55 protein-coding genes (1 of these 55 cut by a window edge) are annotated in these 55,855 nt (G+C 53.1%); 32 read left to right on the forward strand and 23 right to left on the reverse strand.

Features of this window, described 5'->3' with window-relative positions; genetic code table 11:
• The 16 genes from ACTG3Z_RS12565 to ACTG3Z_RS12640 all read left to right on the forward strand — a co-directional run.
• Window positions 1-662 carry the 3' portion of an SDR family NAD(P)-dependent oxidoreductase gene (locus ACTG3Z_RS12565; protein WP_439143406.1) on the forward strand. Its footprint begins 595 nt before the window's first position, so 662 of the gene's 1,257 nt are visible here — the last part of the coding sequence; its start codon lies beyond the left edge, outside the window; it ends in the stop codon at window positions 660-662.
• Complete coding sequence (locus tag ACTG3Z_RS12570; RefSeq protein ID WP_439143407.1) at window positions 659-1,432, forward strand: cyclase family protein; 774 nt, start codon at window positions 659-661, stop codon at window positions 1,430-1,432. The genes ACTG3Z_RS12565 and ACTG3Z_RS12570 overlap by 4 nt, the downstream gene beginning before the upstream one ends.
• 8 nt (window positions 1,433-1,440) lie before the next feature.
• Window positions 1,441-2,382 carry a PDR/VanB family oxidoreductase gene (locus ACTG3Z_RS12575; protein ID WP_439143408.1) on the forward strand — a complete coding sequence of 314 codons (942 nt, stop codon included), beginning with the start codon at window positions 1,441-1,443 and terminating at the stop codon, window positions 2,380-2,382.
• A 1-nt stretch (window position 2,383) separates the two neighbouring features.
• Window positions 2,384-3,724: an aromatic ring-hydroxylating dioxygenase subunit alpha gene (locus ACTG3Z_RS12580; RefSeq protein ID WP_439143409.1), complete on the forward strand. Its 1,341-nt coding sequence runs from the start codon at window positions 2,384-2,386 to the stop codon at window positions 3,722-3,724.
• The gene (locus tag ACTG3Z_RS12585; RefSeq protein WP_439143410.1) at window positions 3,721-4,194 is read left to right on the forward strand and encodes an aromatic-ring-hydroxylating dioxygenase subunit beta; all 474 of its coding nucleotides are present in this window, start codon (window positions 3,721-3,723) and stop codon (window positions 4,192-4,194) included. Before ACTG3Z_RS12580 ends, ACTG3Z_RS12585 begins: the two co-directional genes overlap by 4 nt.
• Window positions 4,191-4,916 carry an SDR family NAD(P)-dependent oxidoreductase gene (locus ACTG3Z_RS12590; RefSeq protein ID WP_439143411.1) on the forward strand — a complete coding sequence of 242 codons (726 nt, stop codon included), beginning with the start codon at window positions 4,191-4,193 and terminating at the stop codon, window positions 4,914-4,916. The genes ACTG3Z_RS12585 and ACTG3Z_RS12590 overlap by 4 nt, the downstream gene beginning before the upstream one ends.
• A gap of 134 nt (window positions 4,917-5,050) precedes the next feature.
• Complete coding sequence (pcaF, locus tag ACTG3Z_RS12595; protein WP_439143412.1) at window positions 5,051-6,253, forward strand: 3-oxoadipyl-CoA thiolase; 1,203 nt, start codon at window positions 5,051-5,053, stop codon at window positions 6,251-6,253.
• A gap of 3 nt (window positions 6,254-6,256) precedes the next feature.
• Window positions 6,257-7,234 carry a 1,2-phenylacetyl-CoA epoxidase subunit PaaA gene (gene paaA / locus ACTG3Z_RS12600; protein ID WP_439143413.1) on the forward strand — a complete coding sequence of 326 codons (978 nt, stop codon included), beginning with the start codon at window positions 6,257-6,259 and terminating at the stop codon, window positions 7,232-7,234.
• Window positions 7,235-7,699 carry a DUF3291 domain-containing protein gene (locus ACTG3Z_RS12605; RefSeq protein ID WP_439143414.1) on the forward strand — a complete coding sequence of 155 codons (465 nt, stop codon included), beginning with the start codon at window positions 7,235-7,237 and terminating at the stop codon, window positions 7,697-7,699.
• Window positions 7,700-7,843: 144 nt separating this feature from the next.
• Window positions 7,844-8,128, forward strand: a complete 285-nt coding sequence (paaB, locus tag ACTG3Z_RS12610) for a 1,2-phenylacetyl-CoA epoxidase subunit PaaB (protein WP_375265857.1) — start codon at window positions 7,844-7,846, stop codon at window positions 8,126-8,128.
• A complete protein-coding gene (gene paaC / locus ACTG3Z_RS12615; protein ID WP_439143415.1) occupies window positions 8,128-8,880 on the forward strand; it encodes a 1,2-phenylacetyl-CoA epoxidase subunit PaaC in 753 nt (250 codons plus the stop codon). Before paaB ends, paaC begins: the two co-directional genes overlap by 1 nt.
• 1 nt (window position 8,881) lies before the next feature.
• Window positions 8,882-9,340 carry a 1,2-phenylacetyl-CoA epoxidase subunit PaaD gene (gene paaD, locus ACTG3Z_RS12620; protein ID WP_439143416.1) on the forward strand — a complete coding sequence of 153 codons (459 nt, stop codon included), beginning with the start codon at window positions 8,882-8,884 and terminating at the stop codon, window positions 9,338-9,340.
• Between the two features lie 14 nt (window positions 9,341-9,354).
• Window positions 9,355-10,422 (forward strand): 2Fe-2S iron-sulfur cluster-binding protein, encoded by a 1,068-nt coding sequence (locus ACTG3Z_RS12625; protein ID WP_439143417.1) that lies wholly within the window; start codon window positions 9,355-9,357, stop codon window positions 10,420-10,422.
• 222 nt (window positions 10,423-10,644) lie between these two features.
• The gene (locus tag ACTG3Z_RS12630) at window positions 10,645-11,850 is read left to right on the forward strand and encodes a flagellin N-terminal helical domain-containing protein (RefSeq protein ID WP_439143418.1); all 1,206 of its coding nucleotides are present in this window, start codon (window positions 10,645-10,647) and stop codon (window positions 11,848-11,850) included.
• Between the two features lie 68 nt (window positions 11,851-11,918).
• Window positions 11,919-12,284, forward strand: coding sequence for a flagellar biosynthesis regulator FlaF (flaF, locus tag ACTG3Z_RS12635; protein WP_439143419.1), 366 nt, complete (start codon window positions 11,919-11,921; stop codon window positions 12,282-12,284).
• A 2-nt stretch (window positions 12,285-12,286) separates the two neighbouring features.
• A complete protein-coding gene (locus ACTG3Z_RS12640; protein ID WP_439143420.1) occupies window positions 12,287-12,709 on the forward strand; it encodes a flagellar biosynthesis repressor FlbT in 423 nt (140 codons plus the stop codon).
• A gap of 48 nt (window positions 12,710-12,757) precedes the next feature.
• Here the strand turns inward: ACTG3Z_RS12640 and paaK are convergent, their stop codons facing one another.
• Both paaK and paaI read right to left on the reverse strand, forming a co-directional pair.
• Entirely contained in the window at window positions 12,758-14,053 is a 1,296-nt protein-coding gene (paaK, locus tag ACTG3Z_RS12645) for a phenylacetate--CoA ligase PaaK (RefSeq protein WP_439143421.1), read from the reverse strand.
• Window positions 14,046-14,483, reverse strand: coding sequence for a hydroxyphenylacetyl-CoA thioesterase PaaI (gene paaI / locus ACTG3Z_RS12650; protein ID WP_439143422.1), 438 nt, complete (start codon window positions 14,481-14,483; stop codon window positions 14,046-14,048). The genes paaK and paaI overlap by 8 nt, the downstream gene beginning before the upstream one ends.
• 103 nt (window positions 14,484-14,586) lie before the next feature.
• On the opposite strand from paaI, the gene ACTG3Z_RS12655 reads away from it, so the two are divergent.
• On the forward strand, window positions 14,587-15,990 hold the full coding sequence (locus ACTG3Z_RS12655; protein ID WP_439143423.1) for an amidase: 1,404 nt from the start codon (window positions 14,587-14,589) through the stop codon (window positions 15,988-15,990).
• Here the strand turns inward: ACTG3Z_RS12655 and ACTG3Z_RS12660 are convergent.
• The 3 genes from ACTG3Z_RS12660 to ACTG3Z_RS12670 form a co-directional block, all read right to left on the reverse strand.
• A complete protein-coding gene (locus tag ACTG3Z_RS12660; protein WP_439143424.1) occupies window positions 15,987-16,685 on the reverse strand; it encodes a fumarylacetoacetate hydrolase family protein in 699 nt (232 codons plus the stop codon). The two genes, ACTG3Z_RS12655 and ACTG3Z_RS12660, sit on opposite strands and share 4 nt — an antisense overlap.
• A 64-nt stretch (window positions 16,686-16,749) precedes the next feature.
• On the reverse strand, window positions 16,750-18,993 hold the full coding sequence (locus ACTG3Z_RS12665; RefSeq protein ID WP_439143425.1) for a glycosyltransferase family 2 protein: 2,244 nt from the start codon (window positions 18,991-18,993) through the stop codon (window positions 16,750-16,752).
• Complete coding sequence (locus tag ACTG3Z_RS12670; RefSeq protein ID WP_439143426.1) at window positions 18,990-20,018, reverse strand: glycosyltransferase family 2 protein; 1,029 nt, start codon at window positions 20,016-20,018, stop codon at window positions 18,990-18,992. The genes ACTG3Z_RS12665 and ACTG3Z_RS12670 overlap by 4 nt, the downstream gene beginning before the upstream one ends.
• A 129-nt stretch (window positions 20,019-20,147) precedes the next feature.
• Between ACTG3Z_RS12670 and ACTG3Z_RS12675 the strand changes: the two genes are divergently transcribed.
• Window positions 20,148-20,912: a class I SAM-dependent methyltransferase gene (locus ACTG3Z_RS12675; protein ID WP_439143427.1), complete on the forward strand. Its 765-nt coding sequence runs from the start codon at window positions 20,148-20,150 to the stop codon at window positions 20,910-20,912.
• Window positions 20,913-20,930: 18 nt separating this feature from the next.
• Complete coding sequence (locus tag ACTG3Z_RS12680) at window positions 20,931-21,677, forward strand: class I SAM-dependent methyltransferase (protein WP_439143428.1); 747 nt, start codon at window positions 20,931-20,933, stop codon at window positions 21,675-21,677.
• A gap of 7 nt (window positions 21,678-21,684) precedes the next feature.
• Here ACTG3Z_RS12680 and ACTG3Z_RS12685 read toward each other — a convergent pair whose 3' ends face one another.
• The 4 genes from ACTG3Z_RS12685 to ACTG3Z_RS12700 form a co-directional block, all read right to left on the reverse strand.
• The gene (locus ACTG3Z_RS12685) at window positions 21,685-21,903 is read right to left on the reverse strand and encodes a hypothetical protein (RefSeq protein WP_439143429.1); all 219 of its coding nucleotides are present in this window, start codon (window positions 21,901-21,903) and stop codon (window positions 21,685-21,687) included.
• 31 nt (window positions 21,904-21,934) lie between these two features.
• Window positions 21,935-22,537 carry a hypothetical protein gene (locus tag ACTG3Z_RS12690; RefSeq protein ID WP_439143430.1) on the reverse strand — a complete coding sequence of 201 codons (603 nt, stop codon included), beginning with the start codon at window positions 22,535-22,537 and terminating at the stop codon, window positions 21,935-21,937.
• Between the two features lie 228 nt (window positions 22,538-22,765).
• Window positions 22,766-23,137, reverse strand: coding sequence for a hypothetical protein (locus tag ACTG3Z_RS12695; protein WP_439143431.1), 372 nt, complete (start codon window positions 23,135-23,137; stop codon window positions 22,766-22,768).
• Between the two features lie 287 nt (window positions 23,138-23,424).
• The gene (locus ACTG3Z_RS12700) at window positions 23,425-24,402 is read right to left on the reverse strand and encodes a glycosyltransferase family 2 protein (RefSeq protein WP_439143432.1); all 978 of its coding nucleotides are present in this window, start codon (window positions 24,400-24,402) and stop codon (window positions 23,425-23,427) included.
• Window positions 24,403-24,624: 222 nt separating this feature from the next.
• Between ACTG3Z_RS12700 and ACTG3Z_RS12705 the strand changes: the two genes are divergently transcribed.
• Complete coding sequence (locus ACTG3Z_RS12705; RefSeq protein ID WP_439143433.1) at window positions 24,625-26,832, forward strand: hypothetical protein; 2,208 nt, start codon at window positions 24,625-24,627, stop codon at window positions 26,830-26,832.
• Here the strand turns inward: ACTG3Z_RS12705 and ACTG3Z_RS12710 are convergent.
• The 4 genes from ACTG3Z_RS12710 to ACTG3Z_RS12725 are packed head-to-tail and all read right to left on the reverse strand — an operon-like array spanning window position 26,812 to window position 30,973.
• The gene (locus ACTG3Z_RS12710) at window positions 26,812-27,762 is read right to left on the reverse strand and encodes an aldose epimerase family protein (RefSeq protein ID WP_439143434.1); all 951 of its coding nucleotides are present in this window, start codon (window positions 27,760-27,762) and stop codon (window positions 26,812-26,814) included. The two genes, ACTG3Z_RS12705 and ACTG3Z_RS12710, sit on opposite strands and share 21 nt — an antisense overlap.
• A complete protein-coding gene (locus ACTG3Z_RS12715; protein WP_439143435.1) occupies window positions 27,755-28,687 on the reverse strand; it encodes a ParB N-terminal domain-containing protein in 933 nt (310 codons plus the stop codon). Before ACTG3Z_RS12715 ends, ACTG3Z_RS12710 begins: the two co-directional genes overlap by 8 nt.
• 3 nt (window positions 28,688-28,690) lie before the next feature.
• Complete coding sequence (locus ACTG3Z_RS12720) at window positions 28,691-30,022, reverse strand: AAA family ATPase (protein WP_439143436.1); 1,332 nt, start codon at window positions 30,020-30,022, stop codon at window positions 28,691-28,693.
• 36 nt (window positions 30,023-30,058) lie between these two features.
• The gene (locus ACTG3Z_RS12725) at window positions 30,059-30,973 is read right to left on the reverse strand and encodes a helix-turn-helix domain-containing protein (protein WP_439143437.1); all 915 of its coding nucleotides are present in this window, start codon (window positions 30,971-30,973) and stop codon (window positions 30,059-30,061) included.
• A gap of 545 nt (window positions 30,974-31,518) precedes the next feature.
• On the opposite strand from ACTG3Z_RS12725, the gene ACTG3Z_RS12730 reads away from it, so the two are divergent.
• From ACTG3Z_RS12730 to ACTG3Z_RS12755, 6 genes are all read left to right on the forward strand, one after another.
• Entirely contained in the window at window positions 31,519-32,247 is a 729-nt protein-coding gene (locus ACTG3Z_RS12730; RefSeq protein ID WP_439143438.1) for a 5-oxoprolinase subunit B family protein, read from the forward strand.
• On the forward strand, window positions 32,244-33,248 hold the full coding sequence (locus ACTG3Z_RS12735) for a biotin-dependent carboxyltransferase family protein (protein WP_439143439.1): 1,005 nt from the start codon (window positions 32,244-32,246) through the stop codon (window positions 33,246-33,248). Before ACTG3Z_RS12730 ends, ACTG3Z_RS12735 begins: the two co-directional genes overlap by 4 nt.
• Complete coding sequence (locus tag ACTG3Z_RS12740) at window positions 33,245-34,012, forward strand: LamB/YcsF family protein (protein ID WP_439143440.1); 768 nt, start codon at window positions 33,245-33,247, stop codon at window positions 34,010-34,012. Before ACTG3Z_RS12735 ends, ACTG3Z_RS12740 begins: the two co-directional genes overlap by 4 nt.
• The gene (locus ACTG3Z_RS12745) at window positions 34,005-35,336 is read left to right on the forward strand and encodes a CoA transferase (RefSeq protein ID WP_439143441.1); all 1,332 of its coding nucleotides are present in this window, start codon (window positions 34,005-34,007) and stop codon (window positions 35,334-35,336) included. Before ACTG3Z_RS12740 ends, ACTG3Z_RS12745 begins: the two co-directional genes overlap by 8 nt.
• Window positions 35,337-35,442: 106 nt before the next feature.
• Window positions 35,443-36,267, forward strand: a complete 825-nt coding sequence (locus ACTG3Z_RS12750; RefSeq protein ID WP_439143442.1) for a bifunctional allantoicase/(S)-ureidoglycine aminohydrolase — start codon at window positions 35,443-35,445, stop codon at window positions 36,265-36,267.
• Window positions 36,268-36,475: 208 nt separating this feature from the next.
• The gene (locus ACTG3Z_RS12755; protein ID WP_072631473.1) at window positions 36,476-36,682 is read left to right on the forward strand and encodes a cold-shock protein; all 207 of its coding nucleotides are present in this window, start codon (window positions 36,476-36,478) and stop codon (window positions 36,680-36,682) included.
• Between the two features lie 103 nt (window positions 36,683-36,785).
• Here ACTG3Z_RS12755 and bhcR read toward each other — a convergent pair whose 3' ends face one another.
• Window positions 36,786-37,625: an HTH-type transcriptional regulator BhcR gene (gene bhcR / locus ACTG3Z_RS12760; RefSeq protein WP_439143443.1), complete on the reverse strand. Its 840-nt coding sequence runs from the start codon at window positions 37,623-37,625 to the stop codon at window positions 36,786-36,788.
• A gap of 175 nt (window positions 37,626-37,800) precedes the next feature.
• On the opposite strand from bhcR, the gene bhcA reads away from it, so the two are divergent.
• From bhcA to bhcD, 4 genes are all read left to right on the forward strand, one after another.
• Window positions 37,801-38,967 (forward strand): L-aspartate--glyoxylate aminotransferase BhcA, encoded by a 1,167-nt coding sequence (gene bhcA, locus ACTG3Z_RS12765; RefSeq protein WP_439143444.1) that lies wholly within the window; start codon window positions 37,801-37,803, stop codon window positions 38,965-38,967.
• A 9-nt stretch (window positions 38,968-38,976) separates the two neighbouring features.
• A complete protein-coding gene (gene bhcB / locus ACTG3Z_RS12770; protein WP_439143445.1) occupies window positions 38,977-39,930 on the forward strand; it encodes a beta-hydroxyaspartate dehydratase BhcB in 954 nt (317 codons plus the stop codon).
• An 11-nt stretch (window positions 39,931-39,941) separates the two neighbouring features.
• Window positions 39,942-41,102: a 3-hydroxy-D-aspartate aldolase BhcC gene (gene bhcC, locus ACTG3Z_RS12775; protein WP_439143446.1), complete on the forward strand. Its 1,161-nt coding sequence runs from the start codon at window positions 39,942-39,944 to the stop codon at window positions 41,100-41,102.
• Window positions 41,103-41,186: 84 nt separating this feature from the next.
• Window positions 41,187-42,152 (forward strand): iminosuccinate reductase BhcD, encoded by a 966-nt coding sequence (gene bhcD, locus ACTG3Z_RS12780; protein WP_439143447.1) that lies wholly within the window; start codon window positions 41,187-41,189, stop codon window positions 42,150-42,152.
• Here the strand turns inward: bhcD and ACTG3Z_RS12785 are convergent.
• From ACTG3Z_RS12785 to puuE, 4 genes are all read right to left on the reverse strand, one after another.
• Window positions 42,149-42,448 (reverse strand): DUF1801 domain-containing protein, encoded by a 300-nt coding sequence (locus ACTG3Z_RS12785; protein ID WP_439143448.1) that lies wholly within the window; start codon window positions 42,446-42,448, stop codon window positions 42,149-42,151. The genes bhcD and ACTG3Z_RS12785 overlap by 4 nt on opposite strands.
• A gap of 96 nt (window positions 42,449-42,544) precedes the next feature.
• On the reverse strand, window positions 42,545-43,873 hold the full coding sequence (locus ACTG3Z_RS12790) for a uracil-xanthine permease family protein (RefSeq protein ID WP_439143449.1): 1,329 nt from the start codon (window positions 43,871-43,873) through the stop codon (window positions 42,545-42,547).
• A 48-nt stretch (window positions 43,874-43,921) separates the two neighbouring features.
• Window positions 43,922-44,416, reverse strand: a complete 495-nt coding sequence (locus ACTG3Z_RS12795; protein ID WP_439143450.1) for an ureidoglycolate lyase — start codon at window positions 44,414-44,416, stop codon at window positions 43,922-43,924.
• Window positions 44,413-45,810, reverse strand: coding sequence for an allantoinase PuuE (gene puuE / locus ACTG3Z_RS12800; protein WP_439143451.1), 1,398 nt, complete (start codon window positions 45,808-45,810; stop codon window positions 44,413-44,415). The genes ACTG3Z_RS12795 and puuE overlap by 4 nt, the downstream gene beginning before the upstream one ends.
• 145 nt (window positions 45,811-45,955) lie before the next feature.
• Between puuE and uraH the strand changes: the two genes are divergently transcribed.
• On the forward strand, window positions 45,956-46,309 hold the full coding sequence (gene uraH, locus ACTG3Z_RS12805; protein ID WP_439143452.1) for a hydroxyisourate hydrolase: 354 nt from the start codon (window positions 45,956-45,958) through the stop codon (window positions 46,307-46,309).
• A gap of 264 nt (window positions 46,310-46,573) precedes the next feature.
• Here uraH and ACTG3Z_RS12810 read toward each other — a convergent pair whose 3' ends face one another.
• The 5 genes from ACTG3Z_RS12810 to ACTG3Z_RS12830 all read right to left on the reverse strand — a co-directional run bounded on the left by ACTG3Z_RS12810 (window position 46,574) and on the right by ACTG3Z_RS12830 (window position 54,419).
• The gene (locus ACTG3Z_RS12810; RefSeq protein ID WP_439143453.1) at window positions 46,574-48,754 is read right to left on the reverse strand and encodes a TRAP transporter permease; all 2,181 of its coding nucleotides are present in this window, start codon (window positions 48,752-48,754) and stop codon (window positions 46,574-46,576) included.
• 65 nt (window positions 48,755-48,819) lie between these two features.
• Entirely contained in the window at window positions 48,820-49,812 is a 993-nt protein-coding gene (locus ACTG3Z_RS12815) for a TAXI family TRAP transporter solute-binding subunit (RefSeq protein ID WP_439143454.1), read from the reverse strand.
• 126 nt (window positions 49,813-49,938) lie between these two features.
• Window positions 49,939-51,276 (reverse strand): sigma-54-dependent transcriptional regulator, encoded by a 1,338-nt coding sequence (locus ACTG3Z_RS12820; protein WP_439143455.1) that lies wholly within the window; start codon window positions 51,274-51,276, stop codon window positions 49,939-49,941.
• Window positions 51,273-52,985 (reverse strand): sensor histidine kinase, encoded by a 1,713-nt coding sequence (locus tag ACTG3Z_RS12825; protein ID WP_439143456.1) that lies wholly within the window; start codon window positions 52,983-52,985, stop codon window positions 51,273-51,275. The genes ACTG3Z_RS12820 and ACTG3Z_RS12825 overlap by 4 nt, the downstream gene beginning before the upstream one ends.
• Window positions 52,986-53,513: 528 nt before the next feature.
• The gene (locus ACTG3Z_RS12830; protein WP_439143457.1) at window positions 53,514-54,419 is read right to left on the reverse strand and encodes a LysR family transcriptional regulator; all 906 of its coding nucleotides are present in this window, start codon (window positions 54,417-54,419) and stop codon (window positions 53,514-53,516) included.
• Window positions 54,420-54,514: 95 nt separating this feature from the next.
• On the opposite strand from ACTG3Z_RS12830, the gene ACTG3Z_RS12835 reads away from it, so the two are divergent.
• Entirely contained in the window at window positions 54,515-55,765 is a 1,251-nt protein-coding gene (locus ACTG3Z_RS12835; protein WP_439143458.1) for a urate hydroxylase PuuD, read from the forward strand.
• The last annotated feature ends 90 nt before the right edge of the window (window positions 55,766-55,855 follow it).

Here is a 55,855-nt window from a genome sequence, read left to right on the forward strand (position 1 = left end):
GTGAGGCCGAAAGTTGGCGGCCCCACCCAAATCGCGATGCCCTTGCCGACATGGCGAATGTCGAAGTGCTTCCGCTTGATGTCACAGATGCAAGCTCTGTCCAAAAGCTCGCGGGCGAGATTGGTGGCAAAACAGATATTCTGATCAACAACGCCCGCTTTTTGCGTCCCGGCGGCGTGCTGTCGCGCGGCGATACAGGCTTCGCGCGCGACGAAATGGAGGTTAACTATCTCGGCCTTATGCGGCTCGCGCAAGCCTTTGGCCCCGGCATGTGCGCGCGCACAGCCGATGGCGTCAATTCTGCGGCTGCTTGGGTCAATATTCTTTCCGCCTATGCGCTTTCCAACACACCAGAGTATGGCTGTTTTTCTGCATCAAACGCTGCCGCATATTCGCTCAGTCAATCCTTGCGCGGTGAGTTTCGAAGCTCTGGCTTGCGCGTGATGAACGTGTTTGTCGGCCCGACGGAAGACGATTGGCACGCACCACTTCCACCACCCAAAGTGCTGCCACAAAGTTTGGCGCGCTCTGTTGTGGATGGCCTCTGTGATGGGCTCGAAGATGTGTGGTGCGGTGATATCGCCAAAGACATTCGCGATCGCTGGCGCCAAAACGCTAAAGTCTTTGAACGCGAAATGACATTCGGGAGCGACGGCGCATGAGCACACTTCACTCTCTGGCCACGGATATCGCATTAGGAAACGTTAAGATCGTCGATCTGACGCACACACTTGATCCAGATTTTCCAGTGATCATTCTACCACCAGAATTTGGCCAATGTGCGCGTTTCCGCATGGAAGAAATTAGCGCCTATGATCACCGTGGCCCTGCATGGAAGTGGCATAATCTCACGCTTTCCGAACACACGGGCACACATTTTGACGCGCCGTCCCATTGGATTTCTGGGCGGGATGTTCCAAATGGCTCCGTCGATGAAATTCCGCTCGACGCTTTTGTCGGTCCCGTTGTCGTCATCGATTGCTCTGAGGGGGCCGCGCAAAATGACGACTTTGAGCTCACTGTAGATGACATAGAAAATTGGGAAGCCGAACACGGTAAAATCCCCGCAGGCACATGGGTCTTAATGCGCACAGATTGGTCAAAACGCTCTGGCGCTGCTTATTTGAACATGCGCGAAGACGGTCCACATTCGCCCGGCCCAAACCCCGAAGCGATCCAATTCTTGATCAATGAACGCAACATCCGTGGGTTTGGAACAGAAACCGTTGGCACCGATGCAGGGCAGGGTGCGCATTATGTACCGCCTTATCCGGCCCATTATTTTTTGCATGGCGCTGGGAAATATGGCCTGCAATGTCTTGCCAATCTCGACCAACTTCCGCCAACTGGCGCTATGCTGCTTGCCGCTCCTTTGAAAATCAAAAGCGGCACAGGCAGTCCGCTGCGCGTGCTCGCAATGATAGAAGGCTAGGCTGAGACATGGGTGAATTCAAAAGCCGCGTGACAGACGTAAAAGAGTTAACGCCGCGCATCTCACAGATCACTCTTACGTCCGCAGACGGCACTGCCTTGCCTGTTTGGCAGGCGGGAGCACATATAGAATGCGACGTCCCAGATGGCACGCGCGCCTATTCACTGATCTCTAGCAAAGACCCACAAACCTACGTCATCGCTGTCCAACGCGAAAATGAAGGGCAGGGCGGATCGGCCTATATGCATTCGCTTCAAAAGGGCAGTGAGCTTACTTTTTCCGCCCCCAAGAATGATTTCCCGATGGATCCAAATGCTCCTGCTGTTTTGCTTGCAGGTGGTATTGGTGTAACGCCATTGGTCTCGATGGCCAAAGAACTGAGCGCGCAAAATCGTCCTGTTGCGATGATCTACGCTGGTCGTTCAGAACCAGAAATGGCTTATACCGGAACGCTTCAAACGACATTGGGCGATCAGCTTCGTTTGCACTTTGATGATAAACACGGGCGTCTTGATGTTAACGAAGTAGTTAATTCTCTCGGCCTCGATGCACATCTTTACGTGTGCGGCCCCCGCCCAATGCTCGATGCGACACGCGAAGCCGCTGCAACCGCAGGGGTAAGTCAGAATCGCGTTCATTTCGAAGTCTTCGAAGCCGCAAGCACCCAAACTGGCGACACTCCGTTTGAGGTACAAATCAATGATGGTTCAGTCTTTACCATTCCCGTTGGCAAAACAATCATCGACGTGCTCGAAGAAAACGACATCGACGTCATGTACGACTGCCAGCGTGGCGATTGCGGGATCTGTCAATGCGACGTTCTCGAGGGCGAGCCTGATCACCGCGACGTTGTCCTCTCTGAAGCAGAACGCGCAGCAGGGGACGTCATGCAGATTTGCGTCAGCCGCGCGAAGTCTGCGCGATTGGTTCTGGACATAGAAGGAGCATAAAATGGGCTTTCATGTAGGTAATCCAAAAACTGCCGCTGATCTTGTGCAAGCGCATCAAGTGCACCGCGATGTCTATATCTCACCCGAAGTCTACCAGCTTGAAATGAAGCATGTGTTTGCCAATGCTTGGGTGTTTGTAGGCCACGAAAGCCAGACTCCGAACACGGGCGATTACTTCGCAACACAGATCGGCAATCAGCCCGTCATTCAAGTGCGCCACAAAGCGGAGGACATTCATGTCTTGCTCAATCGTTGCCCGCACAAAGGCACCAAAATTGTCATTGATCGCCAAGGCAACACAGGCAAGTTTTTTCGCTGCCCCTATCATGCATGGTCGTTCAAGACAGATGGATGCTTGCTCGCGATTCCGCTGAAAAAAGGGTACGAGGGAACAGGGCTTGAAAAGACACAAAACGGCAAAGGAATGAAAGCCGTCGGCGCCGTTAAGAATTATCGTGGCTTCATTTTCGCCCGTCTCGCAGAAGAAGGGATCAGCTTTGAAGAGTTCTTTGGCGACAGCCTCAGCTCTCTGGATAACATGGTCGATCGCTCTCCCGAGGGTCGCTTAGAAGTCGTCGGGCCGCCGTTGCGGTATATGCATCATTGCAACTGGAAAATGCTAGTGGAAAACCAGACGGACACCTGTCACCCCATGGTTGCGCATGAAAGTAGCGCGGGCACAGCCGTTAAGCTTTATGAAGAAATGGATCTGCCAGAGGGCGCACCAAAGCCGCCCGCAATGCAGATTATTGCTCCCTTCATGAGCCCTTATGAATTCTTTGAAGGCATGGGCATTCGCACTTGGCCAAACGGACACGGCCATACAGGTGTGCATCATTCGATCCACTCCGATTACTCTGCGATCCCTGGTTACTTTGACGCGATGGTCGAAACCTATGGCGAAGAAAAGGCCAAAGCGATCCTTGACGAGAACCGCCACAACACCGTCTACTTCCCCAACATCATGATCAAAGGACCAATCCAGCAGCTTCGAACGTTCATCCCGCTTGCCGCTGACAAGACCATTGTTGAAAGCTACATTTACCGCCTCGTTGGTGCCCCCGATGAGCTGACCGCGCGCACCGCGATGTACAACCGTATGATTAATGCGCCAACCTCGATCGTTGGGCATGACGATCTGGAAATGTATGAACGCGCGCAAGAAGGGTTGCATGTGAATGGCCTCGAATGGGTGAACATTTCACGCCTTTTGGAAGACGATGAAAACCATGATGAAGAAGCCGTGATGAACGGCACAACAGAACGGCAAATGCGCAATCAATTCGATGCATGGCGCAAATTTATGACGTATGACCTTGATCAAGAGGGGCCCAACGAATGAGCGTCTCCAAAGATTACATTATTGATTTCATCTATGAAGAAGCCCGTATGCTGGACGAAGGGCGTTACGATGAATGGCTCGCCCTTTGGCTCCCAGACGGACATTACTGGATGCCGCTGGATTACAAACAAAGTGATCCAATCAAAGAAACATCATTGCTTTATGAAGACATGTTCATGCTCAAACTGCGGGTCGAGCGTCTGAATGGCGCGCGTACCTTTAGCCAAAAACCCAAAAGCCGCTGTCATCACGTCATTCAACGTCCTTTCGTGGATGAAATGAACGACACAACATTCGTCACCAACACCTCTATGCATTACGTGGAAACGCGGTTGGATGAACAACAGCTTCTTGCGCTGACAGCGCGTCACGATCTGACGCTGGTGGATGGCACACTTCGCATCGCCAATAAACGCGTTGATATCCTGAATTGCGACGCTGCATTTCGCAACATCCAGCTGCTGCCATGACCCAATATACTGCGCTCATCACAGGCGGCAGCAAAGGGATCGGCGCAGATCTCGGCCAACGGCTTATCCAAAGGGGATACACCGTCGTTTCCCTGTCGCGCGGGGCACCTGAATGGTCACATGACGCCTTGCACCATGTCGAAGTCGATTTGACAGACGCTACAGCAACCGAGCGCGTCGCCAAAGACATCGCTGCGACCCACAACATCACGCATCTCATTCACAATGCGGGCGTTATCCGACCCAATTTGGTGGAAGAGGCAACGACTGAAGATCTCACAGCGCTCACCCAAATCCACCTCGGCGCACCACTGATCCTATTACAAGCTTGCCTACCCAATATGAAAGAAAACCAATTTGGCCGTGTCCTGTTCAACGGCTCGCGAGCCGCTTTAGGCGTGCCAACGCGCACCGCATATTCTGCGACGAAAGCGGGTATCAGCGGCATGGCGCGCACTTGGGCATTAGAACTCGCGCAATATGGAATCACCGTGAACGTCGTGGCGCCCGGACCTGTGCAAACTGATAACTTCTGGGATATCATCCCAAAAGGGAGCGAACGCGAAGCAGAGCTCGCCAAACGTTTGCCTGTCGGTCGTCTCGGCACTGTGCGCGATATTTCCAATGCGTTCATGTTCTTTTGTGATCCCGAAAATAGCTTTGTTACAGGCCAAACGCTCTATGTATGCGGTGGCGCAAGCGTTGGCACGCTCACGCTATAACGTGCGGTATAATGAGGATTATGTTGCCTCAATACGTTACCAAAATACTCTCTAACGAAAATATCTGTAACTTTTCCTTGCGAGACAGCATAAAGATTGCGTATTAAAGTGACGTAGCTGGGAGATTACGAAACATGGACGCATTTATCTGCGATGGGGTTCGCACTCCGATTGGGCGCTACGGTGGCAGCTTGTCCTCCGTGCGCACCGATGATCTGGCCGCTTTGCCGATTGCCGCGTTGATGCAACGCAACCCATCGGTTGATTGGTCCGCCGTCGATGATGTGTTTTATGGCTGTGCCAACCAAGCGGGTGAAGATAACCGCAACGTTGCCCGTATGGCTGCATTGCTCGCAGGTCTTCCAACAGCGGTGCCCGGTGCCACTGTGAACCGTCTGTGCGCGTCAGGCATGGACGCCGTCGGCATGGCCGCACGCGCAATCAAAGCGGGTGATCAAGACCTGAGTATCGCAGGTGGTGTTGAAAGCATGAGCCGCGCGCCCTTTGTGATGCCCAAAGCGACCAGCGCGTTTTCTCGCGCTAATCAGGTCTTTGATACAACCATCGGCTGGCGTTTCATCAACCGCAAAATGAAGGACGCATACGGCGTCGATTCAATGCCGGAAACCGCTGACAACGTGGCTGACGCTTATAATGTGAACCGCGCAGATCAAGATGCTTTCGCGGCAAGTTCGCAGGCCAAATGGGCCGCTGCTCATGCAGCAGGTTTCTTTGCCAGCGAAATCGCCCCTGTCGAGATTCCACAGCGCAAAGGTGATCCAATCATCTTTGACACAGACGAACACCCACGCCCCGGCACCAGCGCTGAAAAGCTCGGGGCTCTTAAGGGCATCAACGGCCCAGACAAAACAGTCACAGCTGGCAATGCATCAGGCGTTAATGACGGGGCCGCGGCGCTGCTCATCGCGTCTGACAAAGCCCTCTACAAACAATCGCTCACACCAATGGCGCGCATCGTTGGCATGTCCTCTGCAGGTGTTGCACCCCGTGTGATGGGGATCGGCCCCGTCCCAGCCAGCGAAAAAGTCCTCAAACGCGCGGGCCTCACGATAGATCAAATGGACATTATCGAGCTCAATGAGGCTTTCGCCAGCCAAGGCATCGCCACACTGCGCGAACTTGGCGTTGCCGATGATGATCCCCGTGTAAACCAGCAAGGCGGCGCAATCGCGCTAGGTCATCCGCTTGGCATGTCAGGCGCACGTTTGGTGCTCACGGCCGCGCATCAACTCAAACGAACAGGTGGGCGCTATGCGCTGTGCACCATGTGTGTTGGCGTCGGCCAAGGCACAGCTATCATCATTGAAAGGGTTTAACGTATGTATGCTCAAATGATCAAATCCGAGGCAACGCAGGACGATCCTGAAAAGCTCGCCGCCTTTCAAGCCCGCATCGATGCGGGCGAAAAGATTGAGCCGAAAGACTGGATGCCAGCAGGCTATCGCAAAACCCTGATCCGCCAGATCGGCCAACACGCACACTCCGAAATCGTCGGTCAACTGCCAGAGGGCAACTGGATCACCCGCGCCCCGACATTGGAACGCAAAGCCATTCTGCTTGCTAAAGTGCAAGACGAAGCAGGCCATGGTCTTTACCTCTATTGCGCCGCTGAAACGCTTGGCGTCAGCCGCGATGAACTCACAGAGATGCTTCTAGATGGACGGATGAAGTACTCCTCCATCTTCAACTATCCCACACTCACTTGGGCCGATATGGGCGCTGTCGGTTGGCTGGTTGATGGCGCTGCAATCATGAACCAAGTGCCGCTGCAACGCACCTCCTTCGGCCCATACGCGCGCGCAATGGTGCGCATTTGCAAGGAAGAGAGCTTTCATCAGCGTCAAGGCTACGACATCATGATGAAAATGGCGAATGGCACAGAAGCGCAAAAACGCATGGCGCAGGATGCGCTCAATCGTATGTGGTATCCCTCGCTGATGATGTTCGGCCCATCCGATGCGGAAAGTGTGCATTCAGAACAAAGCATGTCGTGGAAGATCAAGATGAACGGCAATGATGAACTGCGCCAGAAGTTCGTCGATCAGACTGTTCCACAAGCCGAATACCTCGGTCTCACCGTCCCTGACCCAGATCTGAAATGGAACGAAGCCAAAGGCGGTTACGATTTCACCGGCCCGAATTGGGACGAGTTTTTTGAAGTTCTTAAAGGGAATGGCCCGTGCAACACAGAACGCCTCGCTGCGCGTAACAAAGCCTGGGACGATGGCGCATGGGTGCGTGATGGGCTGATGGCCCACGCCGCAAAGAAACGCACAGCTAAATTGGCGGCCGAATAAATGCGCCTTGCAGAACTCAACGTGGGTTACGCACTTTATCCCCTCGATGACCCGCGCATGGCGGGTTTCATGGATAACCTTGATAAGCTGAACGCCCTCGCGGAACGCTCCCAAGGGTATGTGTGGCGCATGAAGTCCGATAGCGGCAATGCGACAGATTTGGCTGTGCCGGGCGATGAAGATATGATCTCGAACATGTCGGTTTGGGAGAACATAGAATCCCTTGGCGATTATGTCTTCAACACCATCCACGCCAAGTTCTACGAAAAGCGCCCTGCATGGTTCGAAAACATGACGCGCCACCATTTCGTAATGTGGTGGATTGAGGATGATCATATCCCCACGCTCGAGGAAGCAATGCAGCGCCTCGCACATCTACAAGAACATGGCTCTTCAGAACACGCCTTTGGTTGGGACGCTGTCGACATGGCAAAATATCGCCAATGCAAAATAGCGGCGGAATAAAGCAATGCGTGTCTTCCTCTTTCTAAAAGTATCCCGGGGAGGCCGATCTTTGATCGGTCGGGGCAGCGCCCCAAACCGCTTGATCCCAAGATCAGGCTTTCCAAGCGCGCGTGCCAACGCGCCCCTTTCGACAGGAGTAAACCCATGAACAATGAATGGCCCCTTTGGGAAATCTTTATTCGCGGGCAACACGGAATGAGCCACCGACATGTGGGCAGCCTGCACGCAACGGACGAACAAGCCGCGCTCAAAAACGCACGCGATGTGTACACGCGCCGCAATGAGGGTGTTAGCATCTGGGTGGTCGAAGCGCGCAATATCACAGCCTCCTCGCCATCTGACAAAGGCCCGATGTATGAACCCTCGGAATCCAAAGTCTACCGTCATCCGACATTCTTCGACATCCCCGATGACGTAGGCGCAATGTGATGGACCCCTATTTCGACTTCCTCTGCCGCATGGGTGACAACACACTCATCCTTGGCCACCGCGTCTCAGAATGGTGCGGCAAAGCCCCTGTGATCGAAGAAGATATCGCACTCGCGAACACCGCTTTGGACCTTATCGGACAAACCCAAATGTGGCTTGGACTCGCGGCCGAGGTGGAAGGCAAAGGGCGCAGCGCTGATGATCTCGCCATGCTGCGCGACGCGTGGGATTTTCGCTCTGCGTTACTGGTCGAACAGCCCAATGGCGACTTTGGCCAAACCCTCATGCGGCAGTTTCTCTTTGATGCATGGCACTTGGAAATGCTCAGTGGATTGACACAATCCACAGAACCTCGCGTTGCAGAAATTGCAGCGAAAGCCATCAAAGAGGTACAGTACCACGTTGAACGCTCTAGCGAGACCGTGATCGGCCTTGGCGATGGAACCGAGGTAAGCCATGCAAAAATGCAAAGCGCGCTCAATCTATTGTGGCCCTTCGCAGGTGAACTTAGCACACCTGATGATGTAGACACCGAAATGCACGCCAAAGGTATTGCCCCTGATCTCAACGCCGTGCGCACATCCTACGACACGCGCGTAAAAGCTGTTATGGCAGAGGCAACGCTCACACTGCCAGACAGCCGGTTCGCGCACAAAGGTGGCAAATCTGGCTTCCAACACTCCGAACACCTCGGCCATATCCTTACTCAAATGCAATGGTTACAACGCGCATACCCCGGAGCAACGTGGTAATATGCACCCCGATGTGACACAAATCTGGGACTGGCTTGATCAAGTGCCAGACCCAGAAATCCCTGTCATCTCTGTCGTTGATCTGGGCATTGTGCGCGGTGTTGCTTGGGATGGTGACACACTCGAAATTGCGGTGACGCCAACTTATTCGGGTTGCCCTGCGACCTCTATCATCTCGCTCGATATTGAAACGGCGATGATTGATCGCGGCATCCAAAACACGCGGATCAAAACCCAGCTTTCGCCCCCTTGGACAACAGACTGGCTTAGCGACAAAGGCCGCGCCAAGCTTGAGGACTACGGCATCGCACCCCCTCGCCCCGCAGGCGGCCCAGAACGTTGCCCCCATTGCAAGTCTGAAAACGTGAGCCGCATCTCGCAATTTGGGTCCACCCCTTGCAAAGCGCAGTGGCGCTGCTCGGACTGCCTTGAGCCGTTCGATTATTTCAAATGTATCTGAAGGGAACCTGACACATGGCACGCTTTCACCCGCTCAAAGTCACCGAGGTTCGCAAGACCATTCGCGATGCTGTCGTTGTCTCGCTTGAAGCCGCGAACACCGATGCGTTCGACTTCATTCAAGGGCAGTACCTCACCTTCAAGCAAGAGATTGAGGGCACCGAAATTCGTCGCTCCTACTCGATCTGCGCAGGCAAGGATGATGGCATTCTTCAGGTTGGCATCAAGAAGGTCGATGGCGGCGCATTCTCGACATGGGCCAATGAAAACCTTGCACCCGGCATGACCCTTGAAGCCATGCCACCCATGGGCAACTTTCACACGGACATAGACCCCACCACAAACAAAACCTATCTCGGTTTCGCGGGTGGCTCAGGCATCACGCCTGTGCTGTCCATCATCAAAACCACGCTCATGCGCGAACCCGAAAGCCGCTTCACGCTCGTCTACGCAAATCGCGGCGTAAACACGATCATGTTTCGCGAAGAACTCGAAGATCTCAAGAATGAACACATGGGTCGTCTTAACGTGATCCACATCCTTGAATCTGACGCCCAAGACATCGACCTTTTCACAGGCCGTGTAGATGAAGCAAAATGCGCCGCCCTGTTTGAACATTGGATCGACATCACCTCTGTCGACACAGCTTTCATTTGTGGACCAGAACCGATGATGCTCGGCATTGCGAAGTCCCTTAAAGAAAACGGCTTGAGCGATGCGCAGATCAAATTCGAACTCTTCGCATCCTCCCAACCCGGTCGCTTGAAACGCAAAGCTTCCACCGCGGCGGACACAACGGCAAAACCCGGCGAAGCCACCGTCATTATTGATGGCACAGGTCGCACAGTCGCTATGGAAAAAGACCAAACCGTCCTAGAGGCCGCCCTCTCCGGCGGGCTAGACGCGCCCTACGCCTGCAAAGCTGGTGTATGCTCCACATGCAAATGCAAACTGCTGGAAGGCGAAGTCGAAATGCTCGCCAACCACGCGTTGGAGGATTACGAAGTAGAACGCGGATTCATCCTAAGCTGCCAATCCTTCGCGCTGACCTCGAAGGTCGTTGTGGATTACGATCAACACTGACAACCACACTAATTTTAGCAAATTTCAACGTTCTTAGATTTCTTAAATTAAGATCGCATTAGTACCTTTGGGCGAAACGTTCATTGCGCTCTTTGAAGGAGCGGCGTGGAAAATGCGAAGCGAATGCTGAGTACAGCCACATAGTCAGAATGACCTTTTGGTCGCTCTTAATTGAGCGGTGTTAAAATAGCGCAAAGCGCACATGCCTAAAGGATAAACAACATGTCTAGTATTCTCACGAACAACAGTGCGATGGTCGCACTACAAACTCTGAAATCCATCAACGCGAACCTCGGTCAGGTCCAGGGCGAGATTGCGACAGGAAAGTCAATTTCTTCGGCCAAAGACAACTCAGCGGTCTGGGCAATCTCCAAAGTCATGGAATCGGATGTGAAAGGCTTCAAAGCAATCTCCGACAGCCTCGCACTTGGTAAATCATCTGTTGCCGTCGGCCAGAATGCGGCCGAAACTGTTGCAGACCTGCTCACTGACATCAAAGGCAAGATTGTTGCAGCGCAAGAAAGCAACGTGGATCGCGACAAGATCAATGCAGATGTAACAGCCTTGAAAGAGCAGATTGAATCAGTCGTTGGCGCGGCGCAATTCAATGGCTTGAGCCTTGTGGATGGCGGTGCAAACGTCGAAGTTCTGTCGTCGCTTAACCGCGACGCTGCTGGTGACGTTAGCTCAAGCAATATCACTGTCACGACACAAGACTTGGCGACTGGCGGTTATGCTGCCAAAGATGTCTTCGCCACAGGCGGTGGCGGCGAAACTGCCAACGGTGATGCGTTTTCATTCTCCCTAGATAACGGTGGCGGTGCAGACACTCTGACAATCGCTGTCGGAACCGCTTTTGAAGCGGGTGATAAAGTCGCTGTTCGCATCGGTGATCAGGTCGCCTCTTATACGTTGACCCAAAGCGATGTGGACGCAACAACAACCGATGACTTGGTCGCTGTTGGTCTCAAAAACGCGATCGACTCTCTCGGCATCGACGGGCTCGAAATCGACTATGACAGCGGCACCGCCGGTGAACTTGCATTCACCAACAACGGCACTCAGGACGTTGCTGTCACAGGTCAATTCACAAACGCGGGTTCCGGTGGTTTGGGCGCTCTATCAACGATTGACGTGAGCGCGTCTGGTGACCCGCTTGCCGCATTGGGCGCTATTGAGGACTTGATCGATACTGCCATTGATGCGGCTGCTTCCCTTGGCTCCTCAGCTGGCCGTCTTGAAACGCAGTCTGATTTCATCAGCAAGCTAACGGATTCCTTCACATCCGGCATTGGCTCACTCGTGGATGCCGACATGGAAGAGGCTTCTGCAAAACTGCAAGCTTTGCAGGTTCAACAACAGTTAGGCGTTCAAGCCCTCTCAATCGCGAACCAAGCACCGCAGAGTATCCTGTCCTTGTTCCGTTAATAACCTGACGGAGAGCGGGGCATATCCCGCTCTCCAAACCTCTCAATATTTGCGAAAGTCGATAAAACATGAGCAAAGCTCAACTGGCCGCTAATGGGTATTCCAATAGTGGGGAACGCATAAAAGACTTCCGAACTCAAGAATATGACGTGATCATAGGTGTCACGCGAGAACTTCAAAAACTGCGCGACGATGCAAATTCAAACTTCAATGACATTGTGAAGGTTGTGCACAAGAATGAAAGACTTTGGATTACCATAGGCGCACAGGTCGCAGCCGATGCAAATGCCTTGCCACAAAATCTCAGAGCGAGCCTATTGTACATGGCTAAGTTCGTTTCTCACCACTCAAACAAAGTGCTTAAAAAAGACGGTGATCTTGCCATTCTGGTGGATCTAAATGTGTCAGTCCTTCGTGGCTTAAAAGGAGCGTAACAGTGTCAGGTTTATCATTGAACTTAGCCCCGAAAGAACGTTTCCTCATCAACGGCGCTGTTATCGAAGCTGGGCCGCGACGATCCCGTATCACCGTAGTTACACCCAACACTCGGGTGTTAAGGATGAAGGATGCAATCCATCCAGAATCTGCGGAAACGCCCTTGGGTCGAATTTGCTACACCTTACAGCTTGTTCTCAGCGGAGACAGCAAACTCGACACGACCGCTGTGATTTCAGCGATAGACAATATTTCGTCTATTCTCGTGGATGTGAGAAGTCAGCAGGTTTTTGAAAGCGCAAAGACCGCACTGAAAGAGGACAAACCCTACACAGCACTCAAGCTAGTCAAACAGTTGCTCCCAATAGAAAAACATCTGCTTGAATTGCGTATGGAAAAATCTGTCTCAAATCGCGATGGCTAGATCACGTTGACCACGTCAATCGCGGATGTGCATCCGTCAAGAAACGCTCTACCCGCGATTGTCCACCACGCGCACAGCTTTACCCTGCGAACGCGCCACGGAGCCTGGCTCACCCACGACAACCTTAGTTGAAATACCAACCATATCCTTGATGCGCTTGGTGAGCGCACCGCCTACAGCGTCCTTATCAACACTCCCGTCCATCACTTCCACCAGCACGCGCATCGCATCCATGCGACCAGACTTATAAAGTTCGATCTGGAAATAAGGGCCTAACCCCTCAACCGCCATCACCTGCTCTTCCACCTGCGTCGGGAACACGTTTACACCGCGCAAAATGATCATATCGTCAGAGCGCCCCGTGATTTTCGCAATACGGCGCATAGAGCGTGCCGTGCCCGGCAAAAGCCGTGTCAAATCTCGCGTGCGGTAGCGGATGATGGGCATCCCTTCTTTGGCCAACGTTGTGAAGACAAGCTCGCCCTCTTCCCCATCCGGCAGCACCTCGCCAGAAAGAGGATCAATAATCTCGGGATAGAAATGATCTTCCCAAATGACAGGGCCATCTTTCGTCTCAACGCACTCATTGGCGACCCCCGGTCCCATCACTTCAGACAGCCCGTAAATATCAACCGCATTCAAATCAAACGCATCCTCAATCTCTTTGCGCATCGCTTCGGTCCAAGGTTCTGCACCAAATACAGCCACCTCCAATGACGAGGCACGCGGATCAAGACCCGCCTTATGAAACGCCTCCAAAATGTTGAGCATATAAGACGGCGTCACCAAAATACCGCGCGGCTTGAAATCGTTGATCAAGCCAACCTGCTTATCCGTTTGCCCCCCACCCATCGGGATCACAGTCGCGCCCAAACGCTCAATCCCGTAATGCGCACCAAGGCCACCGGTGAACAAACCATAGCCATAAGCGTTGTGGATTAGATCACCTTTGCGCAGGCCCGCCGCACGCAAAGAACGCGCAACCAGATCAGCCCAATTGGAAATATCATTGGCCGTGTAGCCGACAACCGTCGCCTTGCCCGTCGTGCCCGACGACGCATGTATGCGCATGATATCCTCACGTGGGACTGCGAACATGCCGAAGGGATAATTCGCGCGCAAATCGTCTTTGTACGTGAAGGGAAATTTTGCCAAATCCGCGAGCGTTTGCAAATCATCAGGCGTCACACCTGCCGCATCAAAGCGCGCTTTATATATCGGAACGTTGTCATAGGCATGCTTCAAGGACCAACGCATACGCTCTAACTGAAGCGCTGAAATTTCATCACGGCTCGCAATCTCGATCGGGTCGAGAATGGAAGGATCCGGCGTCAAATTAGTCATCGATGTTTTCCTCAAATAGCTGACCTTTGATCGCGCGCGACAGCCCGCGCATTTCAGCGATCAAAACCCCATCTTGGTTGTGCACACGCACGTCATATATCCCGCTGCGCCCTGTCAGCGACACCTCGCGCGCCTCCGCTGTCAGAACGTCGCCCATCTGACCGGGTGCAATAAAGGTGATCATGTTATTCTGCGCCACAGTGTTTTGATTACGCGAGTTACACGCAAAGGCAAACGCGCTATCCGCGAGTGTGAAAATCACGCCACCATGGCAAATGTCATGTCCGTTGCAATGATGTGCTTGTACACGCAAACTCATGCGCGCGCCGCCCTCTGTGACCTCACCCAATTCCAAACCAATCCAAGGGGATGCACGGTCATTCGCCCACATCGCTTCACTGGCTTTTTCAGCCCTTTCTTGCGGTGTCATCTGCCCCTCCTCAAACACGCGATCACGATATTCCTTGCATAGCCCAAGAGAGCGGTCAAACTATAAGACGAACGTTTCGCCCATACCTGAAAGGGACCCACATATGTCTGAGATTGTCCCCTGGTCCGCCATTGAAACAGCGCAACATATTCGGGCGCGCAACGTGTCCGTCAGCGAAGTGACGCAAGCCCATCTCTCACGGTTGGACCTCGCAAATCCCGAACTGAACGCCGTGACCCATCTCATCGATGAGGCCCTGGATCTCGCGACTGCCATGGATGCCAAACGCATTCCAGACGACGCAAGTGCGCTCTACGGTGTTCCAGTGACGGTGAAGGTCAATGTCGACATGGAAGGCTACCCCAACACCAACGGTATTCCCGCGTTCAAAGATATGACAGGCGATGGCGACGCGCCAGTTGTCGCAAACCTCAAATCCTCTGGCGCAGTGATCATTGCGCGCACAAACACGCCCGAGTTTTCGTTACGTTGGAGCACCTCTAATCCTTTGCATGGCGTTTCCCTGAATCCTTGGGACACCGCAGTGACCCCCGGTGGGTCCAGTGGCGCAGCTGCAGCTTGTGTCGCCTCTGGCATAGGGGCAATCGCGCATGGCAATGATCTTGGCGGCTCCCTACGCTATCCTGCGTATTGCTGCGGTGTCGCAACCATTCGCCCCTCAATGGGGCGCATCGCGGCGATGAACCCAAATGCGGCAGCAGATCGCCCGCCCATTACCTTCAGCATGTCCGTTCAAGGCCCTATCGCGCGCAGCGTTGCTGATGTGCGCGCAGGGCTCGAAGTTATGTCAAAGCGCGACCCCCGTGATCCGCTGCAAGTGAATGCACACACCAGCGGTCGGCCGCGCGATAGCCAAATCACCCTTGGCATAGCCACCAATCCCTTCGCGTCAGATGTGGATGATGCTGTCGTCAACGCTATGACCCAGGCGCGCGATGCCGCGAAAACCGCAGGCATCAAAACAGTTGAATTCACGCCGCCTTGCGCAGATGAATGTGCCGCGCTGTGGGGCGATTTGCTCTTCACGGAAACCCATCACACATCGCGTAGCTTGATCGAAGAACACGGATCAGCCGAAATCAACCGCACGCTTGTTGGCTACGCAGAGCACTACAAACTTTTGGACATGCCACAGCTTTTTGCCAGTCTCACACGGCGCCTCCAGCTTCAACGCATGTGGTCACTGATGTTTGAAGAGATCGACGCACTTTTGATGCCCACATCTTTGATCCCTCCGTTCGAGAACGATCTTGATTTCAAAGAGCCCAGCAAAATCCCCGACCTGTTGCGCGCGCAATCCCCACTTTTCGTCGTCAACCTGCTCGGCCTACCATCAGTCGCGATCCCAACACATGTTGAAAACGGCCTACCGCTTGGTGTGCAGCTCGTTGCCCCGATGCATGATGATTGGTTCGCGCTCGACATTGCCGAGCGCTTGGAAACTGAACTAGGAACGCTTTGGCAGAACTTGCCGGTTTGGGCTTAAAGGGGTGCGGTTATATGCAGTTCCACTGGCGCAAGGCCGGTGATTTCACCGTGCAAATGATCTCCTGCGACCACAGCACCCACACCCGCAGGCGTGCCTGTCATAATGACGTCACCCGCGCTCAATTGATAATACTTTGAAAGATCAGCAATCACTTTCGGCACAGAGTGGATCAAATCCGCCAGCGTTGCATCCTGACGCATTTCCCCATTCACCGCGAGCGTAATCCGTTGATCCGCGATAGCACCAAAATCAGCTGCTTTGCGCGCCTCGGCAAAGACGGCACCATCTTCAAAATCCTTAGCAGTATCCCATGGCTGACGCTTGTCTTTCGAATTGGCCTGAAGATCGCGACGCGTCATATCCAAAGACGCACAATATCCATAGACAGAGTCCATAGCCACGTCTTCACTCACACGAAACGTATCCTTGCCAATGAGAATACTGAATTCCATTTCGTGATGATAATTCTCTGTTCCCAGCGGATAAGGTGTTTTGCTCCCACTTGGGATCGCGTGCGTCGGCGCTTTGGTGAAGTAGAATGGGTTTCCATATTCCGGCACGCCACCCATCTCGACCGCATGTGCGGCGTAGTTGCGCCCAACGCAAAAAATTCGGTTAATCGGGTATGCAGCGCTCTCACCCTGAACAGGGATGAAGGTTGTCGGACGTGTTGGAAAAAGGAATTCGGTCATATTGCTCTCCTAGCGGTGCATCGCTGATGGCCCAGTGCATGTAGTTTTGTCAAGCATAGCGCCCTTAATGCGCTGTTTCGCCAGTCAATTCGACGGTGAAAAACCACTCCTCATCAGGGTCCCGCTCGACAATCTCATCAGGCACAACCGCAGGCCCAGAGAGAAAAACGTTAGAGCCAAAATGCCCATGCAGTCGCGCCAGCTTTTCTTGGCGCTCCCCCGTCAGCTCACCGTAGAATTTCGAGTAATTCTCCGTCGCCTTCAACTCATCAATCTTTGCGCGGTGACATTTCACCGAATGCGCGTGCGCCGCTGCAATCTCTGGATCGCTCATCAGTTTTGCCAGCTCATCTTTCATCATGGGCAAACGCTTGAGGATCGACGTTTCTTCCTCAAAATTATTGTTCATGCGAAACCAATACGCCAAGCCCTGATCGCGATCCACGTGGTTCACTCGGCCACGATCACGCTTCACCAAAAAGCTTTCTGCCGAGCGCACAGCGTAATGGTTCAGCTGCACCAAATCATATCCATATGTTTCAATCGTTGAACGCCAGCCGTTGCGAAACATCTCTCGGGGCAACGGATTACCAGAGCCATTGACCCAATTAATATCTTCCCAAAGCTGAGGATTGAGCCCCTTCGGGCGATGCACGCCAAGTTTTTTAAACAAACCGATGTTCTGGAATAGCGTTTTAAATCCCCACGCCTGATGCGGCTTGCGCGCAAACTCTGGGGCACAGCGCAAGAACTGCTCCGTGATAGGGCCATCCACATATTCATGCACATCGCCATTGCCAAAAAGCCGCCAAGTCATCGCAATCATATTGGCATCCGGCACAGCTTTGAACAAAGCATCCAACGTGCCATCGCCAACCTTGATATTCACGAACTCGTCTACGTCAATACAGGTCGCCCACTTAGCGTTCTTGATGACATCTTCTTCTTCAGCCGATTGCAACGCCGCGTGCTGGGGCTTCAGGTCCATCTCTTTGAAACGGTTCTCGCGCCACTGACAAATCCCTTTGCGTTCCAGCATTTGCAGCATCGTATCAGTGCCGTCGGTGCAATCGTTGGTATACACGATGATATCATCGAACCCGATAGCGCGATGATAGGCGAGCCACTCAAGAATGAATGGACCTTCGTTCTTCATCGTCGTCACAATCGCGCAGCGCCCCCTGCCCTTGGGCACCGAGTCTTGCTCGATCTCTGGCATACGAACAGGCTTGTGCCCCCAATATGTGATAGATTGCTCCAGCAAGGTGTCTTGCTCGATTAAAGACGTTTTCGGGACAATCTTCGAAATCGCTTCAGATGGATGGCGCAAAGCCATGTAGCGAAAAAACCGCATTGTGCGTGACGCGTCTGGCGTAGCATTGCCCATACGCACCAAACGCCAAACTGCGTCCGCAGGGGCTTTGGCCGGCGCAATGCACCACCTCTGGCGCCCACCACCCGCATCAAACTGAACACAAATATGATCTGCGAAAAGCGTTGGCTGATCGTTGCGCACCCGCCAAGGATAGCAATGTTGCCCCAGCAGCGCGATCAAACCACCCTCTGCACTGACGGCGGTATCGAAAATCGATGCCTCGCTCGGCACCAACAAATCATGTACATCAATATTCGCAACAGCGCGCACCCCCGCAAGGAACCGCAAACGCGTCATCTCATATAGGCACAAAGCCCCCAATGGCGCATCCCAAGGGGACGCTGGCGGCACAACCATGCGATCTTTGCCCGGCGCTTCTGGCACACAAAACGGATGTGCTTCTGCAGGGAATTCAGGTTTGCCAAACGGCACATCACTGCTCAGCAAAATGACAGTGCACTCCAGCGTCTTTAACCCTGCCTTAAGCCCATTGGCAAACGCACGATCACTGCCCGGCACCGCACGATCAAAAATCACCGCACCATTTAGACCATGATGTTCAATATGATAACGCAGCCACGTCAGAACCGTTTCAGCGCTTTCCCCGTTGCGCACAGCAACCAACGCATTAGCACCCTCAAGCAAGTCTTGCTCTGCTTCAGCCGGCGTAATCTCAACCGCTTTGCCAGCAAATTCAAACGACAGATCTGCCTTTTTCGGCAAAGCATACGTCACATAAGGCGCACCCCCGACAGAGCGTTCCTCAATAACATTTGCCTTTTTGGGCGCTTTGATTTGGGCAAGATCAACACCCGTCTCAAAAAACAGTGTCACATGTCGCGCGCCTTCAACCACTTGCTCGACAGCATCAAGCAAAGTGACATCGCCAACGGTCTGGCTCGCAAACAAACGTTCAATCAAACCCGTACTCACTGCTGCTCTTTCTGCAATATCTCAATCTGCGCACGCAAAAACGCGCGCCCTTCTTCTGCTGTCGGCGGCGTACTACCTGTCAACAAATTCAGACGAAACCGTAAACGCAAACTGTCTAAATCTCTGTGCGTACGTGCGATCAATCTGTCTTGCTCTGCCAAGCAAAGCGCCACTTCTTTCGAAAAATCCGGCAAGCTTTGCAAAACGCGACGCGTTTCATCAAGCATGTTCAAAATCTCTGGCGCATCCACGCTGTTCCAATTGCGCTCGGCCCAATAAGTCAGGTCAATTTCGCGCTCCATATGATTGGGCAAACCCCGCGCACGCTTGGCCATGAATTCATCCAAAGAGCGCAACGAGTAATGGTTCAGCCAAGCCAGCTTCGCACCCTGTGATGCCCCATAAAGCGAAATCGCCCCACCATTGCTAGCAAAACCTTGGGACAACGCTTCGCCATCCGGTCCAATCCAGCGCGCAGGCTTAGATTTTTTCGCACGGGGGCGATGCACCCCAAGCGCACGAAATGCGTTTGGGCGATGTAATGTTTTGAATAAATGCCCAAGCGGAAAATGCAGATCGAGCGGCGCTGCCTGCGTAAACCGTTCAGGCGTTAAACCCTGCGTGCGTGTCCCCTGCCCGCCCGAACCATAAAGCCGCCAAGGCAACGCAAGTGCATCAAATGCGCCGCCCTTAAGCGCCGTCAAATCCACAACGGAGCCGCCTTCTGGCAAACACAAAAACTCGTCGCAATCAAAGAACATCGCCCAGTCTGCATCCTTAAACCAAGGATGATCATCTGCAATTTTCAAAGCCTGCCACTGAACCGATTTCTTACCTTTGGGCGTAAACGACACATGCGCCACTCGCGGATCTTCAGCAAGCCGATCAAGCACAGCATCCGTGCCATCGCTATTGTCGTGCGACAACACCAAAATCCGGTCAAACCCAACCGCCAGATGATGCGCAATCCACTCCGGCGCATAAGCACCATCGTTACGCATACAGGTGATGCCCAGAATACTCAAATTAACTCTCTGCTCTCGCGCGATGCGCGTTTTTACTTGCTTATAGGTCCATTCCGTAAACAAAGTCACCTAAACGACACTTATTGTTCACTAATTGTTGGCAATGAGTCACAAAACGGGATTTCGAGAATGATTACATTCGATCAAGCCATGGCCGCAATGGATGCACCTCAAATCACTGAGCTTGAGACCGAAACGCTTGACGATAGTGACGTTTTAAATCTGATTTTGCAGCGCTCCGAGATCATTCGCGACCAACCAAAATTCAACCGCTACATCAAAGCATGGACCCAAGGCGATGACACACCAATTCTTGACCTGATCAATCGTATGGGCCGCGATACCCTCATCCGTCGCGCGGGCGCATACATCTATCTCGAATTCGAACAACTCCGCCATATTTTCGATAAGAAAGCACCCGATTATGTCGCCGACATCGGCTGTGGTTACGCGCTTTTTGATATGTTTTTGCACAAGGAATACGGCAGCAAACTTGCCTTGATCGACCTTGAAAACAACGACAATCGCCACTTCGGGTTCAAGACCTCTGGCGCCGCCTATTCCAGCCTCACCAACACCGAAAAATTCCTCAAAGCGAATGGCGTGCAAAAAAGCAAAATCAAAACCTACAACCCTGAAACCGATGATCTGAGCAAAATCAAAAAGCTCGACTACGCCTTCAGCTTTATCTCCTGCGGCTATCATTACCCGCTCTCGACCTACGATCAATTCTTCCGCGACAGCGTTGGCAAAAAAGGCCGCATCATCGTTGATATTCGCTCGCACACGCTTGGCGACACGATGCTTGCTGTCTCTGATCTGGGCTACACCCGCGCGCTGGTGAAAGCCGCAAACAATAGTGCTGATCGTGTGATGATCGCAAAATCTCTTTAGTTCTGAAAGGCTCCCATTATGGCTATTCCTGACACGCTCGCTGCACGCCTTATTGAAACGGTGAAAGAAAATGACCTTGGCGGTAGCTTTGTAATGCTTGGCCGTCAGCGCTGGGTCGGAAAGCGCCGCAAACGTTCTGCAGCGCTCTTTGAAGAAGTCCTCGCCAAACATCTCCCTGATGTCGATGAAGCCGACTTGGCAAACCCCGACAATGAATACGCCGAACAGTTCTTTGAAAAGCTTGGTTTCTCTTCAGTCGATTCAATGGATTTTTCAGATTTTGAGAATGCGTCTATCATTCAGGACCTCAGCGCTAAAATTCCCAAAAAGCTAGAGAAGAAATTCGACGTGATCTATGATGGCGGCACGTGCGAGCATATTTTTGATCTGCCAACCGCATACCGCAACATCAACAAAATGCTCAAACCCGGTGGCGTGTTGATCGGTCATTCGCCCTGCAACAATTGGGTGAACCACTCTTTCTATCAAATCAATCCTGAGATGGTGTATGGCTTCTGGGAAGGCACGCTTGGCTACGAAGTGCTACATTGCTCGCTGCAACCTCTGATGCCTATGCATGCGCGCAAAGTGGTGACGACGACAAATCCCAACGTCACAGGCAAACGCCCCCGTCTATCAGGCACTTTGGCCGATGGCGGCATTATTCTAAACTACGCGGTGCGCAAACCGCTCAAGGATGTGAAGTCAGGCGAAAAAGTGTATCAGACGGACTATGAAAACCGCTGGCAGGACGCTGCTGAGTAAATCGGGGTCAGCGTTTCCAACGCCAGACTTGCCAAGCGGCGATAGCTGAAAATACCGCGGCGATGCTCAACCAAGCGATCCCTGACTGCTCTAAATAAACAACGCCGGTGTCTTCATCAAAGCACCGCCCAAGCGCGTTAAAGCAGCCTCGCCGTGCGAAATAGAATGTGTAATAGGCGTAAAAGCACACGCCAGCAGACAAAAGCGCCACTGCAAAAATTGTCAAACGAAGACTTTTGCCCGCGCCACGCACGGCTTTAAAAATGCTGCGCGAACATCCCGATGATCTTGGTCATCTGATCACGCGGCGGCGCTTTCTTCTTCACCGTAAAGCGTGCCATGTTGCCGACGACTTCTTCCTTCTCAAGAAACTCTTCGATCACGTGATAGCCTTTACGACCCTCATAATCATCGAACAAGAGCGTCGTCTTCTTGGTGCAGCGCAGCATTGCCGTCAGCGCGCAGGCAACGCGAAAACGGCCATCAACCAAAATTACATCAGGATGTTTGAAATCCTCTGAATCCCAAATTGAGAGCGGATAAAGATGATAGCGCTGAAATGCACTGCCGTCTTTAGGAGTACCCCATTTGCCAGTCGGCCCCACATTCACATGCTGCATTGTCGGCATCGATACAGGCTGTTCCTGCTCAAACCAACGGCGCATCATTTTAGTCCAAACACGACTGCTCTCAACTGAATAGATCGTTTTGTTCTTCATCTCAGACGCCATGACGGTTGACCCACCACTGCCGTACTCAAGAATAACATCCGCGTCCTCATAGTGCTTGCGCACAAGGGCCCCCACTTCAGGAATGAAGGTTAACTCAGGGCGTTCCATACGCTCGATTTCGTCTTTCATCGCTCTGCTCTACTCATTTTCAGCTCGAACATATCGTAAAGCGAAGATGTTGCGATGTCGCGCACAATTTGTGATTAAGCAGCTCTTTGTTTCTCAAATACGGCATAATCAGCAATTTGCCGCGCACCAAGCGCGTTCATTCGCAAATGCACACGGCGTTGATGACCAGCCATTGCGTGAAACATCAAGGACGGCAAATCCCCACTTTTGCGCAGAGCGCGCGCAAGGTTATGGTTTTTGATCCGGCACGATATAGTGCCGTCCATTTGCAATTTGTGGGAAGCGATGCGCATGCACCAACTCATCCTCTGAACCACCATGAAACACGAAATATCGCGTGTCTGGCGCATCTAGCCTGTCGATCTGTTTAAAGCGATATGTCTCAATCCGCTTGCAAAATCGCATCCAGCGTATCTCTTCTGGAACGATCTCTGGATGCACCGACACTTGCGGCACAAGCGCTGTGACCGTCTCAAAATGTACATGCTGCGACATCCAAAGCGCCATGCTCGCGCCCATAGAATTGCCAATCGCAACAACACGCGTTGCTGAAATCATTTGCGCAACAAGCTCTATTGTTTTTGCAATTCGTACCTTCATATGCGGCCCGTTCATCCAGGATCGCGAAAGGTCGGAAACGAAAAGCACATGGTTTAAACCACCATCACTCGCGATCTTGTAAAATTCGGGCGGCGGACTGACCGATGGCTTTGTTCCAACACCTGAAAAACTCACGACCAGCGTTGATGACGACCCTTGCAATTATCTGATATACAACGGATCTTTCGTCAACACGTCATAAAGCTCACTCATGGCACGTCCCACAAAATTAGTCCGTGCGCGACGCACGGTTTCCTAGTCAGGGGTCTAATACCTAAACTATGACATTAATTTGACGAAACGCTTGCTTGCAAAGCATTTGTCAATTCATCCATCTCGGGATCCATCTTCATTGCGGCCGCTTTACGCTGATGCCATTCCACCGCTTTCTCATGCAGCTCGCCCAAAACCTTGTCTGATTTGAGCTTTTTCACAAGTTTGCGATTGGAAGCTTTATAGCGATCAATCGAGGTGTCTTTTTCATCATTTAGATTGAATTTATTCCAGTAATCCATCCCGAGAACATGACTGGAGTGGTTCGCCCTGCCCCGCGCACGTTTGATCAAGAAACTCTCCATCGAGCGCAGCGCATAGTGGTTCACTTGTGCATGTGTAAACAGCGGTGGGTTGTCTGTGCGCGCACCATCGATAACGTAATCCGCACCCCCTGGCAGCACGCGTTTCGTGTCGCCCACATGCTCGTCCAATGACACGGGCGCATGCAGTCCCATACGCTGAAACTTATGCTGGTTCGTGTAAATCGACTTCACAAACTTGCCGGTCGTCGGGCGTTCTTTCTCGTCCCATTCAAATTCACCTTTGGTGAATTGCTCGGTCACAGGCGCGTCTTTCAATGTTTCAATTCCATCGGGTCCAAAAATGCGCCAAGGCACAGAAATCACATCTGCGTCCTCACCCGACCCCTCAACAAGCGCCCGCACAGATCCATCTCCCATATGAACGTTCAGATATTCATCCACATCACAAACGAACACCCATTTCGCATCCATCACAATATCATAACGCCGTGACGCCTGACGCAGTGCAGATCGATGGATGCCCGCTTTGCGCACAATCGTGTTGTGCTGGGTGACGTATCCAAGCTCTTGCAAGCGCAGCAAAATATCTACCGTCGGATCGGTACAATCATTCGTACAAACAAGAATATGATCAAAACCCAACGTCTTATAATGTGCGACCCAATCCAGAATATAGGGCCCCTCGTTCTTCATAGTTGAGACGACGGTATATGTATCACTGCTCATTGTTTGCCTCGTTTACGGGTCACTACTTTGTAGTTGTTTCTATTTTGTGAACAATAGCGCCCTGAAACGATGCCACGCAAGCGCCATAGCGCATACGACACAGCCTATCAGAAATTCACTACTCATTTGTAATCTGGTGGTACACAAACACCACTCAAGACCCTAGGGTGACCAAAAATGACGCAGGCGCTCCAAGGCCTGCACGGGGGCGAGGACAGACAGATGGCACGCACACGCGAGGTCGGAACACTTTGGATTGGCGGACCGCTGAGCTGGATGGAACAGCTCTGCTTGAAATCCTTCGTCGACAAAGGCCAGAAAATCACGCTGTTCAGCTATGAAGACATTCCAAATGTCCCCGAAGGCGTTATCCGCCGCGATGGTCGCGATATTATCGACACTGACGATTTCATCAAATACGAACAGAAAAACAGCTTTGCCCTATTCGCAGACTGGTTCCGCCTGCACATGATCCAGCAATGCCCGGGAATGATCTGGATCGACACAGACGTCTATTGTCACAAGCCCATGACGTACGAAAGCGACTATGTTTTCGGCTACGAGCTTCCCGGTGAGCATCGCGTGAACAATGCTGTGCTTGGTATGCCTCCAGATAGCGAAATTCTGCGCCAGATGATCGAGTTCACCGATGACCGCTATTCCATCGCACCGTTTCTCCCTCGGAAACGACAAGGCGCGATGCGAAAGATGGCTGCGAAAGGAAAACCTGTTCACATCACTGAACAGCCTTGGGGTGTTTGGGGTCCGATGATGGTAACCCATTTCGTACACGCGCTGAACCTTGAAGAGCATGTGCAACCGCTCAACGCCTTTTATCCCATCACCTTCCCTGAGCGTTTCAAATTCATGCGCCGCGCCGAACTGGCCGAGGGCTTAATCACCGAAGAAACCACCGCGCTCCATCTTTGGGCCTCCAACAAGCGTCAGCTGGGCAACAACCACAATGGTCTCGCCCCCAAGGACAGTTACCTCGAACGCCTCGTGCTCGAACATAACATCAACCCTGCCCTCTCCCCGATCAAGGGACGTGGCAACACGACCTTTGACGGCGCTTTGATCGACGACGTCGACCTCACTGAAGTCTCTAGCGTGGCCGACATCACAGGCATGGCGCGCGGCTTTGTTCTTGCGCTGCACCACAAGTTCGATTGCGATGTGCATCTGGTGAATGCGAACCGCCGTGGCAAGTTCAAAGACGGTGACGAAAGTTGGCTCGCGGAATACATCAAATTCCTGACCGACCACGATGTCCCAGAGGATCGCATTAAGGTTATTCGCGGCGAAAAAGAGCTGCGCCAAGTCGACGTGATCTGTAATCTGTCAGGCTACGGTGATCGCGCGCGCGTCCCGTTCTTGGGCAAGTTTCTAGATGCCTGTATGCACTCTGACACACGCGTGTTCATGGATGTGCGCAAGGGCTCTGGTGCCTTTCCATTCCTCAAGAAATACGGCTCTAACACAGCCCTTTCTACCCGCGAAGACGACGGTCACGAAGTCACGCGTATCCGCGTCACGCCCAAACCGCCAGAACCCGCTGACGCAGGCGAAAACTGGGACCGCTTGGCAGCAGAACTCGCCGGCAAAGATGGTTGGTACAGACCCGGCACCAACGGTCATAGCTTCCTCTACATGCCCCGCTCAAAAGACACGCTTGTCGTGACCTTCGACAACCTCGACATCGCCATGACCAAACGCGAAGATCGCCGCCCATGGGGCTACAGCTTCATCAAGGATCAAGGCTGGTCCATGCTCGGCGTCCTTGCAGGCGGCTGGACATGGTATCGTGAACAATGGGTGAGCGATCAGTTCGATCAGTTAAAAAAGGACGGCTTCTTCAAACAATTCAAACGCGTGGTATTTTATGGCGCATCCATGGGCGGTTACGCCGCCTGCGCTTTCTCTGCCGCAGCGCCCGGCTGTGACGTCGTTGCTATCTCTCCACAAAGTACCGTGGACAAGTCCATCGTCCCTTGGGAGAGCCGCTACAAGGTGGTCTGGGACAGCGACTTTTCAGGCAAGTATGGGGACGCTGCCAAAGTCTCTAAAAAGGCGAATAGAGTCTCAATTCTCTACGATCCCTATGAACCGCTTGATGCCCAACATGCCGCGCGCTTTACTGGTAAGAACGTCCAGCATCTACGTGCTCCTTTGCTTGGTCACCGCCTTGGATCGTCGCTCAATCAGATGGGTATTCTGTCACCCATTATCCTTGGTGCGCTTGATGGGACTTTGACCAGCGAAGAATATTACAAACTCTTGCGCACCCGCAAAACTTCCCCACGCTATCAGCGAGAACTTTTCAAGAAAGCCGTCAGCAAGGGGCACACAGACCTTGCTAAGTCACTTGGTGAACATATCCTCAAGCAGAACCCAAACCGCGCTGTGCGGCTAGGAATGCGGGCTCTTTGAGAAGCGGAATTCAGTGACCGTATTGTAGGTCTCTCCCGCCTTCAAAACCATGCTTGGGAACCCTGCATGGTTCACCGCATCGGGCCAGACCTGTGGTTCAATCGCAAGACCCGTACGCCCCATATGCGTCGCATCATAAACCTGCACGCCGCTTTCTGTACTGGCAACTTCCATCGCGATGCCGCTCGCCCTGCTCCGAAGCCAAAGCAAGGGTTCAAGAGCGCCACGTTCGGGCCGAATGCAAAAGTTGTGATCCATTTCAGAAACGCCAATCTCACGCATCTGCGTAAAATCAAACTGTGTGTTCTCAACGGCAGCAGGTTCGCCCGTCGGGATCTTATTAGCATCAATTGGCAAATAGCGCTTCGCAGCGATTTTCATCTCATGTGCGTTAATCGTCGCCTCATCAGAAAGCTTCCAGTACCCGTGCGAAGCAAAGGCGCAAAGCGTCTCTTGGTCGCTCTGTGCGCTCATGTTCAGTCGCAGCGTTGGGCCATCCAATTCGTAGCGCGCGGTGACGTCCAACGCACCCGGAAACCCCATATGCCCATCTGGCATATGCAGTGTTAGAACGACGTGGGTCGCACTGTGATCTTGCAAAGTCCAAACCATCTGGCTCGACCCATCTGGACCGCCATGTAAGCAATTGCCATTGTCTTCATTCGCAGAAAGCTGCACGTCCTGACCAGCAATAACGGCTTTGCCCTGTCCAATACGATTTGCGACGCGCCCAACTATCGCACCGAAATAGGTCAGATGCTCCACGTACTCTTCAAGGGTGTCACCATTCAAAATAACATTCTGGCCGTCGAAAATTACCTTCTGCAGGCTTGCGCCATACGTAAGAATAGAAACACTCAGATCGTCCGTTTCAAGCGTGATGCGCTCGACGGAACGCCCATCTGACATTTGGCCAAATTGTTCAATCACGCAGGAATCTCCGTCGTTCTAGTAAGTATCGCATAAAGTCATCTGCAACTTCTTGTGGGTCAATGGCATCCAGTCCCTGCCCTTTCGCAACCAATGTCACGCTGCCCTTTGCAGACGTTATATCCACGGATATATCTTCGCCCTTTGATGCACCTGAACGATCCTTTGGCTTCGCCTTGGGCGTTGCTTTCGCACCGCGCTTTAGCTTTGGAATAATCGCGCGATATGCGCGCTTCGGTGTTGTTTCGATATCTACTTCAGCAACGATTTTATCCCGCAAAGCGACACAAGCCAGCCCCAAAGACACGTCACCTTGTGATACGGACAGACGCTCTGCAATGTCTTCCTGCGTGTGGTCTGACAGGCTCTCTGCAAGCAACCCAATTGAGAGCAACTCTTCGAACCCGTTCAAGTCCTTACGCATCGTGTTTTCGTGAAACCGCTCTTCAAGATCAGCGAGCGCCGCATCTCCTTGCTCTGTCGACAAAATTGCAAGTACAGGAAGCCCAAGCTGGCGACACGCCTCAACCCGACGACGTCCAGATTGCACAGCAAACTGTGCCTCTGTTTGCAAAGGCGTTTCAGCGTTTGGCTGCCAATCAGCATTCACCGCACGCACACGAATTGGCTGCGTCTGCCCGCGCCGCGCGATATTCGCTTTTAGTGCATCAAACGCCACATCGCCTTGCCAATCGCCAATGCGATCACTGCCCGCCTGATCAACGATCTGAATGGGATCGAGCGTTAGCGCAACTGTCCCGTTTAGAATGCCCGAGACCAGTGAGCCATGCGTGTCCTCGATGCGTTGCTTGAGCAGATTCATCGCGGAGCCTGCCCACATCCCGCCCATCGCAGGCTTTGGCGCGGCGCTTACGTCTTCCTCAATCGGGGGTAATCCAGCATCAAGTTTGCGTTTTCTCGCCATCTCTTAACTCCAACGATCTTTAATAAAGGCATCTGCAAAACCACGCTTTGGCAGTTCAGGCCAAACACGCTGCGCAAGTGCATCGTTCACCGCGTTTGCATTTGCCATAAACGCGCGCGCTGAGGTACGTCGCGACTTGGGCGGCAGATACTCATAGATACTTTTGTACTCTTCAGAGGCATTCGCGATCGCGTCAGAACGGTTGTACCAAACTTGCAAAATCTCACGGGGGGCACGCCGATACAGATCCAAAATTTGGTCGGTATCTTGGTTATTTTGCTCCTGAACAATCGTCGGCAGAACCACATGCTCTCCTCGACCCACTTCGATATCCGCTTCAAACCCCATAATGAATTCTAGGTATTCACCAATGTTTGACACATAGGTCGACAAGGTCGCGAGATCGAAACCTTTCATGGTTTGTGGAATGACAACCGTATCTGCGGCGATCAAGCCGTTGAGCTGCATCAGTGTGAGAGAAGGCTGCTGATCAATCACGATGACATCGACTGTTTCCTCTAGCGCTTTGATGTAGGACGCTTGATCGAATGAGCCGTCGCTCTTGCGCAGATCAGCTGCACTTGTTCGCGCACCATTCTCGCTATCCCATCGGCCAATGGCCTCTTTCAGGATGCGGTACACTGGGATCTGTGACTGACGCGACAGGAAGAAAAGGCTGATATCCCCGTTCTGAATATTAGCGCCACCCGGAATAAGCTTGATGCCAGGCCAAGGCGTTTTTTGCCAAATTGCATTGAGTTCTTTTGGAGACGGGGTGCGAAGGGTCTCCGCGCCAGGATCATCAACACCCATGAAATCCGCAAGGGTAGGGGTGTCTGGCTGAAAAAGCGGCAGCGCCTCATCCGCGAAATAAAGACTGACAGTGGCTTGGGGGTCCGCATCGATCACACCAACGCGCAAACCGTAAAACAGATTGATATATTGCGCGAAATGAGCAGCTGACAGGCTTTTGCCTGTGCCGCCTTTTTGTGCGCCAAACGTCACGACCTTTACGGGTTCGCCAGGTTTGCGCCAGTGCAAATGCTGACGCCTAGCGCCCTTGTTAGAGCCTATAATCGAGCGAATAAGCATGATTTCAGGGGGCGAGAATGTACGTTCGCGTCCAATCTTTTCGCCATCAGGGAAAGCGTCTTCTTCATTCGAAATGCGCGCAAGATAGGTTACATCTACAGACAATAGTTCAGCGACTTCAGTCATTGAAAAGCGTCTTGCAACGCGCGTCCGCAAGGTGAGGTCACGCTGCAGCTTGGTGTTCACGCTTCCCATGACGCGTGTCATGTTGCGTATGAACTGCTCGAAATTTCCGTAAGCCATAAAGATATATCCGCGGATATAGAGTTGAAAGATGCGTCAAGCAGCTCGGTTAAGCGCTAAACTGAGGGAAGCGTCGGAGTGTTGCAACTTCTTTTGCGAAATTTCCCATCGTTTTAGAAATTGCTCTAACATTTTTAGCATACCTTCTTCGCGATTGCAGCTTTGAGCTTTGCCCATGAACGTATCAAATTGGTCAGCAGTTGGCGGCTTGCGCCAGTGTTTTTGCCAGTTGGTTTGTATCATCTCTGTGAGCCTGTCCAAGCCAACTTGGGTTATCTTGGATTTGATCAATTTGATGCTTTGTTCATTAAGTTCTGTTTTCGACACAGCTACCGCGCAACGCGACCAAACATCAGCAAGTGCTTTTTCAACCGCTGTCCTATCAAGAGGTTCGAGCTGTTTAGTCTCGAGCAACTTCTTTGTGTTCAGGACCAAATTATCTTTGACGGTTCCGTGAAAACTAGGGAACGGTGCGTTGTCGGTGTGAATTTTCCAAGTTGAATAAAGTTCACTTACAACACGACCTAGCGGGAGTTGTTTTTTATAGCTATGGTTTTTAGAGTTTACTCTGCGTTCAGCAGATTGAACGCTGCGTTCTTCTTTTTGAACAGGCTCAATAGCCTGAGGTCGTTTCAGGTTGTCACGCCAAGATTTCCAGAAAGTTACGCAGTACTTGAGGCGATAATTGTAGCCGTTCGCCATTTTCTGAGTTGTCGTTTCCAAGAGTTCAGTGTCACGAAGCTCAGCGATGTAACCTGAGATAGCAGCCTTGGATCTGCCAATGCGGTCGCTGAGTTGACCGAGGGAGGGCCAGCATTCCCCTGTACGATTGGCCATTCGGCACAATTCAACAAGTAGGCGAAAAGCACCGGGAGACATGTCGATGTTCATCACGTCACAGGGCAAGGCGATAAACCCTTTAGCGGGGTCAAAAGTGAGAGAAGAGGCCATAAAATTCCATTTCCCCGAAGCGTAAAGCTTGCGGTGATTCTGGCATTCTGCTATCAAGGGATTAGGAAAAACGTGATAGCGAAAGCTGTTCGTTATGGGCTTTGGGTGGTTGCAGCCATTCAAAGCCCTTTCTTTTCGGGAAAGGTGTTTTGGGTTTAGGACATGATTTTTCCTTGCTCGATCTTGTTTATTCCGCGCGCTCCACAGTGATAGCTGTGTTCAAAGCGGCGAAGCTTTCCTGTAGTGTGTTCTGCCTCTGAGACCGATTCTGATCTCTTATACGTTGTATTAAGACTATCTATGCCGCGAATACCATGTTTATGGCAAGACATTCTATGTTTTGAGCCTGCATTGGTTTCAGGTCGAAGTTAAGGTTTTTATTTAACCTGCTGAAAAACATAAGTTATTTCAATTTCGTATATTTTAGCGCTCATCCTAAATATGCGCGAGTTGGAGCAGCATTCACGAATCAGAGTAAAATTTCCTTGATGCTTGCGCTTGTTTGGGTGCCATGATGGGTTGGTGCAAACAATGAAATGAGCGACATGAACGGCGATCACGCAAACCGAGTTCCGAAGATTATATTCGTTGGTGTTGACGGTGTGCTTGTTCGCTTTGCGGAGCAGATGAGTGATGCAGCAAACGCTGCGGCCTTGGCATTTCATAAGCATATCGAAAATATCGCACCGGTTGGCATACGAGAGGCCGCGCCGTCATTAACGGCTGTTTATCTCAAGCTAGATTTGGATGCGGAAATCGAGCAGGTCGTCCAAAGCGTGACCGAAGAGGTGCATGCGCGAGATTGGTTTGCAGAGCCGATGCTGCAATCGCGCTTGTGGACAATTCCTTGCAGTTTTGATGGCCCGCAACTTTCTGAGGCAGCGCAGCTTGCCGGGGTAAATGAAACACAGGCTGTCGCGCAGATTACCTCAACGCAGGTTCGAGTGCTCACGCTGGGATTTGCGCCGGGTCAGCCCTATTTGGGCAATTTAGAGTCGCATTGGAATATTGCGCGCATGGACGGTGTTGCGCCAAGAGTTCCTGCGCGTGCGCTTGTTGTTGCGGTTGCTCAATTGATCATCTTTGCCAATGAGACCCCAACAGGCTGGCGTCATATCGGGCAGAGTGCGTTTCAGTGCTTTGATCAGAACCGAGCAGAGCCGTTCGCGTTTCAAGCGGGGGATCGTGTGCAGTTTGTAAGTGCTGCGCGCAGTGAGATTGATGCGCTTTGGGATGACAGTTTTGTGGGTGCACGCTTGGAGGTGGTATCGTGACACCTGTGATCCAAGTTGAAAGAATCGGGGCGGCGGTCACGGTGCAAGATGCAGGCTGGAGCGGGACACTTGCGCTAGGGCTATCGCGTGGTGGTGCCGCTGATACATTTGCGCTGAGCAGTGTTTGGGCGTTGCTGGGTGAAAGCGATACCGCTGTTTTAGAGATAGCCGGATTTGGCGGCACGTTCAGGTTTTTGAGCGACGCGCGCATCGCGATTGCGGGGGCGGTGATGGATGTGCGTTTGGACGGTACTGCGTTGCTTCATAATGCGGTGCATTTTGTTCAAGCAGGACAAGTGCTGGAAATCGGCGCGGCGCGCGTTGGGCTTTATGGCTACCTTGGGATTGGCGGTGGGTTTGTAACGCCGAAGTTTCAAGGGTCGGCGAGTACGCATCGTGGGGCAGGGCTTGGTCAGGTTATTGAGGTTGGTCAAACACTGAAGATGGGCGCTGACCCACGGCCGGACCGGATTGGATTGGCTTTGCCGAGCAGGCCCAAAAGCAGTGCTGCAATAAGAGTGGTTGCAACCGCGCATACCGAGCTTTTCTCGGAGCAGGTGCGAACGCGGTTTGAAGAAACGGTCTTTACGCGTGGGTCCAAAGGCAATCGTCAAGGGGTTACGTTGGAAAGCAGTGAGGATTTTGCATTGCAAGGCGGGCAATCGATCCTGTCTGAAACTGTGATTCCCGGTGATATACAGGTGCCGGGGCAGGGGGCGTTGTTTGCGTTGCTTGCGGACAGTCAAACGACGGGGGGATATCCAAGGATTGCTGCGGTGCTGCCCTGTGATTTGCCAAGAATTGCGCAGGTTGTGGCGGGGGACGAACTGAAGTTCAAATTTGTCACGCGTGAAGAGGGCATTGCAGCCGAACGTGCAGAGCGAAAAGCGCGCGCCACATTGGGCAAACAGTGCAAAGCAATTCTGCGCGATCCGGCACAGATCAATGATTTATTGTCGTGCCAACTTATCAGCGGTGCGGTTTCGGGAGAGAGCGAATGAGCAAAACGGTCGATTTAAATGCGGATATGGGCGAGAGCTTTGGGGCATGGTCGCTTGGGAATGACAGCGCGCTTTTGGATATTGTGACCTCTGCTAATATTGCATGCGGTTTTCATGCGGGCGATCCTGACGTGATGGCGCGTACGATGAAGCTGGCGTTTGAAAAAGACGTCGGTATTGGTGCGCATCCGGGATTTCCTGATTTGCGAGGGTTTGGGCGGCACCGCATGCATTTGCCACGGGCACAGTTAGAGAACGCGGTGCGTTATCAGTTGGGTGCTGCGCAGGCGATGGCAAAGGTTGCAGGGGGGCATGTGCGACATTTGAAGTTGCATGGCGCTTTGGCAAATATGTGTGCAGAGAATTACGAGATGGCGCATGGCTGTTATCGCGCGGCTTTGGATGTTGATCCTGATATCATCATCATGGTGCTAGCGGGAACCGAGCAGCAAAAAGCGGTTGAGGCATTGGGTTGCGCGTTCGCTGCGGAAATTTTTGCAGATCGCGCATATAATGATGATGCGACTTTGGTTGATCGTTCCTTGGAAGGGGCGGTTATTCACGATGCCGAGCTCGCCGCTGCGCGCATGGTCGATATGGTGCAAAGCGGTGCGATGATTGCGCAAAGTGGAAAGCGCATTCCAACACGGATTGATACGATTTGCATGCACGGCGATACGCCCGAAGCTGTTGAGATCGCGCGCGCGGTGAGGGCTGCGTTAGAAGCGGCGGGGATCAAGATAACAGCGTTTGCTAATGGATGAGGCCAATCCATTTTGGAACGAGCTGTGTGACGGGGTTTTTGGTGAGCGCGTCGCGCCCTATAGGCTCACGGGTGTGGGGCATTTGCCGTCATATTTCCGAACGACTGATTTAGCGGAAGCGTCGATAGGATTGGCAGGCGTTGCTTTGGCGCGGCTTGGTGTCGGCGAACCGGTTTCGGTAGATCGACGACGCGCAGCGCTTTGGTTTGATATGACATTGCGACCCATTGGTTGGGAGGCAGGTTCGCTCTGGGATGCGGTTGCGGGGAATTATCAATGCAAAGATGGATGGATCAGGTTGCACACCAACGCACGCCATCACCGCGATGCGGCCTTGTCTGTTTTGAAGGTTGCGGCTGATCGCGATTTGGTTGCCGGAGCTGTTTTGGACTGGAATGGTGAAGCCTTGGAAAAGGCGATTGTTGCGGCGAACGGGTGTGCGGCGTTTATGAGGACTGCCAAGGAATGGCGTGCGCACCCGCAAGGGCAGGCACTGGCGCGCGACCCTTTGGTGCATTGGCAAGATTGCGGAGACTGTGCACCGCGTGCGGCGACGCTCAAAGGTCTGAAAGTGCTCGATTTGACGCGTGTGTTGGCAGGGCCTGTGGCGACAAGGCTGTTGGCTGGATTTGAGGCAAATGCTTTACGCATTGATCCGCCGTCTTGGAATGAGCCAAGCGTTGAGATGGAAGTCACTTTGGGCAAACGCTGCGCGGGGTTGGATCTGCGAAAAAGTGATGACTTGGCGCGTTTGAAAGAACTGATGCAAGAGGCGGATGTTTTTGTGCACGGGTATCGTGCGGATGCTTTGGAACAGTTAGGTCTTGGGGCGGAGGTGCGGCGCGCACTGAACCCTGAGATGATTGATGTCAGTTTGAATGCCTATGGGTGGAGCGGGCCATGGGTGGGCCGACGTGGGTTTGATAGTTTGGTGCAGATGAGTTGCGGGATTGCGGCTACTGGGATGGCTGAGAGTGGAGGGAGCAAACCTGTGCCGTTGCCTGTTCAAGCGCTAGATCACGCAACAGGATATTTGATGGCGGCCTGTGTTTTGGAGGCTTTGAAAGCACGTTCTGAAGGGGTTTTGAAATCAGCTAAGGTATCGCTCGCACGGACTGCGCTGTTGTTGATGAAAGAGCCTTTTGCGTTTGTGAGCGAGGGAGCGATCGTGCAAAGCGCAGCTGATTTTAGCGATGGCGTTGAAGCGACGGGCTGGGGGGATGCACACCGCGTGAATCCGCCTTTGCGCATCGATGGAAAATTGCCAGAGTGGCCTATTGCTGCAGGTCCTTTGCGACGCCATGAGGCTGTTTGGCGTGAATAATCAGATTTATTTTCAAATTTATCAGAAGGTTCCTTTCTTTAATCGATTGCTTGGCGCGTTTGCCTTGCTGCGCCATGTTTAGGGCAATCAGCTTCAGGATAAGATCATGACAAAACGCACATATTTTGCACCGCACGGCGGACATCCTGGACAGGAGCAAATGCTGACCAGCCAAGCGATTTTCACAGAAGCCTATGCGTTTCTGCCGGCGAGCACGATGCGCGATATCGTGACGAGCTTTCTACCGTTTTGGGAAAAGACGCGGTTATGGGTGATTGCGCGTCCGATGACGGGATTTGCAGAGACCTTTTCGCAATACATTATGGAAGTGCAAGCTGGTGGGGGAAGCCAACGCGCCGAGCTCGACAAAACTGCACAGGGTGTTTTGTTTGTTGTAGAGGGCGAGATCAGCGTGAGTTTCAAAGGCGAAACTCATGTGTTGGGCGAAGGCGGTTATGCGTATTTGCCTGCGGGTCTTGATTGGACATTGGTGAATGACAGCGCAAATGTCGCGCGGTTTCATTGGCTGCGCAAAGCGTATCAGGCGGTTGACGGTCTGGATGCGCCGGATCCGATAATCGCGAATGAGAATGATATTGCGCCGACAGTGATGCCGGATACCGATGGTGGTTGGGCGACGACGCGCTTTGTGGACCCGAACGATATGCGTCACGATATGCATGTGACGATTGTGACGCTGATGCCCGGAAATGTGATTCCTTTTATGGAAACCCATGTGATGGAACACGGGCTTTATGTGCTGGAAGGCAAGGCAGCCTATAAGCTGAACGCTGATTGGGTCGAAGTGGGGCCGGGTGATTTTATGTGGCTGCGCGCCTTTTGCCCGCAAGCATGTTACGCGGGCGGGCCTGGTCCGTTTCGATACTTACTCTACAAGGATGTGAATCGGCACGCAAAGCTTGGGTTGTGATTTAGAGGCGTTGCGCAAGCGCCGTTTTGCCGAACGCTAATTGGCCTCGCTTTCAAATACCTTGCAATTCAAGGGCGAGAGTTCTATATGGCAAGGGCGACGTTACCACTATCGACCCAACTGCTCCTATCTAACGGCCCAGTCTTCGATCTTGCACTGACTAGCCGACCTGCCGCATTCCGTGGGCAGTATATTTAGGAGAATTACGATGGCTACTGGCACCGTAAAATGGTTTAATACTACAAAAGGCTTCGGCTTTATCGCACCAGACGGCGGCAGCAAAGACGTGTTTGTACACATCTCTGCAGTTGAGCGTTCCGGCCTTACAGGTCTTGCAGACAACCAGAAAGTTACTTTCGACATCGAGCCAGGCCGTGACGGTCGTGAAGCAGCGGTTAACATCGCTCTGGCATAAGCCAGCGTTCCTTCGGGAACTGTTTGAGAGTTAGAATTGAGAAGGGCGTTTCATTTCGAAGCGCCCTTTTTCTATTTCGGGCCTGATAGTTTGTTGAAATTTCTCAAGATCGGGCCGCGCCGAGTGCGAAAGAAATGTCTTGCGCCGCGCGCATGACGGAGGTTGCCAGTGTTTCGATTTGATCTGTGCTCACACGTGTTGTCGGACCTGATACGGAGACGCCCGCGATCACCTCACCATGAGCATTGTGAATGGGGGCTGCGATACAGCGCATTCCCAGATTCTTTTCCTGATCATCCAGCGCATAGCCGCGCGCGCGGGTGGTTATCATATCCGCCGCGAGGCTTTCCGGGGTTGCGAGCGTATGGGTAGTAAAGACTTCTAATCCGAGAGCAGCGAAACGTTTGAGCCGTTTCTCATCCAAATGCGCGAGCAGGGCTTTGCCAATTCCAGAGGCATGCATCGCAGACAACGTGCCAGGCGCAAAAAAGGCGCGGATGGGCGCGTTGGTTTCAACCTGAGAGACGAACAACACGGCGCCGTCTTTTTCGATGCCAAGGTTAGCGGTTTCACCGGTTTCTTCCATCAAACGGCGCATAATGGGTCGGGAGACATCGATAAGGCTGGTCCGGCGAAGAAAGGTCGAGCCGATTTGATAGGCCTCAGGACCGATGTGCCATGTTTGATTTGCTTCGTCCATTTCCACAATGCCATGTAGCGCAAAGGTGGTGAGCACGCGGTATAGCGTGGCAGGAGATTCATCCAAAGTGCTGGCGAGTTCACTAAGCGTTGCCGTTTCGATTTGCGCAAGTTCAGAGAGAACGCCAAGCGCGCGATCGAGAGATTTGATCGTATTCTGCTCTGTCTTTTCATTGAAGGCACGGGGGCGACCACGATGGCGAGGGGAATCTACTTCGATGGGTTTAGGTATGGTTTTTGGCATAGATTTGACCCTTGTTTTCAGTTTTATGAAAATAGCATTCATAATATGAAAAAATCAAAATCTTGTAAATAAACAGTTTTTTCAAAGAACACGCATATGAAAAAAGATTTCAAAAAAATTTCAAGATAAGGGCACAAGCCTTATGAGTTAGCCAAGCTAATTTAGGAGTGTCGCCGTGAGTTTTCAGAATCCAGTTTTCATCCCCGGTCCAACGAATATGCCAGAGGAGATACGTCTTGCCACCTATATGCCAACGCTCGACCATCGCTCGCCTGTGTTTGGTGGTATCCTACATCCTTGTCTTGAGGGCGTTCGTCGGGTTCTGAAATCTGAAAGCGCTCATATTTTTATTTTCCCATCAACTGGAACGGGCGGTTGGGAAACGACAATCACCAACACACTGAGCGCTGGCGACAAAGTACTGGTCGCGCGTAACGGGATGTTCAGCCATCGCTGGATTGATATGTGTGAACGTCATGGTCTTGATGTGCAAATCGTTGATGTTGCTTGGGGTGATGGACTGCCTGTCGCTGAATATGAGGCGATCTTGAAGGCAGATACATCGCATACGATCAAAGCGGTTCTTGCCACGCACAATGAAACGGCAACGGGCGTGAAGTCCGATATCGCGGGCGTTCGCAAAGCGCTCGATGCAGCGGCGCATCCGGCTTTGTTCTTTGTGGATGGTGTATCCTCGATCGGGTCGATGGACTTTCGCATGGACGAATGGGGCGTGGATGCTGCTGTGACAGGGTCGCAAAAGGGATTTATGTTGCCTGCCGGTCTGGCGATTGTGGGTTTCTCTGAAAAGGCGCGCGCTGCGGTTGAGCAAGCGACGTTGCCGCGTACGTTCTTCGATATCCGCGATATGGAGAAGGGCTACGCTGCGAACGCCTTTCCATACACGCCACCCGTTGGTTTGATGAATGGTCTGAAATGCGCGATTGAGATGATTGAGGCGGAAGGGCTTGAGAACGTCTTTGCACGTCATACCCGTATCGCAACGGGCGTGCGTCATGCAGTCGATGCTTGGGGGCTGAAGCTGTGTGCGAACGCGCCAGAGCTTTATTCTGACAGCGTTAGCGCCATTCGGACCCCTGAAAGATTCAACGCTACCGATATCGTGACCCGTGCAGATGAGCAGTATGGTATGGCGTTTGGTGTCGGACTTGGGGACGTGGCTGGCAAAGTGTTCCGGATCGGGCATCTTGGGATGTTGACGGATGCGATGATGCTGTCGGGTTTGGCAACGGCTGAGATGGTGATGAAAGACTTGGGTCTGGATATCAAGCTTGGCTCTGGTGTTGGCGCCGCACAAGAATTTTATCGTTACGGTAAGTGAGGGGATCTGATGTACATACCAACATATCAAGACATGCTTGAGGCGCATGAGCGGATCAAGCCCTATATCAACCGCACACCTGTGCGCACGTCGAAATATTTGAATGACCTCACGGGTGCGAAGCTCTTCTTTAAGTGCGAAAACTTCCAAGAACCCGGTGCGTTCAAAGTGCGTGGTGCGACCAATGCAGTGTTCGGGTTGAGTGAAGAGCAGGCCGCAAATGGGGTCGCTACGCATTCTTCTGGGAACCACGCGTCTTGCTTGAGCTACGCTGCGATGGTGCGCGGAATTCCGTGTAACGTGGTGATGCCGCAAACGGCACCGCAAGCCAAGAAAGACACTGTGCGTCGTTATGGTGGGGTGATTACAGAATGTGAGCCATCCACCAGCGCGCGCGAAGAGACGTTTGCCAAAGTTCAAGCCGCGAGCGGCGGTGATTTTGTGCATCCCTACAATGACCCTCGCGTGATCGCGGGGCAGGGGACCTGCGCAAAAGAGTTCATGGAGCAGACCGACGGTTTGGACATTGCGATGGCACCAATCGGTGGTGGCGGGATGGTCTCTGGAACATGTTTGACCCTGTCGCACCTTGCGCCTGAGGTTCAGATTATCGCGGCAGAACCTGAGCAAGCAGATGATGCGATGCGCAGTTTCAAGGCGGGGTATATCATTGCTGATGATGCGCCTAAAACGATTGCCGATGGTTTGTTGGTGCCGCTGAAAGAACGGACTTGGCATTTTGTCAGCAACCACGTCACGGACATTCTAACTGCCTCTGAAGAAGAGATCATCAATGCGATGAAGCTGACTTGGAAGCATTTGAGAATTGTGATGGAGGCCAGTTCTGCTGTGCCACTGGCAACAATTTTGAAGAACAAAGAGCGGTTCGCGGGCAAGCGGGTTGGCATAATTATTACGGGTGGGAATGTCGATCTCGACAAACTGCCATGGACACTGAACTAAGGAGAGCTCCGATGAAAGATATCAATTTTGACACGCTCGAAGTTGGCTATGACGTTCCGGCAATTCCGGGCATGGATGAGGCGGATATTCAAACACCTGCGCTTGTTCTTGATCTGGATGCGTTAGAGCGCAACATCAAAAAGATGGGTGATTATGCCAAAGCGCACGGCATGCGTCACCGCGTACATGGCAAAATGCACAAGTCTGTGGATGTCGCGAAGCTGCAAGAAAGTCTGGGTGGCGCGTGTGGTGTTTGCTGTCAGAAGGTGTCTGAAGCGGAAGTATTCGCACGTGGTGGCATCAAAGACGTGATGGTATCGAACCAAGTGACAGATCTGGCCAAGATTGATCGTTTGGCACGTATGCCAAAGCACGGTGCGCGCGTTTTGTGCTGTGTGGATGATCCTGCGAATGTCGCCAACTTGTCAGCCGCGGCTGTAAAGCATGGCACGCAAATCGAAGCTTTGGTTGAGATTGATTGTGGCGCAGGTCGCTGTGGCGTGACAACGACCGAAGCGGTTGTGAAGATTGCCAAGATGATTGATGCCGCTGACGGGCTGAAGTTTGCGGGCATTCAAGCCTATCAAGGCGCGATGCAGCACCTTGATTCATACGAAGAACGCTCCAGCAAGACAGGTGTTGCGATTGGCATGGTAGAGGACGCTTTGGCTGGTTTGAAAGCCGAAGGTCTTGAGTGCGATATCGTTGGCGGCGGTGGTACGGGTTCGTATTATTTTGAGAGCAATTCCGGTGCGTTCAATGAGCTACAGTGTGGATCCTACGCGTTTATGGATGCGGACTATGGCCGTATTCTGGACAAGGACGGCAAGCGCATTGATGAGGGCGAGTGGGAGAACGCGTTGTTCATTCTGACAACTGTGATGAGCCATTCCAAAGCCGACAAAGCGATTGTGGATGCTGGTCTGAAGGCGCAGTCGGTAGACAGTGGATTGCCCACGATTTTCGGCCGTGATGATGTGACGTATATGAAGTGTTCTGACGAGCATGGCGTTGTGGGTGATCCGGACGGTGTATTGAAAGTCAACGACAAGCTGAAATTGGTTCCAGGTCACTGTGATCCGACATGCAATGTACATGATTGGTATGTGGGTGTGCGCGGCGGCAAGGTTGAAGTTGTTTGGCCAGTGTCTGCGCGCGGCAAGGCGTATTGATTTCGAATTGCTAAAGCAATCCGACTGGTGCGAGGGGCTAGCCCCTCGCGCTCCCCAGGATATTTATAGAAAGAGGAAGCGCATATGTGGATCGTACCGGAGCGTGAGATTGCGGACTTGTTGACGCGGGATGCGTCGTTTGACGCGGTTGAAAAAGTTTTTGCGGCTATGGCAGCGGGCGATGCATACAACTTCCCCGTCATTCGTGAAGCTATTGGGCATGAAGATGCGCTTTATGGTTTTAAGGGTGGCTTTGATGGAGTGGGCGGAACGCTTGGTCTAAAGGCTGGCGGCTATTGGCCCCGTAACCTCGAGAAGCGCGGGATCATCAATCACCAATCCACTGTCTTTCTGTTTGACCCTGACACCGGCAAAGTGGCTGCGATGGTCGGCGGCAACTATCTGACGGCGCTTCGCACGGCTGCTGCGTCATCTGTGTCGATCAAGCATCTTGCGCGCAAAGACGCAAAGGTGATGGGCATGGTGGGTGCGGGTCATCAAGCGACGTTCCAGTTGCGTGCCGCGCTGGAGCAGCGGGAGTTCGAGAAGGTGATTGGTTGGAATTACCACCCTGAAATGTTGCCGAATATCGAAAAAGTTGCCCAAGAAGCGGGTGTCCCGTTTGAAGCGGTTGAGCTTGAAGGGTTGGGTGAGGCGGATGTTGTGATTTCTATTACCTCCACGTTTGCGCCGACGATTATGGCAGAGCATATCAGTGCGGGCACACATATTGCTTGCATGGGAACTGACACCAAAGGCAAGCAAGAGGTCGAAGCGGCGCTGCTGGCGCAGGCTACCGTCTTTACTGACGAGGTGGCACAGTCGATTTCTATTGGAGAGGCGCAGCATGCGATTGCGGCCGGCTTGATCCAAGAGTCAGATGTGCATCAAATTGGCGCGGTGATTAACGGCGCGCACAAAGGGCGTACGTCTGATGAAGAGATCACGCTGTTTGATGGCACGGGGGTAGGTTTACAGGATCTCGCAGTGTCGGCCGCAATTGTGCGTATGGCTGTTGAGCAGGGTGTTGCGATTGAAGTGGATTTCTAAAGCACCTGAGTGAGAAACGATTGAGCGCCTTTGGCAGTGATGTCAGAGGCGCTTTTTAGTTTGAGGTGGCGGCGATGTTTGCCTTTACCCTCTAGCACGCCATTTGGATCATCAAGAGATGCGCCGTCGGAAAACTCTAAAGACACGTGATCTTTGTAGGTGAAAATGCCGCCGACAAAGGTTTTATCGTCTCCCTCGTTCGGACACATCACGTGGCCGCCGTACTTGGGAACGAGGCGGATGTCTGCGTTTATGTCACCTACGAGAACGGCGAGGGCATCCTTGATATCATCCATGGTGCGGCCTTTCGTTTTAGGTAGTCTACAGTTTGAAAAAACAAAAAGGCGCCCCAAATCGGAGCGCCTTTTCTAGGTTTGTGAGTGAGGAGAAGCTTATGCTTCGTCCATGTCCTTTGGCAGAACCAAGTTCAGAACAATCGCCATCAGAGCTGTTGGTGCAACCGCGGATGTTGCGAGTGTTTTCACAACGCCTGGCAGATATTGAACAGCCGTTGGGACTAAGTTCAGACCCAAGCCAAATGCGAGGCTCACCGCGATGATGATCATCGTGCGACGTGTCATCTTCTCTTCTGCGAGAACGTTAAGACCAGCAGCCGCAACCATGCCGAACATAACGATCACACCGCCGCCAAGTACTGGCAAAGGCATGGATGCGATGACTGCGCCGATCTTTGGGACCAGACCACAGACAACCATAATTGCACCGGCAATGGTCACAACGTGACGCGACATAACGCCTGTCATGCCGATGATGCCGACGTTCTGGCTGAAGGATGTGTTTGGCAAGCCGCCGAAGACGCCAGCAACTGCTGTGCCCAGACCGTCCGCATATGTAGCGCCTGCGATTTCTTCGTCTGTGGCTTCACGATTTGCGCCCGCTTTTGTTGTCGCGGAAGCATCGCCCACGGTTTCAATCGCAGATACGATGGAAACGAGGGTGACTGCGATGACAGCGCCGAGGTTGAACTCAAAGCCGTATGGCAGAGGCTGAATGGATGTGATCCAGCTCGCATTTGCGACAGCGCCGAAGTTAACCATCCCAAGTGCGAATGCGAGTGCATAACCTGCGAGCAAACCAATCAGGATTGCGGCCATGGACAGAATGCCTTTGGTGAAGAACTTCAGGATCAGGGAGACCACGATCACCGTGAGGGCGACGGACCAGTGCTTGAGGGAGCCAAAGCTCTCTGCTTCCATCTGGAAGGTCGCTGCACCGCCTGCTGCGTATTTGATCGCTACCGGAATAAGGTAAAGACCAATCGCGAGGATCACGAGACCAGTGACCAACGGTGGGAACAAGAAACGCAAGTGCTGAATAACAGAACCAAGCAGGAAGTGGACAACACCACCGATGATGCAGGCCGTCAGAGCGACGCCAAGACCTTGCGTTGCCGCGATGCCAGCGAGAACACCAACGAATGCGAAGCTCGTACCCTGCATGATTGGCAGACGCGCACCGATTGGGCCAACACCAACAGTTTGGAATAGCGTCGCGATACCCGCGAACAACATAGCCATTTGGATGAGATAGACTTGCTCAGCACTACCGAATGCAAGGCCAGCTGCGCCCGCAACGATGATGGATGGCGTGACGTTAGAGGCGAACATCGCCAGAACGTGCTGCGCGCCCAGTGGAACGGCTTGGCCGAGTGGTGGAGTGGTATTCGGGTCGCTATATGCGCCCATCGATGTATCAGCCATTGGTATTCTCCCCTTCATAGCTGTGAGTGTCGACCGCTTCTATGTCGGTCATGTTTTGTCCCTTACCACAACATGTGGGTTTGAGAGCGGAAATTCTTCCAAGTTGTTGCCGTCGCCAATTCTATCGACAACTGCGAACTGACCAGAGCCCGATAAAGGCGTCAAAACGCCATGCCAAGTGCCTTTATGAAAGTTGATGGCTTGGCCTGCTTGAGTTTCGAATGCGATGGGCGTGCCGGGGGTTCCGTTGTCGTCCGGTGCGACGATGACGAGGAAGCCGTCGTTGCTCATCGGGATGAACGCTTGGGAACCTAGCGGGTGACGCTCGACCAGATCGAATTCATATGGAAGCGTGCGGATTTCGGCGTTGAACAGGCTCAGACCGGCACGGCCGGTGCCAAAATCCATTTGCGCGCGGTCATGGTATCGCTCGCATTTACCCAGATTGATGATCATGTCAAAATCGCCGGTGCAATCGATCAGATCACCGTAGGGGGCGAAGTTTTCTGCGGTGATGGGTTGGATTTGGATTTCAACGCTCACGGCAGAATGTCCATCAGGCGGAAGTCGGCGATACGCTCTACCTGTTTGCAGGCCTCTGCGAATTCAGTGGCACGGTCGTTGTTGATGCGGCGATGGAACGCGTCGAGGATGCTGGCTTTGTCATGATCGCGTACCGCAATGATAAAGGGGAAGCCGTGTTTGCTGACGTACTCTTCATTCAGTTTGGTGAACGTCGCTTTTTCCTCGTCCGTTAGATAATCCAAACCTGCGGCGGCTTGCTCTGCGGTGCTTTCAGCTGTGAGGCTATTGGCCTGTGCGAGTTTGCCTGCAAGATCGGGGTGCGCGGTGAGAACGCCGAGGCGTTGCTCTTCGTTGGCGGAGCGGAAAATACGGCAAAGCGCGTTGTGCAGGCCGATGGCCGTGTCGTGGGTGCGGCCGAGTTCGAGCTCAAACGCGCCTTCGGCGATCCATGGCGAATGCTCAAAAATGGAGCCATACTTGCTGACGAATGTCTCGCGGCTCATCTCGGAGGGACGTTCATAACGGACATGCGGGTTCTGCGCTGCCCAATGATCCGCGATCTGCTCGCGTGTGGCGAACCAAACGCCATCATGGCTATTTGCGTAGGCAAGAAAATCTTGCAAAGCCTGCGCACGACCGGGGCGACCCATGAGGCGGCAATGGAGGCCGATCGACATCATGCGACCGCCTTCTGCGTACAGCACATCAAAGCTGGCTTTGAGATATTCAAAGAAATGCGCGCCTGTGTTGAAGCCTTGCGGTGTCGCAAAACGCATGTCGTTGGCATCCATCGTGTAGGGGACGACAAGTTGATCGTGATCGCCAAATTCCATCCAGTAGGGGACATCATCTGCGATTGAATCTGCGACGTACTTGAACGCGCCATTCTCTGCTGCGAGGCGGACGGTGTTGTCAGAGCAGCGCCCGATATAGAGACCGACAGGAGCTTCGCCAACGACTTCTGTGTGTAGGCGGATTGCCTCTTCCAAGTCGGCTGTTTCGACTTCTGGCGTTGCGTCTTTGTATTCGATCCACTTGAGACCATGGCTGGCGATTTCCCAGCCAGCCTCTTTCATCGCGCGGACCTGTGTTGGCGCGCGGGCAAGCGCGGTTGCGACGCCGTAAACTGTGATAGGTGTTTTTTCGAGCATACGGTGAAGGCGCCAAAATCCCGCGCGCGCGCCGTATTCATAGACTGATTCCATGTTCCAGTGACGCTGACCGGGCCACTGTGCGGCCCCGACGATCTCGGACAAGAATGCTTCTGACGCGGCATCACCATGAAGGATGTTATTCTCGCCACCTTCTTCGTAATTCATCACAATTTGCACCGCGATCTTGGCACCATTTGGCCAGTTCGCTGCGGGCGGCGTCGCGCCATAGCCATGCATATCACGAGGGTAACGAGTCATTGGGGTTTTCTCCTGCCTTTTGGGGTGATAAACCAGAACATTAGAAAATTTTTTCAAAAAAATCCGAATACACTATCGGATTGATCAAACTTTCGCCGTGATAGAGAAAGATGCGACATAATCAAGCAAATCAGGAGTGAGCGCGATGGCCGGATATTTGACCACACATGTTTTGGATACGGCACGCGGTTGCCCTGCGGCGGGCCTAGAGATCGACCTGTTTCGCATTGAAGGCGAGACGCGTGTGAAGCTGAAAAGCGTTGTCACCAATGACGATGGCCGCACGGATGCGCAGATTTTGCCTGCGGGTGAGTTTGAGCTAGGCACGTATGAGTTGGTGTTCCATTGCGGTGGGTATCTGGACGCTTGTGGCGTTACCCCCGAAAGCCCGCGTTTCTTGGACGTTGTCCCGATTCGCTTCGGCATGTCCGAGGCGGCGCATTACCACGTGCCTTTGCTGCTCTCACCCTTTGGGTATTCGACGTATCGGGGGAGTTGATTGGGGGACGTTTGATATGGTGAGTTGAAGGTCAGCAGTGCGGGACTTTGCAGACATTGACGTTTGGGCATGTTGCTGACGCAGCATTTGTTCGCAGTCGCAGAGACGTGTTTTTTGCGGTGCCGCGAGTTTCACCAGAGCAGCTATTCAAATCCACCTTCAAGTACCAGACCCGGACTGTCCTTTCGCTGCGAAGAGATCAAACTGGCATGATAAGGACAAAGCTGCCTTCAAAAAATAGTAGTTTTCCGACAACCCTGCACATCAGTTGGCCACTTGCACAACGGAGGTCCTTTGAACGCGCGATGTCCATATGATTACACTCAAGATTAATGCCGCACCCATCAAGTTCGCCAGAAGCGCTAGCGGCCAATAGGCCCCCATTGCACCGAGAACCAGCAAAGGGGCCGTGACCCACCCGATGGGGCCTTCGGCATACCATTGGATCAGCGCGTTGGTGGCATAGATGCCAAAGAGCGCGAAAAACCCGATTTGCAGGACCTCGATCAAGTCACCTGAGATGAGTGGTGTATAGGCAAAAAGCAGTGGCACGATGTAAAGGCCTTTGGCGATCTTCCAGCTCTCAAAACCTGTCTTCATAGGACGCGACCCCGCAATGCCAGCAGCCACAAAGGCAGCCAGACAAACGGGCGGGGTCACGTTTGAGTCCTGGCTCAGCCAGAAGATGATCAAGTGGGCGGTCAGCAGGAAAGTGTTCTGCAACGCCGGGTCCACCATGACGGGGCGGATCGTGACAGCGACCTCAAACGGGATGGCGCGGATCAGCGACCAAGCTTCCGCTTTGCTCATACCCTCAGAGACTTGCATGGCTAAAGGGTGATCCACAAGGAAGAACAGCGCGGATTGTGAAGGATCGGAAATTCCCTGAACAAGCTGTTCTACGATCACGCCATCTGCCATCAAGCCGGCCAGTGCGGGTGCGGTGAGGATCGCGAGGATGATATAGGCGGCCGTCACAGGCAGCCCCATGCCCAACACCAAAGATGCAATCGCGATTAGCACAATCGCCAGCGCAAGCGAGCCTTGCGACCATTGCGCAATCATGAGCGAGAAACCGTTGCCCACGCCACTGGTGACGATGGCGTTGTTCATGATCCCAATCGCGGCCAGCAGGATCGCGGTCATGATCGCGGAACGGATGCCGCTGATCAGCGCCTCGGCAATCCGCGAGGGGCCCATGTTGACAGGTTTGAACATTCCGTTCTTGGTCATGCGCGCCAGCAGGCTGGTGGCCCATGACGTCACCACCAGCGCAAGGATCGCCCAGCACGCGGCAAAAGACGGAGTCACGCCGGATAGCAGCATCCAGATCATCACCATCAGCGGCAGAATGAAAACCAGACCTCCCGACAAGAGCTTACCTTTATCTACGGTCAGGTCGATCTCTGCTCCCGCATCGTATTTGACAGCCTCGATGCGCACGATTGCGGCAACCGACAGGAAATAGAGGATCGCAGGCACGACCGATACAGCAACAATCGTGCCGTAGGGGATAGAGGTATAGCTCGCCATCACGAAAGCCCCTGCCCCCATGATAGGCGGCATCAATTGTCCCCCGGTGGAGGATGCCGCCTCGACCCCGCCGGCAAACTGCGGGCGGAACCCGTTTGATTTCATCAACGGGATGGTGATCACGCCCGTGGATGCTGTGTTGGCGATGGCCGAGCCAGAGATCGTGCCTGTGAGAGCAGAAGACAGCACCGCCACGAAAGCTGCCCCTCCTTTGATGCGGCCTGCGATGATCTTGGACAGCTCGATCACAAAATTGCTTGCGCCCGAAACCACCAGAAAACCACCAAAGACCATGAACAGGGTAATGTTCGTCACAGAAATGGTGGTCAAGATGCCAAACAGCGCTTCGTCGTTATAAAGCGTGCGGAACAAGACGTCGTCAACGGGCAGGCTGGCCGAGCGGAAGACGCCGGGCAACCATGACCCCAGAAAGAGAATGTAGCAAAGCGATGTGATCACGAGGATAGGGATCACCCAACCGGATACGCGCCGCGACAGATCAATCGCGGCAAAGATCAATAGCAGACCTGCGGCCCAATCGATCGCGCCAAACTGCCAACCCTGACCTGTCACAGCAAGCGAGCGCTCATACAGCCCTGATTCAGCGCTTGCCACCCAGAGGGCCGCGGCGGCGATCAATAAGCCATATGTAAAGTCCGCGATCCAAGCCCAAGTTTGATTGGCTTTGCTGCCCCAAGGGCTGATCGTCACGGCGGCCAGAAAGCCAAAGCCTGCAAAGTGAATGGCGTTTTGCCAAAGACCGGGTTCATTTAGGAAAACGTTGGTGGCGACATGCCACAGGGCGAAAACCAAGGCAAAAGCCGCTACGATATAGTGCACACCAAACGGACCTTGCGGCACTTGCAGCAAGCTGCTGCGCGGATCGATTTGAAACTCGTGATCTTTGGCCATGTCGCCCCCCATTGAACACAGAAAAGGGACGCCAAATCCGACGCCCCTTTTCTACTTCTTTTGGCTTATTCTGCGATCAGGTTCGCAGGGATATCCAAACCAACTTCGGTGTAGTAGCGCGCAGCACCTGGGTGCAGGGGCGCTGGCAGGCCAGCCATTGCGGCCTCAACTGCCATCGCTTTGGTCGCGGGGTGGATGGCTTGCAGGAAGGGCAGGTTTTCATACATGGTCTTGGTCAGCAGATAGACATGCTCTTCGTCGACGCTGGCGTTTACGGCCAGAAAGTTCGGCTGTGCGATGGTGTTCACGTCCTTGTCCTGACCGGGGTATGTGCCAGCGGTGATTGTGTAAGGCACCCACAGGTTGCGCCCGCCGTCCATGGCTGCGGCCTGCTCTTCGGTTACGTCAAGAATGGTGAACTTGCCCTCGCTTGAGGCCATCAGCTTAGTGATCGCACCTGTTGGGGGGCCCGATGGGATACCGGCGGCAACAGCTTGGCCGTTTGCCATCGCGTCCGCTGTGGGGCCATAACCTGCATCAACCAGTGTAAAGTCTTCCAGTGTCAGACCAAGACCGGACAGCAACACCTTGTTGGACCCGATGGTGCCAGAGTTCTGACGCCCCATGCCAACAGATTCACCTTTGACAGACATCAAATCTTCAACGGTGCCAGTGGCAGCTTTGTCAGCGGCCATGACGAATTGCTCAACGTTCTGCCACAGCATCGTAACAGAGCGCAGGTTCTCCTGAGGCTCGCTGACGGGGCCTGTGCCTGTTACGGCATAAGATCCGAAGAGACCCTGCAAAATAGCAAAGTCAGCTGTGCCCGCTGACAAGGCCTGCACGTTCGCGCCAGAACCTGCGGAATTCACAGCCGTGAGCGAGAACTTTTGCTTCGGCAGCAATTTGACCTTGGACAAGGTTGAGATCGCTGTGCCAACTGGGTGGTATGTACCACCTGTGGACGCAGTGCTCAGAACATAGTCGGTGCCTTCCGCAAAGGCGGCACCTGACGCGACGAGTGTGGCGCTCAGCGTGAGCGCTTTAAAAAATTTCATGATGATCCTCCCAGAATCTTTATGCCAGCTTGGCTGAGGGTATTCATGAGGGATGCAAGAAATCAGTCATATGAAGGAAAACGCAGGGTGTTCAAAAAAGACTCTGCGGATTTCCGCAGAGTGGATTTAACGCTTCAACAGTGCATCTTTGTCGAGGGCAAGTTTCACCACTTTCTCGTTCAATGTGCGCCGCCCTATCCCTAAGGACGCGGCTGCGTCATCCATACGCCCGGCTTCTTGGCGGATGGCTTGGCTGATCAATTCCCGCTCAAACGCCGCGACTGCCTCACGCAGGGTGCCGGGGAAAGATCGCGCTGTGGTTTGACGTGCGATAGCTTGGCGCACAGAGCCGCCACCGCGCCGCTCGGCCAACACGCGCCGCTCTGCGACGCTTTGCATTTCGCGCACATTTCCGGGCCACGGATGTGACATCAACGCTGAGACATCATCGTTGGTCAGGTGCGGAGATGACAGCTCATAGAGTTGGGCAAAATGGGTAAGGTAATGACGGAACAGCAACAAAATATCATCACCGCGATGCGCCAGATTGGGCAGCTCAATAACCAGCGTATTGAGGCGAAACATCAGGTCTTCACGAAAGGTCGCATCCGCGACTTGCTGTTCGATTTGCGGCGAGGCTGCACTGATCACGCGCAGGTCGACGGATCGCATTTCCGCATCGCCAACGCGTTGATATGTTTTGGTTTCAATAGCCCTTAGAAACTTTGCTTGGGTCTCTGCGGGCATTGAATCCAGCTCATCCAGAAACAAGGTGCCGCCATCTGCCGCGGCCATCAGCCCGCCCGTACCCTCAAGGGTGCCATAAACGGTTTCTTCAAACCGCTCCGGCGGGATGGTTGCGCAGTTCACTGGAATGAACGGCGCTGTGGGTTTACCCCCGATATCATGCAGGGCACGTGCCACGGTATCTTTGCCGGTCCCCGTCTCGCCCAGAATAATCACGTGTGCGCGGCTCAGGGCAAAATCAAATATCTGGTCTCGCACCGAGATGATCTGATCACTTTTGCCGATTAGTACGCGTTCAAGGTCCGTGAGCTCAGCCAAACGGTTCTGGAGCGCATTCGTGTCATCAATCAGTCGTTTCATGCGGATGGCGTTCTTGAGAATACCCAGAAGCCGTCGGGGTTCGAAAGGCTTTTCCACAAAGCTGTAGGCCCCGTCCTGCAATGCGTTCACTGCCATCGGAATGTCACCATGAGCTGAAATCAGCACCACTGGCACATGGCTGACTTCGCGCACCTTTTTCTGAAAAGCGAGACCGTTCATTTCAGGCATCTGCACATCACTCAGGATCACGTCCGGCGCATGTGTTTGAAGCGCTGCCAACCCTTCCGCAGCGCTTTTGACCAAATGCGTCTCATAGCCTGCGCTTTGCAAGAGATGTCCAAGCGAGGTGCGCATCTCTTGGTCGTCGTCGATCACCAAAATCTGTGCTGGTTTCATGTGGGCGCCATCCGTGGCAGGGTAACGATAAACTCAGCACCTTGATCGACGCTGCCAAGCCGCAAAGTTCCCCCGTGGTCGTGAATAATCTGTGTTGCAATGGCGAGGCCAAGCCCCATGCCAACGCCCGAGGGCTTGGTGCTAAAGAACGGCTCTTGAAGGTCTGACAGGTTTGCTCCGCCAAGCCCGGGTCCATTGTCCAAGATGCGGATTTCAACCTGATCACCCGCTTCACAAAGGGTCACGCTGATGGTTGGGTCGAGCGTCTGCGCGACGGCTTGGATGGCGTTTTTCATCAGATTGATGAAAACTTGTTCCAATTGCACCTGATTTGCATAGAGACTGATTTCAGGGCTGATGTCAGGGCATTCCAACAGGATGTTTTCGCGTCTCAGATCATCGTTCAGAAGAGCTATGGCCTCGTGCATGACAACACAGAGCCGCACGGCTCGTTTGTCTTCTTGCCGCCCGCGCACGAAAAACTTGAACTGCTGTATGATCGTTTCCATGCGGTTCACAAGTTTGTTCAGATTTAGAGCCGTCGCAGGAGAAGTGATTTCATTCCCGATCTCGGCGGCTGCCAGATGGTTCTTGAAGGCACTGATGGGTTGTCCAAGCTCATGGGTGACAGAGGCCGCAATGTTTCCCAAGGCCGCCATTTTGGAACTGCGCGCCAGCTCGGTCTGAGCCGCTTCGAGTTGATGATTGGTGGCCACCAACGCATTCCGTTGACTCTCCGAAACCTGATAGGCCAGTGCGATGCGGCGCGACCGCAGAAAGGTGGCAAACCCCACAAGCATGGCGATAGCGCTGCCAAACAGGGCGGTGACGATCAGAGTTTGGCGCAAGATCAGGCTTTGGGGATGTAAGTAATACACCGTCCATTCGCGCCAGTCACTTTGAACTGCGTTAGCCAGATATGCGCGGCCATCCACCAAGGCGCCCCCCGCTGGCTTTGCCTCCCAAGGCAAGGGGGCAAGCGTCTCTACCCCGAACTGACGGCTGTTCATAATGCGCTGGCGCACGTCTGTGTCCAAGATGCCGATCGGCCGATAGAGCCATGAAGGGTCTGAGGCCAGAACCACAATGTTGTTCTCGTCTACAGCGACAACAGTTTCGCTGTTGCTTTCCCAAAAGCGCTGCAATCCGCTGACATCAATCTTTATGGCCATGACCCCTTGTGGGGCATCCCCGTTCACCATGACAGGCTCAGCCACGAAATAGCCGGGGCGTCCTGACGTGGCGCCAATCGCGAAATAATCGCTGCGTTGTCCTTTCAGTGCGTTCTGAAAGTAGGGTCGAAACCCATAGTTTTGGCCTAAAAAACTCTGTGGCTCACCTGCATTAGAACTTGCAACGACAAGCCCTTTCGCATCCATCAAGTAGATCGCCTCTAGTTTAGCTTGCTGGGTGATTTCCTTAAGGCGCGCACTCGTGAAGGGTTCTTCCTCGGGTTTGCCCAAGGCAGTGGAGTTGCGGGGATCACTCGCAATGACAAATGGCAGGTGCTGATGCTGGCGAAACATCTCATTCACTGAGCGCAAGTATAGAACGCTGCGGTTCGCTGCGGTTTGCGCCTCGACGCGCTCAAAATAGCGTTGTGAGACCATAAAAACGAGCAGCGTCGCCAAAGCCACTGTCAAGATCAGCACACCCAGAACGCCACGCCGCATTCTTCGTGGAAGAAAGTTCTCAGTACTTTGGGGCATCACGTCCTCCTCGCATTGAAGGAATAGATGTTTCTGACAAGCAGTAAATGGTTTTGCTGCGGACCCTTACAATAAGCCTGCGGAAATCTGCAGGCCAAGAAGGGAGTATCGCAATTCGCATCTCAATGATTGAGACGCATTTCTACGCGAACGGTCGAGAAGCAGTATCTAGAGAAGCCGAAAAGCCGGGTAAAGACTAATCAATTGTGATTGACCCCTTTGAATTTGGCAGAACTCGTCTGGGTTTTGCGATTTAATCTGACCCGGCTCTCAAAAGTACCGTCACCGTTGGGATGTCTTGGTGTTTCTAGCACCACGGGCAGCGCGTCGATTGTCATCTTTGCCCGTAACTGCTCAGATGCGATCAAGTTACCCCTGCGGAGGGCATGCGTGACCGCTTTGCTCACCGCGAGGCAGCGTAGGAATTCGGGCTTTTGCAGCAATTTCTGTGCTGCGAAGGCGCGCAGCACAATTCTGACACTTCCGATATGGGCTCATAGCTGCCTTTCGCAACAATTCTAACGCAACTCATCCCTTAACCGCTCCCTCCATCCGCTCGATCATAAACTCCATGAACAAGCGTGCTTTCGGGTCTTGGTGGCGACGATGCGTATACAAGCAGGCCATTTGCACGGGCAGGGGCGGGGTCTCAGCAGCCACAACAACCAAAGCGCCAGAGGCGAGGTAATCCGCGATCTCAAACACGGGGCGCAGGGCGATACCGGCACCTTGTAGCGCCCAATCGGTAAGAACATCGCTGTCGTCACACTCAAACCGTCCTTGGACGTCGAATTTGCGGGGGCCATCGGAGGTAGAGAGTTCCCATTGGAATTCTGTAGCACCGGGGAAGCGTAGGTTGAGGCAGTTGTGTTGGCCGCGGTCGATGTCCGTCCCGCTTTGGGGATGACCATGCTTAGCGATGTAGGAGGGGGCGGCACACAAGACGCGCTCGCAATCGGCGATCTTGCGGATGCGTAGGTTGGAATCTTCCGGGCGCCCCAAGAAGAACGCGATGTCGAGGCCCTCTGCGGTGAGATCAATCTTGCGATCGCTCATGCGCAGGCGGACATCGATGAGCGGAAAGTCCTTTGCAAATTCTGGGACATGCGGCGCAATCAGCCGGCGACCCACGCCAAGTGGTGCTGCGATATGCAACGTGCCGCGCGGATTTTCTGTGGCATCGCCAACGCCCGCTTCTGCAACTTCAACCGCCTCGAGAACCGCGCAGGCACCGCCGTAAAAGATCGTGCCTTGCTCTGTCGGGGTCAGCGAGCGCGTGGTGCGTTGAAATAATCGCACGCCAAGATGGCTTTCGAGTTGCGAGATGCGTGCGGAGGTGACAGCAGGTGAAATACGTTGATCGCGCGCGGCGGCAGACATGCTACCAAGTTCGTAAATGCGCACGAACGTACGAAGGTTATCGAAGTAAGACATTGTTTGGCTATTTTTGACACTCTTTGTAGAATGCCAATTATAGCGGAAAAATAGGCAAGTGGATAGTCTGTGCTCAACGAAGGGAGACAGCATCAATGTATGATTTTGCAATACTCTGGGATTGGATCGCTTTCGCGGTCCGTTGGCTTCATGTAGTCACGGCTATGGCGTGGATTGGCGCGTCTTTCTTTTTCATCGCATTGGACCTTGGTTTGCGCAAAGCACCGAGTGCACCTGAGGGTGTGTTTGGAGAGGAATGGCAGGTGCATGGGGGTGGTTTTTACCACATCCAGAAGTACCTTGTTGCCCCTGAGAATATGCCCGAGCATCTGATTTGGCACAAATGGCAGAGCTATATTACATGGGTGTCTGGTGCCGCTTTGTTGATGATTGTCTATTGGGCGGGGGCGGAGCTGTTTCTGATTGATCCAGCTAAAGCCGATTTGTCTGTATTTATGGCAATTGTGATTTCTGCGGGCTCTTTGACGATTGGTTGGATTGCTTATGATTTCATGTGCAAATCGCAATTGGGTGAGACGCCGACTTTGCTGATGGTGCTTTTGTTTGTGATCCTTGTGGTCATGGCTTGGGGTTATAGCGAAGTGTTCACAGGGCGCGCGGCGCTTTTGCATTTGGGCGCGTTCACGGCCACGATTATGACAGCGAATGTGTTTTTCATTATCATGCCCAATCAGCGCATTGTTGTGGCTGATCTGAAAGCAGGGCGCACGCCGGATGCGAAGTACGGCAAGATCGCCAAGCTGCGCAGCACGCATAACAATTACCTCACGCTGCCAGTTATCTTTTTGATGCTCTCAAACCATTATCCTTTGGCGTTTGGAACAGAGTATTCCTGGATCATTGCATCGTTGATTTTCTTAACGGGTGTCACGATACGCCATTACTTCAATACGTTGCATTCCACCGGCAAGGGTCCGAGCTGGACTTGGGCGGTGACGGTGATTTTGATGATCATCATTGCTTGGCTTTCAACAGCGAACACATGGGGTGAGGACTACGATGTGGCTGACGCACAGCCGTTGTCTGCGTATCAAGAAATGTTGGTGGCTTCAGCTGGCTATGAAGAAGTGGAAAACATCGTACTTGGGCGCTGCTCGATGTGTCATGCGCGTGAGCCGAGTTGGGACGGCATTCGCTGGGCCCCAAAGGGTGTGTTCTTAGAGACCCGCTACGATATTGCGCGCGGGGCGCGTGAAATTTATCTGCAAGCGGGTGTTTCGCATGCCATGCCGCCTGCCAATATCACCGAACTTCCTGAAGAGGACCGCGTGAAGATTGTGCGGTGGTTTCGGGGTGCCGGGAAAGTGGCCGAAGCCCAAAGGTAATTTTTGCTACTTAATGGGCTTTGTTGCACAAATCGGTCTGAGGCCGATCTCCCCCTTACCCCAGACGGATTTAGCCTACAGCCACGGTAC

Source organism: Planktotalea sp., from assembly GCF_965659345.1.
Classification (GTDB): Bacteria; Pseudomonadota; Alphaproteobacteria; order Rhodobacterales; family Rhodobacteraceae; genus Planktotalea.

What these genes read in the sequence shown, in the direction of transcription:
- ACTG3Z_RS12570 (WP_439143407.1), top strand. Translation starts at nt 659, where the DNA reads ATGAGCACACTTCACTCTCTGGCCACGGATATCGCATTAGGAAACGTT.
- ACTG3Z_RS12575 (WP_439143408.1), top strand. Translation starts at nt 1,441, where the DNA reads ATGGGTGAATTCAAAAGCCGCGTGACAGACGTAAAAGAGTTAACGCCG.
- ACTG3Z_RS12580 (WP_439143409.1), top strand. Translation starts at nt 2,384, where the DNA reads ATGGGCTTTCATGTAGGTAATCCAAAAACTGCCGCTGATCTTGTGCAA.
- ACTG3Z_RS12585 (WP_439143410.1), top strand. Translation starts at nt 3,721, where the DNA reads ATGAGCGTCTCCAAAGATTACATTATTGATTTCATCTATGAAGAAGCC.
- ACTG3Z_RS12590 (WP_439143411.1), top strand. Translation starts at nt 4,191, where the DNA reads ATGACCCAATATACTGCGCTCATCACAGGCGGCAGCAAAGGGATCGGC.
- pcaF (WP_439143412.1), top strand. Translation starts at nt 5,051, where the DNA reads ATGGACGCATTTATCTGCGATGGGGTTCGCACTCCGATTGGGCGCTAC.
- paaA (WP_439143413.1), top strand. Translation starts at nt 6,257, where the DNA reads ATGTATGCTCAAATGATCAAATCCGAGGCAACGCAGGACGATCCTGAA.
- ACTG3Z_RS12605 (WP_439143414.1), top strand. Translation starts at nt 7,235, where the DNA reads ATGCGCCTTGCAGAACTCAACGTGGGTTACGCACTTTATCCCCTCGAT.
- paaB (WP_375265857.1), top strand. Translation starts at nt 7,844, where the DNA reads ATGAACAATGAATGGCCCCTTTGGGAAATCTTTATTCGCGGGCAACAC.
- paaC (WP_439143415.1), top strand. Translation starts at nt 8,128, where the DNA reads ATGGACCCCTATTTCGACTTCCTCTGCCGCATGGGTGACAACACACTC.
- paaD (WP_439143416.1), top strand. Translation starts at nt 8,882, where the DNA reads ATGCACCCCGATGTGACACAAATCTGGGACTGGCTTGATCAAGTGCCA.
- ACTG3Z_RS12625 (WP_439143417.1), top strand. Translation starts at nt 9,355, where the DNA reads ATGGCACGCTTTCACCCGCTCAAAGTCACCGAGGTTCGCAAGACCATT.
- ACTG3Z_RS12630 (WP_439143418.1), top strand. Translation starts at nt 10,645, where the DNA reads ATGTCTAGTATTCTCACGAACAACAGTGCGATGGTCGCACTACAAACT.
- flaF (WP_439143419.1), top strand. Translation starts at nt 11,919, where the DNA reads ATGAGCAAAGCTCAACTGGCCGCTAATGGGTATTCCAATAGTGGGGAA.
- paaK (WP_439143421.1), bottom strand. Translation starts at nt 14,053, where the DNA reads ATGACTAATTTGACGCCGGATCCTTCCATTCTCGACCCGATCGAGATT.
- paaI (WP_439143422.1), bottom strand. Translation starts at nt 14,483, where the DNA reads ATGACACCGCAAGAAAGGGCTGAAAAAGCCAGTGAAGCGATGTGGGCG.
- ACTG3Z_RS12655 (WP_439143423.1), top strand. Translation starts at nt 14,587, where the DNA reads ATGTCTGAGATTGTCCCCTGGTCCGCCATTGAAACAGCGCAACATATT.
- ACTG3Z_RS12660 (WP_439143424.1), bottom strand. Translation starts at nt 16,685, where the DNA reads ATGACCGAATTCCTTTTTCCAACACGTCCGACAACCTTCATCCCTGTT.
- ACTG3Z_RS12675 (WP_439143427.1), top strand. Translation starts at nt 20,148, where the DNA reads ATGATTACATTCGATCAAGCCATGGCCGCAATGGATGCACCTCAAATC.
- ACTG3Z_RS12680 (WP_439143428.1), top strand. Translation starts at nt 20,931, where the DNA reads ATGGCTATTCCTGACACGCTCGCTGCACGCCTTATTGAAACGGTGAAA.
- ACTG3Z_RS12690 (WP_439143430.1), bottom strand. Translation starts at nt 22,537, where the DNA reads ATGAAAGACGAAATCGAGCGTATGGAACGCCCTGAGTTAACCTTCATT.
- ACTG3Z_RS12695 (WP_439143431.1), bottom strand. Translation starts at nt 23,137, where the DNA reads ATGAAGGTACGAATTGCAAAAACAATAGAGCTTGTTGCGCAAATGATT.
- ACTG3Z_RS12700 (WP_439143432.1), bottom strand. Translation starts at nt 24,402, where the DNA reads ATGAGCAGTGATACATATACCGTCGTCTCAACTATGAAGAACGAGGGG.
- ACTG3Z_RS12705 (WP_439143433.1), top strand. Translation starts at nt 24,625, where the DNA reads ATGGCACGCACACGCGAGGTCGGAACACTTTGGATTGGCGGACCGCTG.
- ACTG3Z_RS12715 (WP_439143435.1), bottom strand. Translation starts at nt 28,687, where the DNA reads ATGGCGAGAAAACGCAAACTTGATGCTGGATTACCCCCGATTGAGGAA.
- ACTG3Z_RS12720 (WP_439143436.1), bottom strand. Translation starts at nt 30,022, where the DNA reads ATGGCTTACGGAAATTTCGAGCAGTTCATACGCAACATGACACGCGTC.
- ACTG3Z_RS12725 (WP_439143437.1), bottom strand. Translation starts at nt 30,973, where the DNA reads ATGGCCTCTTCTCTCACTTTTGACCCCGCTAAAGGGTTTATCGCCTTG.
- ACTG3Z_RS12730 (WP_439143438.1), top strand. Translation starts at nt 31,519, where the DNA reads ATGAACGGCGATCACGCAAACCGAGTTCCGAAGATTATATTCGTTGGT.
- ACTG3Z_RS12740 (WP_439143440.1), top strand. Translation starts at nt 33,245, where the DNA reads ATGAGCAAAACGGTCGATTTAAATGCGGATATGGGCGAGAGCTTTGGG.
- ACTG3Z_RS12745 (WP_439143441.1), top strand. Translation starts at nt 34,005, where the DNA reads ATGGATGAGGCCAATCCATTTTGGAACGAGCTGTGTGACGGGGTTTTT.
- ACTG3Z_RS12750 (WP_439143442.1), top strand. Translation starts at nt 35,443, where the DNA reads ATGACAAAACGCACATATTTTGCACCGCACGGCGGACATCCTGGACAG.
- ACTG3Z_RS12755 (WP_072631473.1), top strand. Translation starts at nt 36,476, where the DNA reads ATGGCTACTGGCACCGTAAAATGGTTTAATACTACAAAAGGCTTCGGC.
- bhcR (WP_439143443.1), bottom strand. Translation starts at nt 37,625, where the DNA reads ATGCCAAAAACCATACCTAAACCCATCGAAGTAGATTCCCCTCGCCAT.
- bhcB (WP_439143445.1), top strand. Translation starts at nt 38,977, where the DNA reads ATGTACATACCAACATATCAAGACATGCTTGAGGCGCATGAGCGGATC.
- bhcC (WP_439143446.1), top strand. Translation starts at nt 39,942, where the DNA reads ATGAAAGATATCAATTTTGACACGCTCGAAGTTGGCTATGACGTTCCG.
- bhcD (WP_439143447.1), top strand. Translation starts at nt 41,187, where the DNA reads ATGTGGATCGTACCGGAGCGTGAGATTGCGGACTTGTTGACGCGGGAT.
- ACTG3Z_RS12785 (WP_439143448.1), bottom strand. Translation starts at nt 42,448, where the DNA reads ATGGATGATATCAAGGATGCCCTCGCCGTTCTCGTAGGTGACATAAAC.
- ACTG3Z_RS12790 (WP_439143449.1), bottom strand. Translation starts at nt 43,873, where the DNA reads ATGGCTGATACATCGATGGGCGCATATAGCGACCCGAATACCACTCCA.
- puuE (WP_439143451.1), bottom strand. Translation starts at nt 45,810, where the DNA reads ATGACTCGTTACCCTCGTGATATGCATGGCTATGGCGCGACGCCGCCC.
- uraH (WP_439143452.1), top strand. Translation starts at nt 45,956, where the DNA reads ATGGCCGGATATTTGACCACACATGTTTTGGATACGGCACGCGGTTGC.
- ACTG3Z_RS12810 (WP_439143453.1), bottom strand. Translation starts at nt 48,754, where the DNA reads ATGGCCAAAGATCACGAGTTTCAAATCGATCCGCGCAGCAGCTTGCTG.
- ACTG3Z_RS12815 (WP_439143454.1), bottom strand. Translation starts at nt 49,812, where the DNA reads ATGAAATTTTTTAAAGCGCTCACGCTGAGCGCCACACTCGTCGCGTCA.
- ACTG3Z_RS12820 (WP_439143455.1), bottom strand. Translation starts at nt 51,276, where the DNA reads ATGAAACCAGCACAGATTTTGGTGATCGACGACGACCAAGAGATGCGC.
- ACTG3Z_RS12825 (WP_439143456.1), bottom strand. Translation starts at nt 52,985, where the DNA reads ATGCCCCAAAGTACTGAGAACTTTCTTCCACGAAGAATGCGGCGTGGC.
- ACTG3Z_RS12830 (WP_439143457.1), bottom strand. Translation starts at nt 54,419, where the DNA reads ATGTCTTACTTCGATAACCTTCGTACGTTCGTGCGCATTTACGAACTT.
- ACTG3Z_RS12835 (WP_439143458.1), top strand. Translation starts at nt 54,515, where the DNA reads ATGTATGATTTTGCAATACTCTGGGATTGGATCGCTTTCGCGGTCCGT.